Consider the following 56,885-nt stretch of genomic DNA (forward strand, 5'->3'; position numbering starts at 1 on the left):
GCTGTAGCGCGGTGGTCCCACCTGACCCCATGCCGAACTCAGAAGTGAAACGCCGTAGCGCCGATGGTAGTGTGGGGTCTCCCCATGCGAGAGTAGGGAACTGCCAGGCATCAAATTACGTAATAAACCAGAACAATATCTGGTAATTACAAAAAATACGGTGGAGCGGTAGTTCAGTCGGTTAGAATACCTGCCTGTCACGCAGGGGGTCGCGGGTTCGAGTCCCGTCCGTTCCGCCACTTATTAAGAAGCCCTGAGCTCACGCTCAGGGCTTTTTTCTTGCCTGTTGTTTGATTATTGCTGTAAACGCAAAAATCCTCTGCTTAATACGATCTTTTTTCACATATCCCCGCCAGAGATAATCCTCTTTATTAACAAACATGATGAAGAAAAGAGGAATTTCATGTCTATCCCTGCATTCGGTCTTGGCACTTTCCGCCTGAAAGACGACGTTGTTATCGCATCCGTTAAAACTGCCCTCGAACTGGGCTATCGCACGATTGATACTGCCCAAATCTACGACAACGAAGCCGCTGTGGGTCAGGCGATCGCAGAGAGCGGCGTAGCGCGTAATGAAATTTTTATCACCACCAAGATCTGGATTGAGAACCTGAGCAAAGAGAAATTAATCCCAAGCCTGAAAGAGAGCCTGAAAAAGCTGCGCACCGATTATGTGGATCTGACCCTGATCCACTGGCCATCACCAAACGACGCCGTGTCAGTTGAAGAGTTTATGCAGGCATTACTGGAAGCCAAAGCCCAGGGGCTGACGCGTGAAATTGGCATTTCTAACTTCACTATCCCGTTAATGGAAAAAGCGATTGCCGCAGTTGGCGCAGAAAATATCGCCACCAACCAGATCGAACTATCTCCTTACCTGCAAAACCGTCAGGTGGTAGAGTGGGCGCAGCAGCATGGCATCCATATTACCTCTTACATGACGCTGGCTTACGGTAAAGCGCTGAAAGACGAAACCATTCTGCGTATTGCTGCCAAACATAATGCCACCGCAGCACAGGTTATCCTGGCATGGGCGATGGGTGAAGGTTATGCAGTGATCCCGTCTTCAACCAAGCGTGAAAACCTGGCAAGCAATCTGCTGGCACAGGATCTGAAGCTGGATCTGGATGACAAAAAAGCGATCGCGGCGCTCGACTGCAACGATCGTCTGGTGAGCCCGGAAGGACTGGCGCCGAAGTGGGACTAATCTAGCCCTCCCTCTGTACCCTGAACCCTCTTACAGCTCCTTCGGGAGCTGTTTTACATGCTCGCTCAGAAAATCAATAAAGGCCCGGATGCGGGTGCTTACCGCTCTGTCACTGTAATAAACCGCGCTGAAAGGCATCTCTACCGGCAGGCGCTTGTCTGCCATCAGCTCGACTAACTCCCCCCGCGCAATCTCTTTATCAATCATATAATCCGACAGGCAGGCAATCCCATTTCCTTCAAGGCATAACTGTTTGAGCGTCTCGCCACTGTTGGATGATAAACCGCAAACCACTTCATGCAGCTGGCCATCATGGCAGGCGAGAGGCCATGTATTAAGGGATACCGGCTCCGTAAAGCCCAGGCAGAGATGCTGCTTCAGTTCCTCTATCGTCTCAGGCCTGCCGAAACGGGCAATATAGGCCGGGGAGGCGATGATTTTTCGATAACTGGTGAACAGAGGGCGTGCCCGCAGGCTGGAATCGGTCAGCGTCCCCGCGCGGATCGCCACATCCACCTTGCGCTCAATCAGGTTGATAAATGTTTCTGAAGAGACCAGAGAGAGCGTCATTTCCGGATAACGTTCGCGGAAAGGTTTAATTAAAGGCATCAGGAAATGCAGCACCACGGGGGTTGCCGCATCGATACGCAGAAGCCCACGTGGCGTGTTGCGCGTCTCCATGATCTCTGTTTCTGCGGCGGCCATCTCCTGCAGAATAGACTGCACGCGGCGAAAATAGCGTTCGCCTTCTTCGGTCAGGCTCAGTTGCCGGGTCGTCCGGTTAAGCAGGCTGACGCCCAGCTTCATCTCCAGCTTTTTCACCGATCGGCTGACAGCTGAATTAGCCTGTCCCAGCTGTTCCGCGGCACGGCTAAAACTGCCGCTCTCAACGACGGCGACAAATATCGCCAGCTCCTCAGACGTTGCTTTCATTATTGCTTTATCCGCAAAATTGTATTGAAACTTTGAGCATTTTTGTTATTTAAACACTGGCGCATACTCCGTGTCATCTTAATCCTAATGAGACGGAGTTATTTATGCCTCTGGCGCTACTTGCCCTGACGATCAGTGCCTTTGCAATCGGCACGACTGAATTTGTTATTGTAGGTCTGGTTCCTACGATTGCTGATCAACTTGCTATCTCGCTGCCTTCGGCGGGTTTACTGGTTTCTATCTATGCCCTCGGTGTGGCTATCGGCGCACCGGTACTGACCGCACTCACAGGCCGTCTGCCGCGTAAACAGCTGCTGATGGCGTTGATGGTGCTGTTTACCGCAGGCAACATCCTTGCCTGGCAGGCACCTGATTACACAACCCTGGTCATTGCCCGCCTGCTGACGGGGCTGGCTCATGGGGTTTTCTTCTCCATTGGTTCGACAATTGCGACGAGCCTGGTGCCGAAAGAGAAAGCGGCCTCTGCTATTGCCATTATGTTTGGCGGTTTAACCGTAGCCCTGGTGACGGGTGTACCGCTGGGCACCTTTATTGGGCAACATTTTGGCTGGCGTGAAACCTTCCTGGCGGTCTCTCTGCTGGGCGTGATTGCGCTGATTAGCAGTCTGGTGCTGATCCCGTCCACTATTCCGGGACGCGCGGCAGCGACGCTGCGCGACCAGCTGAAAGTGCTGACTCATCCTCGTTTGCTGATGATCTATGCCATTACGGCGCTGGGCTATGGCGGCGTGTTTACCGCATTTACCTTCCTGGCGCCAATGATGCAGGATCTGGCTGGCTTTTCACCGGGCGCAGTAAGCTGGATCCTGCTGGGCTATGGCGTTTCGGTGGCGATCGGCAATATCTGGGGCGGAAAGCTGGCCGATAAGCATGGCGCTGTCCCGGCGCTGAAAATTATCTTTGCTGCCCTGGTTGTGCTTTTACTGGTCTTCCAGTTCACCGCTTCCATACAGTATGCCGCGCTGGGTACGGTACTGGTAATGGGGATCTTCGCCTTCGGCAACGTACCGGGTTTGCAGGTCTACGTCGTGCAGAAAGCCGAACTCTATACACCCAACGCCGTGGATGTCGCTTCCGGTCTTAATATCGCCGCGTTTAATGTCGGTATCGCACTGGGTTCCATTATTGGTGGGCAGACGGTTGAGCACTTTGGTCTGTCGCAAACGCCGTGGATTGGGGCGGTCATTGTTCTCGTGGCGTTTCTGTTGATCGGCCTGAGCGGCCGCCTGGATAAGCCCGCGCGCGTTGCTCTCGGATAATTGTATGTAAGTACTTACCGATAAAACAGCTCAGCAGATTCTTAGTTACTCAGTAGTTTCTTAGTAATAGCGTTGAAAGTGTGAGCTGAAAACCCTATAACATTAGAATCCGCTCCTGTTTCTGGACGGGTTCAAGTTGATAGGGGTCGTTTCACACCGTGCGAAAAAATACCTATGCCATGCGTTATGTTGCCGGACAGCCAGCGGAGCGAATTTTACCTCCGGGGTCGTTTGCGAGCATTGGCCAGGCATTGCCTGCGGGTGCGCCTTTAAGCAGCGACGAAAAAATTCGGGTGCTGGTATGGAATATCTTTAAACAGCAACGCGCCGAATGGTTATCCGTCCTGCAGAATTTTGGTAAAGATGCTCATCTGGTGCTGCTGCAGGAGGCGCAAACCACACCTGAACTGGTCAGGTTTGCGACCACTAACTATCTCGCTGCTGACCAGGTGCCGGCATTTGTCTTACCCCAGCATCCGTCAGGGGTGATGACGCTCTCTGCCGCTCATCCCGTCTATTGCTGCCCACTGCGCGAACGCGAGCCGCTCCTGCGCCTGGCGAAATCCGCTCTGGTCACCGTCTACCCGCTGCCGGATACCCGGCTACTGATGGTGGTCAATATCCACGCGGTTAACTTCAGCCTTGGCGTGGATGTCTACAGCAAGCAGCTGCTGCCTATCGGCGATCAGATTGCCCATCACAGCGGCCCGGTGGTTATGGCTGGCGATTTCAATGCCTGGAGCCGCCCGCGAATGAATGCGCTTTATCGCTTTGCGCGGGAGATGTCGCTGCGCGAAGTACGCTTTACCGATGACCAGCGGCGCAAGGCCTTTGGTCGTCCCCTCGATTTTGTCTTCTATCGTGGTCTGAACGTGAGTGAAGCCTCTGTGCTGGTCACTCGCGCATCCGATCACAATCCGCTACTCGTTGAATTCAGTCCCGGCAAACCTGAGAGATAGAGGTGCGTCAGGTCTGCCGTGGGGCAGGCCTGTACGGGTGCTGCCCTTTATTTTTCATCAACCGAAGGACAGCAAAATGACAACACAGTCCCATCATGACAACGTAGAAAAACAGTTTGGCTCTCAGGCTAAGGCCTACCTCACCAGCGCGGTTCACGCATCCGGGCGCGATTTACAGCGTCTGGCTGAACGTCTGGCCGATTTTCCGAAAGCCAGCGTCCTGGATTTAGGCTGCGGGGCAGGTCATGCCAGCTTTGTGGCAGCGCAGCAGGTGGCTCAGGTGACGGCATATGACTTATCCAGCCAGATGCTGGAGGTGGTTGCCGCCGCAGCCAGCGAGAAGGGACTGAGTAATATTGCTACCCGTCAGGGCTATGCAGAATCGTTACCCTTTGACGATGAAATGTTTGATATTGTGATCAGCCGCTACTCGGCGCACCACTGGCACGACGTCGGCCAGGCGTTGCGCGAAGTTAAGCGGGTGCTGAAGCCGGGTGGTCTGGTTATCATCATGGATATCATGTCGCCGGGGCATCCGGTACGTGATATCTGGTTACAGACGGTAGAAGCGTTGCGGGATACCTCGCATGTCCGCAACTATTCCAGCGGCGAGTGGTTGTCCATGTTCACCGATGCCGGGCTGATCTCACGGTCGCTGCAGACAGACAAATTAAGGCTGGAGTTTTCTTCGTGGATTGCGCGTATGCGCACACCAGAGGCGTTGAGCCAGGCGATCCGGCTGTATCAGGAGAGTGCCTCGGCCGAGGTCAAAGCCTACTTTGAGCTGCAGGAAGAGGGCTCCTTTACCAGCGATACCCTCCTGGCTGAAGCCCAAAAGGCGGGATAAACAAAAAAGGCACCGAGGGGAATCGGTGCCTTTTTACATCCGGTCTCTGAAATCAGGAATCCGGTGTGGCGTTGTTTTTCACAAACAACGTTATCCGGTCGCCAGGCTGCAGATTGTCCGTATCGCTGTTCCAGCGCATCACATCTTTGATGTTCACGCCGTGACGCTTGGCAATACTGGAAAGCGAATCGCCTTTTTGTACGCGATAGGTAATGCTATCGCTATTATTGGCGAGACGCTGCGCGCTGTTACCCGCACCAATCGTCAGGTTCTGACCCACTTTCAGGGTAGAGCCACGCAGCTTGTTCCACTGCTGCAGATCTTTGGTGCTCACGCCAAGACGTGAAGCAATGCCTGAAAGCGTATCGCCTGTACGTACCCGATAGCTACGGCTATTTAACGGTGTGTTATCCGCAATCAGCGTAGACTGAACCGCTGCTATCTCACCCGACGCTAACGATACTCGTAACTGTTCAGCGTGTTTCTGCGGCACCAGAACGTATTTTGGTCCGCTGCTACCCAACGTAGAGCCCTTCACACCTGCGTTGAAGGCTTTCAGTTTGGTCACCGAGATACCTGCCATATCCGCAACCTGTTTCAGTTCAACAGGGTTGTTGATACGCACTCTCGCCAGCGCACGACTTTCGTCCGAGGTCGGCAGCTGCACGCCGTACTGTTTGCTGTTTTTGAAGATTTCACTCAAAGCCAGCATTTTAGGTACGTATAATTTGGTTTCCCGTGGCAGTGGAAGCGACCAAAAGTCGGTAGGTTTACCCCGTGCTTTATTCGCTTTCATTGCCTTCAGTACACGACCCTCACCGCTGTTGTACGCAGCGACAGTCAGCAGCCAGTCACCGTCGAACATCTTGTTCAGACGTTGCATCATATCGAGAGCGGCAGTCGTCGAGGCGACCACATCACGACGCGCATCGTAGTTGCGGGTCTGTTTTAAACCATAATTGCGCCCTGTGCTCGGTATGATCTGCCAAAGACCTGCGGCCTTGGCGCCAGACGTTGCGTGTGGGTCAAAAGCGCTCTCCACTATGGGTAGTAGTACCAGTTCCATGGGCATGTTACGTTTCTTAACTTGCCCTGCTATCCAGTACATATACGGCTCTGCCCGTAAAGTTACATCGTGGAGATAGCTCTTATTGCTTAAATACTTCTGTTTCTGTTCGCGAATCCGGCTGTTTTCCGGAATTCCCATCTTTAGCTCGTCACCAATAGAGACCCACAAGTCTTGATCCTGTGCGAAGGACGTCCCATCGTCTGCCCATCGCGATTGACTTGTGAACTTCCCTGCTTCCCCTTGACCAGCTGCAGAAAGGCTCTGTGCGTGCTGTTGTACGTTGCCAGTGTTCTGTGACGACTGGCAACCCACAAGCAGGACAGAGGCGAGTAATATCGCTTTTGCCTTCATGTGTGTGTCAATAGTTGCTTAAAAGACGAGCGATGATAACGACGAATAGTTAAAAAGGCAACATGCAATTGTCAGAAGTCATCTTTCTTTGCCCTTAACCACGCGAAACAATCCTCAGGTTGTAACATATTTGTTTCTTCTTTAATTTTATTAACTAAATCAATGTCATTTGTTCTAAGAAATAAATTAATTTTACGTTCATTTTTCAGAATTACGGGCAGTGTTTTTTGGTTTTTTGCACGTAACTCATTCACTTTGTGGTAATAATCCTGAATCGCGCTATCCTCAGGCAGAACATGCATCGCAAACTTCATATTCGCTAAAGTGTATTCGTGTGCGCAACAAATAAGGGTGTCGTCGGGGAGAGCGTTAATTTTCTGGAAGGACTGGTACATCTGGGCTGGAGTGCCTTCGAAGAGCCGTCCGCAGCCGCCAGAAAACATTGTGTCTCCACAGAAAAGATAAGGGAAGCTAAAGTACGAAATATGTCCAGAAGTGTGACCCGGTGTGGCAATTACAGAAAATTCCAACGCAAGAATGAGGATCTTTTCGCCATCTTTTACTACGCGCGTAGCCTCCTTATCTTGTGTCTCAGCAGGACCGTATACCACAAGATGCGGAAATTTTGCGCAGAGTGCCGCCACGCCGCCCACATGGTCATGATGATGGTGCGTGAGCAAAATGGCTTCCGGCTGCCACTGGTTTTGCTCGATGGCTTTTAAAACCGGCTCCGCCTCGCCAGGATCGACGATCACGCAACGACCCTCATCATTGCTTAAAACCCAGATGTAATTGTCCTGAAAAGCAGAAATACTGTTAAGATTCATACATTACCTCTCATAGCGTGGCGGGTGTTTTGATGAAACCGGCAAGGATACCTCAGATTGTTACCGCACCGAAACACTGGGCAGAGTTGCCCTGGGGTGAATACTATCGTGAAGCGCTCGAGTTACAGCTTAAGCCCTGGTTTGCGAAAATGTATGGTTTTCACCTGCTTAAGATTGGCAATCTGAGCGCGGAAATCAACTCTGAAAGCTGCGCCATCTCACATCAGGTTAATGTTTCGCTGGGCGGTGAACCCGTTCAGGTGAAGGCCAATCCGCTGCAGCTTCCTTTTGCCGAGAAGTCCGTTGACGCGTGCCTGCTGGCACATTCGCTGCCCTGGTGCGATGACCCGCACCGTTTGCTGCGGGAAGCCGATCGGGTTCTGATTGATGATGGCTGGCTGGTGATCAGCGGCTTTAATCCGATGAGTCTGATGGGGCTGAGAAAGCTGGTGCCGGTGCTGCGTCGCACCCCGCCGTATAACAGCCGCATGTTCACCCTGATGCGCCAGCTGGACTGGCTCTCGCTGCTCAATTTTGAGGTGATGCACCAGAGCGGTTTTCAGGTGATACCCTGGACGCGGCAGGGCGGAAAGATGCTCAGCACCCATTTTCCGGCTCTGGGCTGTATGCAGCTGATTGTGGCGCGCAAAAGAACCATCCCCCTGACGCTCAATCCCATGAAGCCAGGCAAAGCTAAGACCCAGTTACGCCCCGCTGTAGGTGCCACGCGGCAGTACCGAAAGCCCTGATCAGGCTTCCGGTTTATACCCCACATCGTCATGCTGCGGATTGAGCGCAGCCGCGCGCGCCAGTTCGTCGCAGCGTTCGTTTTCGGGGTGTCCGGCGTGGCCTTTCACCCATTCCCACTGAATTTTATGCTGGCTGAGCGCCGCATCCAGGCGTTGCCAGAGATCGACATTCTTCACCGGTTTTTTGTCCGCGGTTTTCCAGCCGCGTTTTTTCCAGTTATGGATCCACTGGGTGATCCCCTGGCGGACATACTGGCTGTCGGTACTCAGCACAATGTCGCAATGCTCTTTCAGGGCCTCAAGGGCCACAATAGCGGCCATCAACTCCATGCGGTTGTTGGTGGTCAGGCGAAAGCCTTCATTGAAGGTTTTTTCGTGCTGTCGATACCGCAAAATGGCGCCGTAACCCCCTGGGCCCGGATTGCCGAGGCACGAGCCATCAGTGTAAATCTCTACCTGTTTACGCATCCTGGCAGACATCCTGTAATCAAAACGGTAAGTCTGACATAAACGGTCTCCGGCAGCACGGCAAAATAAAGTCCGTGTGAATTAGCCTTTGAACGCCAGGTCAGGTTGATTACAATGTCGTCGTTAATAAGAACAGGCTGACAGAATGAGTATTGCAGACACACATAACGCCGACAGGATCATCGTTCTCGATACCGAAACGACGGGTATGAACCAGATCGGTGCTCACTATGAAGGGCATAAGATCATCGAGATCGGTGCGGTAGAGGTGGTTAACCGCCGTCTTACCGGCAATAACTTTCACGTTTACCTGAAGCCAGATCGGCTGGTGGACCCGGAAGCCTTTGGCGTTCACGGGATTGCCGATGAATTCTTGCTGGATAAACCCACCTTTGCCGACGTCGCCGATGAATTCATCGACTATATCAAAGGCGCCGAGCTTGTCATTCATAACGCCTCGTTCGATATCGGCTTTATGGATTACGAATTCAGCAAGCTCAACCGCGGCCTGCCGAAAACAGACGCCTTCTGCAAGGTCACAGATAGCCTGGCGATGGCAAGGAAGATGTTCCCCGGCAAACGGAACAGTCTTGATGCGTTATGCTCGCGCTATGAAATAGATAACAGCAAACGAACGCTGCACGGGGCGTTGCTCGATGCCCAGATCCTGGCGGATGTTTATCTGATCATGACGGGCGGCCAGACCGCCCTGGCATTTAACGCCGATAACGAGACGCAGCAAGAGTCCGGCGAGAGTGAAATCCAGCGCATTATTCGTAAGTCCAGCGCGCTGCGCGTTATACTTGCCAGTGATGAAGAGTTAATGGCGCATGAATCCCGTCTGGATCTGGTGCAGAAGAAGGGCGGAAGCTGCCTCTGGCGAGGCTAAAAGCGGCTGAAATGCCGGTAAAATAACCGTTTGGATCGTTTTTGCAGCAAACGATTCAAAAGGTGAGAAAAAGCATTGACGGGATCGAGGGTAAACCGTAATATCTGCCTCGTTCCCAAGGGAACACAGCGGAGCGGTAGTTCAGTCGGTTAGAATACCTGCCTGTCACGCAGGGGGTCGCGGGTTCGAGTCCCGTCCGTTCCGCCACATTCAGGCCCATGTTAGCAATAACATGGGCCTTTTTTCGATCTCTGTTCTTGTGCTACTTCTCCTTGCATCATCTTCCGTCTGGCTTACGCCGTTAAGTCTGAAAATGCCCAGGTTCCGTTACCCTTACCAGTACATTCGCACCAATAACTTCCCCCGTATCCGTATTCCGGCCAGCATAAAAAATCAATTAAACAACGCTCCAGTTGCTCAACCGGTTAACGGAAAAAAGAAAGGTTAAAAATGGTCTGCGTTCTTCTATTAAGGGGCAGGGCAATATCCTATTTTGCGGGGCAGAATTTCATTGTTAAACCCGGCGCAGGATTAAAGCGGGGCAGGACGAATGATTTCTGAACGCATGGCTTCAAAGGACGCCAGGTTATTACGTTTTAGAGGACAAGGATTATGCAAACTTCTTCCGTTATTCCCGCACGTTACGATCGCTTTTCACGCCTTTTGCACTGGGTGGTTGCAGTCGTCATTATCTACGCCATGTGCATGGGCTACATTCTTCACGCGCTGGAAGGGACCCGTTGGTTTACCTTTTTTTCTGTGTTGAATATGTCGCTTGGCACCATTGCAACGCCAATCATGCTGGTGCGTTTTGTCTGGCGCTTCTTTCGCCCTTCAGTGCCTTATCCGGCAACGGTGGCGGGGCGGAAAAAGCAGATGGTGGTTTTCATCCATGAGCTGTTTTATCTGACCATTATGGTGGTGCTGGTCAGCGGCTTCCTGATGCTGCACAAAGATTACAGCCTGTTTGGGCTGCTGCCGATTACTCATCCGATTAACACGATTGAAGTTAATGAATTCTTCTTTAAAGTGCATCGCGTTAGCTGCATTTTACTGGGCCTGATTCTGCTAGGGCATGTCGCGGCGGTAATCAAATATACCTTCAAGGGACAGCGCGAAATCCTGCAACGCATGCTGTAAGAAAAAGGCTGACGCCTTTCATTAGATGAAGTAACAAACAGCAGAGCCGCACCGCTCCTGTCCCTTTATGCCGATGAGGTGAGGGGACAGGGACAGTGCGGCTTTACCCTTCAGCCAATAGTAAACGGATCCGCATCCTGCCAGGCCGGAAACTTCTCCCGATACTCCCTCAGCGCCGTCAGCGACAGCTCGGCATCAATCCGGGTTGCATGATGCGGCTCGGCGGTGGCGATAACCTCGCCCTGCGGGCTAATCACCCGGCTGTCGCCCCGGTAGTGATGCCCGTTGCCGTCAGTACCGACCCGGTTGCAGCCAGCGACATAGGCCTGGTTCTCAATCGCACGTGCCGTCAGCAGCGCCTGCCAGTGGAGAGAGCGGGGCGCTGGCCAATTGGCGACGTAGATCGCCAGGTCGTAATCATCGCGGTTGCGCGACCAGACCGGGAAGCGCAGGTCGTAACAGACCAATGGCAGAATGCGCCAGCCACGCCACTCAAAGACAACCCGCTCGTTACCCGCTTCATAATGCTGGTGCTCGTCCGCCATGCGGAACAGATGGCGCTTATCGTAGAAGTGCACCTTGCCCTCGGGCTCCACCAGCAGAAAACGGTTCACCGGTCCGCGTTCGGTCTGCAACGCTGCGCTGCCAGCGATTAACGCCTGGGTTTGTTGCGCTCTGGCCTGCATCCAGACAACCAGCTCGTCCTGCGGCAGGGACTGTTTAGCCGCCTCCATGGCGAAGCCAGTGGTGAACATTTCGGGCAGGATAATAATATCCCGTCCGGCGATCCCTTCCAGCTGACGATCAAAATGACGCAGGTTGGCCGGACCATCCATCCACACCAGCGGTTGTTGCAAAAGCGTAATCTTCAAACCAGGCACAGTTAAGACTCCTCGAATAACCCCATTTTGACACTGTAGCACGACAAGCAGAGAAACGGGTGGCAATAAAAAACCCCGCACGAGGCGGGGTTTTGGCGGGTTGAAACGGCTTATGCAGCTTCAGGTTTACGCACAATCTCTTTCAGCTTTACCGGCTGTGTCGCCAGCTCTTCTGCGTCAAAATCATCAACGTTAATACTGCGCAGACGACTCTCTTCGGCTTTGATCAGCAGGTCCGCTTCATCCTTATTGATGATGCCGCCCGCCAGCGCCTCTTTAGCCAGCTCATTCAGGCGGGTGAAGGGCAGGTTTTTACCCAACTGCTTGCAGATTTTCTGGTGAATCGGGTCGGCCGCCATCACATCCAGCAGCGCCTCTTCCAGCAGACCGACCGGGTTGTGCTCGCTTGGGGTCAGATACTGACCGCGGCCGATACGGGAGCGGGTTGCGCTCGGTATCTGCAGGATCTTCGCCACTTTATGATCCAGCTTATCGGACGGCGCCAGATAGTGGCGACCGGTCGGGAAAATCACCACACGCAGAGCGCCAGCCACAAAGCGGTTCGGGAAGTTCACCAGCAGATCGTCGATGGCCTGTTCCGCCTGATACAGCGCATCCTGAACGCCCCAGTGAACCAGCGGCAGGTCCGCTTCATGACGGCCTTCATCGTCGTAGCGTTTCAGTACCGCCGAGGCGAGGAAAATCTGGCTCAGCACATCACCCAGACGGGCGGAGATGCGTTCCCGGCGTTTCAGGCTACCGCCCAGCACCGCCATCGACACGTCAGAGAGCAGCGCAAGGTTGGCACTCAGACGGTTCAGGTGCTGGTAGTAACGACGGGTCGCGTCGCCGGTTGGCGTGGCGCTGGTCAGGCCGCGGGTCAGGCCCAGCCACAGGCTGCGCATTTTATTGCTACCGACATGGCCAATGTGTTTAAACAGCAGTTTATCGAAGGCATCCACGTCGTTGTTCTGCGCGGCGGCCATCTCTTCCAGCACGTATGGATGGCAGCGGATTGCTCCCTGACCGAAGATCATCATGCTGCGGGTCAGAATATTCGCCCCTTCAACGGTGATGGCAATCGGTGCGCCCTGATAGCCACGCGCCAGGAAGTTACCTTCACCCAGCATAATGCCTTTACCGCCGGCAATATCCATCGCATCGATGATCGACTGCTGGGCACGGTGGGTACAGTGGTACTTCACGATGGCGGACAGCACGGCCGGTTTTTCACCCAGCATGATGCCATAGGTAATTAAGGAAGCGGCGGCATCCATCACGTAGGCGTTACCTGCGATACGGGCCAGCGGCTCCTCAATTCCTTCCATCTTACCGATAGAGATTTTGAACTGACGGCGGATGTGGGCGTAAGCGCCAATCCCCATTGCCACCGATTTCAGACCGCCGGTTGAGTTCGACGGCAGGGTAATACCACGGCCAACAGACAGACACTCAACCAGCATGCGCCAGCCCTGACCGGCCATTTTCGGGCCGCCGATAATGTAATCGATCGGCACAAAGATATCCTGACCGCGGGTCGGGCCGTTCTGGAACGGTACGTTCAGCGGGAAGTGGCGACGACCAATCTCCACGCCAGGCGTGGTGGTAGGGATCAGCGCACAGGTGATACCCAGATCCTCCTCGCCGCCTAACAGCTTGTCCGGGTCGGAGAGTTTAAAGGCCAGACCGAGCACGGTAGCGATTGGCGCCAGCGTAATGTAGCGTTTGTTCCAGGTCAGACGCATACCCAGCACCTGCTCACCCTGCCACTCGCCCATGCAGACTACGCCGGTGTCCGGGATAGCGCCCGCATCGGAACCCGCTTCCGGGCTGGTGAGTGCGAAGCAAGGGATTTCCAGACCACGGGCCAGGCGCGGCAGATAGTGATTTTTTTGCTCTTCAGTACCGTAATGTTGCAGCAGTTCGCCCGGGCCTAATGAGTTAGGTACGCCGACGGTGATCGCCAGGATCCCGGAGACGCCGGACAGTTTTTGCAGCACCCGAGCCTGGGCATACGCAGAGAATTCCAGCCCGCCGTACTCTTTCTTGATGATCATCGCGAAGAAGCGATGCTCTTTTAAAAATGCCCACAGTTCCGGCGGCAGATCGGCCATCTCATGGGTGATCTGGAAATCGTTCGCCATCCGGCAGGCTTCTTCAACCGGACCGTCAATAAACGCCTGCTCTTCAGCAGTCAGGCGCGGCTGCGGATAGTTATGCAGCTTTTTCCAGTCAGGGTTGCCCTGGAACAGCTCGCCTTCCCACCAGGTGGTGCCCGCGTCGATCGCCTCTTTTTCGGTACGCGACATCGGCGGCATCACCTTACGGAAACCACGGAAGACCGGGGCAGAAATCAGGGATTTACGCATTGAGCGCACGTTGAACGGCACCAGGATAATTGCCAGCGGAACCAGCACCCAGATGTTCCAGATGCCGGTCACGCCAAGGGCAGCGGTCCAGGCCAGTAAGATAAGACTGCTCAGCATTAAGCTGACCCGGTGATAGAACAACACCCCGAGCAGAACAACGGTTAACAGAATACTTAAAATCATCATAAAGAATTGCTCCCTGTCTTGTAGGAGGTCTGACCACTTGTGATGATATGGTTGTAGTGGATGTTATTTCTTTTAGCAATGCATTCACAAAATAATTACAACCTGGTTCACATTGTTCAGGTTTTACCCGACACAAAAACGCAAAACGCCCGACGATTCCCATGGCTTTAGCTTCTCGCTTTTACCGCTATCCGGTAAACTTGCTCTGTTATTTCATCAATACTGAAGGATTATCCTCATGTACCAGGATCTTATTCGTAACGAACTGAACGAAGCGGCGGAAACGCTGGCCAACTTTCTGAAAGATGAAGCCAATATCCACGCTATTCAGCGCGCGGCGGTCCTGCTGGCCGACAGCTTTAAAGCGGGCGGTAAAGTGCTCTCCTGCGGCAATGGTGGTTCACATTGTGATGCCATGCATTTTGCCGAAGAGCTGACGGGGCGTTATCGTGAAAACCGTCCGGGCTACCCGGCGATTGCGATCTCTGACGTCAGCCACATCTCCTGCGTGAGCAACGACTTTGGTTACGATTATGTCTTCTCCCGCTATGTTGAAGCGGTAGGGCGTGAAGGGGATGTCCTGCTGGGGATCTCCACCTCCGGCAACTCCGGCAACGTTATCAAAGCCATTGAAGCGGCTCGTGAGAAGGGGATGAAAGTCATCACCCTCACCGGCAAAGATGGCGGCAAAATGGCAGGCACCGCAGATATCGAAATTCGTGTGCCTCACTTCGGTTACGCTGACCGTATTCAGGAAATTCACATCAAAGTGATCCATATCCTGATCCAGCTGATTGAAAAAGAGATGGTTAAGTAAGACTTCGCTGGGGGGTGAATGCCCCCCGCTGTTGTGGAGGTGAGATATGTGCGAACTGCTCGGGATGAGCGCCAATGTGCCAACCGATATCTGCTTTAGTTTCACCGGGCTGGTACAGCGCGGTGGAGGAACCGGGCCGCATAAAGACGGCTGGGGTATCACCTTCTATGAAGGAAAAGGCTGTCGCACGTTCAAGGACCCACAACCCAGCTTCAATTCCCCGATTGCCAAACTGGTGCAGGACTATCCGATTAAATCCTGCTCGGTGGTGGCGCATATTCGCCAGGCCAACCGCGGTGAAGTGGCGCTGGAAAATACCCATCCGTTTACCCGTGAGCTGTGGGGACGCAACTGGACTTACGCCCATAACGGCCAGCTGAGCGGCTATAAGTCGCTGGAGACGGGCAACTTCCGCCCGGTGGGCGAAACTGACAGCGAAAAGGCCTTTTGCTGGCTGCTGCATAAGCTGACTGAACGCTACCCGCGTACGCCAGGCAACATGACCGCGGTCTTTAAATACGTGGCCTCGCTGGCGACGGAGCTGCGGGAGAAAGGAGTCTTTAATATGCTGCTGTCGGACGGGCGGTATGTGATGGCGTTCTGCTCGACGAACCTGTTCTGGATCACCCGGCGGGCGCCGTTCGGCGTGGCAAAACTGCTGGATCAGGATGTGGAAATCGATTTTCAGACCGAAACCACACCCAACGATGTGGTCACGGTCATCGCCACTCAGCCGCTGACGGGCAATGAAGCCTGGCAAAGAATCATGCCAGGCGAGTGGATCTTATTTTGTCTGGGGGAGCGCGTAGTTTGACGCCAGCTGTGGCTGGACGACTTCGTGGCTCAGCGGCTTGCTGACCACGTAACGTCCATCCACCACCGAAACGGTTGGCGGCTTGTGCGTCTGCTGGAAGTAGTCATAACCCGGCTTCAGCTGTTTCCAGAAATCGGCGTAGTACGAGCTCTTGTGACGCTGCATATTGGCATCGGTCATGCGGAACGGATAGATGCTGACCTGCACCGCAGACTGGCCAAAGACCAACGCGCCGGTGACAAACTGGAAGATCTCATCAATACCGCTATCGGTCATGGCGTAGCAACCCACTGACACACAGGCACCATGAATCATCAGATATTTACCGTCATAGCCGTGCGCACGGTCAAAGGCATTCGGGAAACCGATGTTGATCGCTTTATAGAAACGGCTGTCAGGTTTTAGCTGGTTACGCTGAACGCTGTAGAACCCCTCCGGGCTTTTGAAATCGCCCTGACGCTGTTTCGGGCCAAGGCCACCGGAGTAGTTGCAAATTTTATAGCTGTCGAGCAGCTGATACGTCTCACCCATCTTCACGAACAGGTCTAACGTGCGCTCTTCCTTATAGATCTGGATATAGACCGGAGAGCCCATCAACTGCTGTTTGTATTCTTTGCTAATCGGCGTTGTTGAGCTGTTGCTGCTGAGCAGCCCGGCAAACGAAACGCACGGAATAAGAAGCATCGCAATGAACAATGCGATTTTACGCATACTACATGTTCCTTGATAAAACCTAACCAACTTGCCAGGACGGCAAAAGAGACCCGAAATCAGATTAATCTGCATTAGGAGCGCTCACATTAGCACCACTGCATTTTTTCGCAAGCGTCAGCGCGTCGGTTTACAAAATAGTTTTCCTTATAACCTGGATTGGCCGTGCTGGCATTGAGAACTTTGCGTAATCGGTCGCATTTTAGCACCCGCCGCTGCGTTATCGCTGCCGCCTGATTGGCAGAAATGGTACACTCCCCGCGTCTTACGACCGAAGGTGAAGAAAGGATGCTTTTATCAGGGTCAGCCACGATCCTGCAAGTAATATGAGTGAGCATTCACCGCCTTTCTTCTCCTGTGAAACGACTTCTGACTCGTCCGGTTAACTGGCCGGAACGATATTTCATGGATAACAACTAACACTATGATTAGAATCAGAAAAGGACTTGATTTGCCGATTTCTGGCATTCCCGATCAGCAGATTTCGCCCTGTCCGATGCCTCGCCATGTTGCGCTTCTGGGGGACGACTACGTGGGTATGCGCCCCACCATGCTGGTACAGGAAGGCGACAGCGTCATCAAGGGGCAGCCGCTATTCGAGGACAAAAAAAATCCTGGGGTCTTCTTTACCGCACCCGCCAGCGGGACGGTGGTTGCCATCAATCGTGGCGAACGCCGGGTACTACAATCGGTGGTAATTCGCATCGAAGGGGAGGGTGAGCGCGAATTTACCCGTCACGATGCGACGGCGCTCGCCACCCTCACCCGTGAGGCTGTGCAATCTCAACTGCTGGAGTCGGGACTGTGGACGGCATTTCGTACCCGCCCCTTCAGCAAAACCCCGGTGCCCGGCACCGTCCCGGCAGCCATTTTTGTCACCGCCATGGACACCAACCCGCTCTGCGCCGACCCGCAGCCGCTCATTCTGGCGCAGCGTCAGGCATTTGATGCCGGGCTGACCCTGCTCACGCGTCTGACTGAGGGCAAAGTGCATGTCTGCCAGGCAAGCGGCGGCAAACTGGGCGGACACCCGCAGGGGCAAGTCACCTTTAATACCTTTGCCGGGCCGCATCCGGCAGGGCTTGTGGGTACGCACATCCATTTCCTGGAGGCGGTCAGCCTGACCAAACAGGTCTGGCATCTGAACTACCAGGACGTTATCGCTATCGGCAAGCTGTTTACTACCGGCCAGCTTTGCACCGAGCGGGTTATCGCTCTGGGCGGCCCGCAGATGCGCAATCCGCGTCTGGTACGCACCTGCCTGGGCGCAGACATCAACGAGCTGCTGGTGGACGAAACCCTGGAAGGTGAAAACCGTCATATTTCGGGTTCTGTGCTGAGCGGCAGACATGCCGTCGGGGTGCAGGCGTACCTCGGCCGCTTCCATTTGCAGGTCAGCGTGGTGAAGGAAGGGCGTGAGAAAGAGCTCTTTGGCTGGGTGATGCCGGGCAAAGAGAAGTTCTCTATTACCCGTACGACGCTGGGCCATTTCCTGCGTAACAAGTTGTTCAACTTCTCCACCGATACCAACGGCGGCGAGCGGGCGATGGTGCCTATCGGCAACTACGAACGGGTGATGCCGCTCGACATCCTGCCGACCGTGCTGCTGCGCGATCTGCTGGCGGGTGATACTGACGGTGCTCAGGCGCTGGGCTGTCTGGAGCTGGATGAAGAAGATCTGGCGCTCTGCACCTACGTTTGCCCCGGCAAATATGAATACGGACCGGTGTTGCGCGAGGTGTTAACCCGCATTGAGCAGGAAGGATAACTGATGGGCCTGAAACATCTCATTGAAAAAGTGGAGCCGCATTTTACTCACGGCGGCAAGCTGGAAAAGTACTACCCGCTGTTTGAAGCGACCGCGACGCTCCTGTATACGCAAGGGCAGGTGACGAAAGGGGCCGCGCACGTGCGCGACGCCATCGATCTCAAACGTATGATGATCCTCGTCTGGTTCGCTGTGTTCCCGGCAATGTTCTGGGGCATGTACAACGTCGGTCTGCAAACCATTCCCGCACTTAACCATCTGTACGATGCGCAGCAGCTTCAGCAGATCATCGCTGGCGACTGGCACTACCGGGTGGCGCAGATGCTGGGCGTGAGCTTTGCGCCTGATGCCGGCTGGATCAGCATGATGACGCTGGGGGCGGTCTACTTCCTGCCCATTTACATGACGGTCTTTCTGGTCGGCGGCTTCTGGGAAGTGCTGTTTGCCATCGTGCGCAAACACGAAATCAACGAAGGTTTCTTTGTCACCTCCATTCTGTTTGCCCTGATTGTGCCACCGACGTTGCCACTGTGGCAGGCGGCTCTGGGGATCACCTTTGGTGTGGTGATGGCGAAGGAGATCTTCGGCGGTACCGGGCGCAACTTCCTTAACCCGGCCCTCGCCGGGCGCGCGTTCCTGTTCTTTGCTTATCCGGCGCAAATCTCCGGCGATCTGGTCTGGACGGCGGCGGACGGCTTTTCCGGCGCAACGCCACTCTCCCAGTGGGCCGCTCGCGGCGGTGAGGCGCTGGTCAACAACGCCACCGGACAGCCGGTTAGCTGGTTCGATGCCTTTATCGGTACCATTCCGGGATCAGTCGGCGAAGTCTCCACGCTGATGATCCTGATTGGCGGGGCCATCATTCTCTTTGGCCGTGTCGCCTCCTGGCGTATCGTGGCAGGCGTCATGCTTGGCATGATCCTCACCGCGACGCTGTTCAACCTGATCGGTTCGGCGACGAACCCGATGTTCGCCATGCCGTGGTACTGGCATCTGGTGCTGGGCGGGTTCGCCTTCGGCATGATGTTTATGGCGACAGACCCGGTTTCGGCGTCCTTTACCAATAAAGGAAAATGGTATTACGGGGCGCTTATTGGTGCGATGTGCGTCCTTATCCGCGTGGTGAACCCGGCCTATCCGGAAGGGATGATGCTGGCGATCCTGTTCGCCAACCTGTTTGCGCCGCTGTTCGATTACCTGGTGGTGCGTGCCAACATCAAACGGAGGAAGGCGCGTGGCTGAGATTAAAAATAATGACACTATCGGCAAGACGCTGATGGTGGTGGTGGTGCTTTGCCTGGTCTGCTCCATTGTGGTTGCAGGATCTGCGGTGGGTCTTAAGTCCCGTCAGCAGGAGCAACGTGCCCTGGATAAACAACGTAACATTCTGGCCGTCGCCGGGCTGATGAACGGCGAAATGAGCGCTGAGGATGTGGCGCAGACCTTTGCTTCACGCATCACGCCACGTCTGGTTGATCTCAACACTGGCGAGCTGCTGGAGACCGATCCATCCACTTACAATCAGGCTCAGGCGCTGAAAGATCCGCAGCGCAGCACGGAACTGGATGCCAGCCAGGATCCGGCAGGGATTAAACGCCGCAGCAATACGGCGGAAATTTACCTGGTGCGCGATGAACAAAACCGTGTCCAGGAGCTGGTTCTGCCGGTCTATGGCAATGGACTGTGGTCGATGATGTATGCCTTCGTGGCTCTCAATACCGATGGACGCACCGTCAAGGGCATCACTTACTACGATCAGGGCGAAACCCCGGGGCTGGGCGGCGAAGTCGAAAACCCAGCATGGCGGGCGCAGTTTGTCGGCAAAAAAGTGCTGGATGATAACGGCCAGCCAGCGCTGAAAGTGGTGAAAGGGGGCGCGCGTCCGGGTGATGAGTACGCTGTCGATGGCCTGTCGGGCGCCACGCTGACCTCAAACGGCGTGCAGCATAGCTTTGATTTCTGGATGGGCGAGATGGGCTTTGGTCCTTTTCTTAAAAAGGTACGTGAAGGAGAGCTGAACAATGGCTGATGTGGGCGAACTGAAAGAAGTTAAACGGGTGCTTATTGGGCCGCTCATCGCCAACAACCCGATTACCCTGCAGGTGCTGGGCGTCTGTTCGGCGCTGGCGGTCACCACAAAACTGGAGACCGCCGTGGTGATGACCCTGGCGGTGACGCTGGTGACGGCGTTTTCCAGCTTGTTTATCTCAATGATCCGCCACCACATCCCGAACAGCGTGCGCATTATCGTGCAGATGGCGATCATCGCCTCGCTGGTCATTGTGGTGGATCAGCTGCTGCGGGCATTTGCCTACGAAATCTCAAAACAGCTGTCGGTCTTTGTTGGCCTGATCATCACTAACTGCATCGTGATGGGACGTGCTGAAGCTTATGCGATGAAAATGCCGCCGCTGGCCAGCTTTATGGATGGTATCGGTAACGGTCTTGGCTATGGCGTGATCCTGCTGACGGTCGGTTTCCTGCGCGAGCTTCTTGGCAGCGGCAAACTGTTTGGTATTCCTGTCCTTGAAACCGTACAAAACGGTGGCTGGTATCTGCCAAACGGCTTGTTCCTGCTGGCGCCCAGCGCGTTCTTCATTATCGGTTTGTTGATCTGGGCGGTGAGAACCTGGCGCCCTGAACAGCAGGAAAAGGAGTAACCGACAATGGCTCATTACATTAGCTTGTTTGTGCGCGCGGTGTTCGTCGAAAACATGGCGCTCGCGTTTTTCCTCGGGATGTGTACTTTCCTCGCGGTCTCCAAAAAGGTATCGACCGCCTTCGGGCTGGGCATTGCCGTCACGGTGGTGCTGGGGCTGTCGGTCCCGATCAACAATCTGGTATTTAACCTGGTGCTACGCGACAGCGCGCTGGTTGAGGGGATTGACCTGAGCTTCCTCAACTTTATTACCTTCATTGGGGTGATCGCGGCGCTGGTTCAGATCCTCGAGATGATCCTCGATAAATACTTCCCGTCACTGTATACGGCGCTGGGCATCTTCCTGCCGCTGATTGCGGTGAACTGCGCCATCTTCGGCGGTGTGTCGTTTATGGTTCAGCGTGATTACAACTTTACCGAGTCGATAGTGTACGGTTTCGGCTCTGGTATTGGCTGGATGCTGGCTATCGTGGCGTTGGCGGGTCTGCGTGAAAAAATGAAGTATGCCAACGTGCCGGCCGGTCTGCGCGGCTTAGGGATCACCTTTATCACCACTGGTCTGATGGCGCTGGGCTTTATGTCCTTCTCCGGTGTGCAGCTGTAAGGGCAAAATCTATGGAAATTATTCTTGGCGTAGTGATGTTCACGCTGATCGTGCTGGTGCTCTCGGGGCTGATTCTGGTGGCGCGCTCAAAGCTGGTCAATTCCGGCGATGTGATCATTGAGATTAACGATGAGGCAGATAAGCAGATCCTGACGCCTGCAGGCGACAAGCTGCTGAACACCCTCTCTGGCAATGGCATTTTTATCTCCTCTGCCTGCGGTGGCGGTGGCTCGTGCGGACAATGCCGCGTGACCGTCAAAGAGGGTGGCGGCGATATTCTGCCAACCGAGCTGTCGCACATCAGCAAGCGCGAGGCGAAAGAGGGCTGTCGTCTGGCTTGTCAGGTGGCGGTTCGCCAGAACATGAAGATCGAACTGCCGGAGGAGATCTTCGGCATTAAGAAGTGGCAGTGTGAAGTTATCTCTAACGATAACAAAGCCACCTTCATTAAAGAGCTGAAGCTGCGGGTTCCCGACGGGGAAGATGTGCCGTTCCGTGCGGGCGGTTACATTCAGATTGAGTGCCCGGAACATACTGTCGCGTATAAAGATTTTGATGTGCCTGAGAAGTACCGCGGTGACTGGGATAAATTCAACCTCTTCCGCTTTGTCTCTGAGGTCAAAGAGCCGACGCTGCGCGCCTATTCAATGGCCAACTACCCGGAAGAGAAGGGCATCATCATGCTCAACGTGCGTATTGCCACGCCGCCACCAAACGTGCCGGACGCACCGCCGGGGATCATGTCTTCTTATATCTGGTCGCTGAAAGCGGGAGATAAAGTCACTATCTCCGGTCCATTTGGTGAGTTCTTTGCTAAAGATACCGACGCCGAAATGGTCTTTATCGGCGGGGGCGCTGGCATGGCGCCGATGCGCTCGCACATTTTCGACCAGCTTAAGCGCCTCGGCAGTAAGCGTAAAATCAGCTTCTGGTATGGTGCCCGTTCGCTGCGCGAAATGTTCTATCAGGATGAGTTTGAACAGCTTGCGCGGGATAACCCGAACTTTACCTTCCACATTGCGCTTTCCGATCCGCAGCCGGAAGACAACTGGACCGGCTATACCGGCTTTATTCATAACGTCCTGTATGAAAACTATCTGAAGCACCATGCCGCGCCGGAAGACTGTGAGTTCTACATGTGTGGTCCGCCGATGATGAACGCCGCAGTCATTAAAATGCTGCACGATCTTGGCGTGGAAGATGAGAACATCATGCTGGATGATTTTGGAGGCTGATGATGATGACCTTCGTGCTGACCTTTGCCGTTTTTGTGCTGGTGATCTTCGGCATGTCCCTCGGCTGGCTGATTAAGCGCAAAAGCATTCAGGGCAGCTGTGGTGGCATCTCTTCCCTGGGTATGGAGAAAGTTTGCGATTGCCCTGAGCCGTGCGATGCGCGTAAAAAGCGTATGGCGCGTGAGGCGCAGCGCCAGCAAAACCGGATCCTCTGAAATAAACAGGCCGCATCAAGCGGCCTTTTTTTTTACTTAAGCCACTCCCGCGCCTGGGCTGGGGAATCGACCATCACCCCATCGGCCCCCAGCGCTTTTGCTTTCTGGTAATCCTCGGCGGAATTTACCCCCAGCAGGATAATGTGACCATTACCCTGCGAGCGGAAACAGTCCATCGCCTCTTTGTCCCATGTCAGGGTTGCCGGAGAGATCCCCTCGCCCAGGGTAAATTTTTCCACCACCTCGACCTTGCGGTTCAGCTCCAGCCCGTACCAGTATGCATCCATTGTCTTTGCAGGGGCCTGGCACACGTGGTTCAGCGAGATATTTGCCAGCCGGGTACGCGTTTCACTGCGGGTGACAAAACGCGGTATTTCTGCAGGCAGCGCATCCAGATAGCGATCTTCGGTAGAGTACACGCGCACACGGTTCAGGCTGTTGGTCTCTTTCAGCACGGTAAGCAACTGCTTGCCCATCCCGGCCGCATCGGCGTCGGGGGATTTGATATCAATATAGAAGCGGGTCTCAGGCCAGCGTTCAAGCACGGCTTTCAGCGTTGGAATAGTGGCGCCGGTAACGCTCTCTTTCCATTTCGCACCTGCGTTAAATGTCGCCAGCTCTGCCTGAGTATACTGGGACACTTTTCCCTTCGCGGGGGTTAACGCGCTCAAATCGCTGGGACGATACAGAACGGGAACGCCGTCACGGCTGAGCTGCACGGTTATCCAGATAGCCTGAGCGTGATTTTCCAGCGCCAGCGCGATGGCCGGAAGCGTGTTCTCCGGCGCGTCGGCGGTTCCGCCGCGGTGAGCAATAATCTGCGGGTCAGCCCAGGCGTTAGAGGCGAGCAGCAGTGAAGCGATAATCATCTTTTTCATGAATAAATTTCCATTTTAAATGCATTAACTTGATGAATTTAAAGTGTTTATTGGCTGTATCTTGTAACACGATTTAATGACAGAAGTGAGACAGTAAAACTGCTGACGCATTTTTTGTACTTTGTTATACTGGATGTAATTACAGATGTGGTGAAGACGATGCGCAAAATCATCCATGTCGATATGGACTGTTTTTTTGCTGCGGTGGAGATGCGGGATAACCCGGCGCTGCGGGATATCCCCATTGCCATTGGCGGCAGTCGCGAGCGGCGTGGCGTGATCAGTACCGCTAACTATCCGGCGCGTAAGTTTGGCGTGCGCAGCGCCATGCCAACCACTATGGCGTTAAAACTCTGCCCACACCTCACCTTATTACCGGGACGCTTCGATGCCTACAAAGAAGCCTCCAGCCATATCCGCGACATCTTTTCCCGCTACACCTCCCTGATTGAACCGCTGTCGCTGGATGAAGCCTATCTGGATGTCACCGACAGCCTGCACTGTCACGGCTCCGCCACGCTGATGGCGCAGGAGATCCGCCAGACGATTTTCAATGAACTGCAGCTCACCGCCTCGGCGGGCGTCGCCCCGGTAAAATTTCTTGCCAAAATTGCCTCGGATCTCAATAAGCCCAACGGTCAGTATGTGATCACCCCCGACGAGGTCCCGGCATTTATCAAAACGTTGCCGCTCAGCAAGATCCCCGGCGTGGGTAAAGTCTCTGCGGCAAAGCTGGAGAAGATGGGACTGCGCACCTGCGAGGATGTGCAGAACAGCGATCTGGGCATGTTACTTAAGCGCTTTGGTAAGTTTGGCCGGGTGCTCTGGGAGCGAAGCCAGGGCATTGACGAGCGCAACGTTAACAGCGAGCGGCTGCGTAAATCGGTCGGTGTGGAACGGACCCTGGCTGAGGATATCCACGAGTGGGCAGCCTGTGAAACCATCATTGTCGAACAGCTTTATCCGGAACTGGAACGGCGGCTGGCGAAGGTCAAACCGGATCTGCTGATTGCCCGGCAGGGGGTAAAACTGAAGTTCAACGACTTTCAGCAAACCACGCAGGAGCACGTCTGGCCGCGGCTCAACAAGGACGATCTGATCGCCACCGCGAAGAAAACCTGGGAAGAGCGTCGGGCAGGGCGCGGGGTTCGGCTGGTGGGATTACATGTCACGCTGCTGGATCCGCAGCTTGAACGGCAACTGGTGCTGGGGCTGTAAAAAAGCCCGGTGGCGCTTTGCTTACCGGGCATACAAATGACAAACGACGTTGACCTTGTAGGCCCGGCAAACGCAGTGCCGCCGGGCATCAGTCGGCTGATTACTTCGCCGGGATCGCTTTCAGCAGTTCCGTCAGCAGGGTCCAGTAATGGCCCACGCTTTCGATATGAACCTGCTCATCCGGAGAGTGCGGACCGGTAATGGTTGGCCCGATGGACACCATATCCATATCCGGGTACGGTTTTTTGAACAGACCACACTCCAGACCAGCGTGGATCACCTGAATGTTCGGCGTGCTGTTGAACAGACGCTGATAGGTTTCACGCACCAGCGCCATCACCGGCGAGCTCGCATCTGGCTGCCAGCCCGGGTAGCTGCCCTTGGCGACGGTCTGCGCACCAGAGAGTTTGCCCAGAGATTCCAGCATGCTCACCACGTAATCTTTCCCACTGTCGATCAGGGAGCGGATCAGGCAGATGATCTCTGCGCTGTCGTCAGCCATGGTCACCACACCGACGTTCAGGGAGGTTTCCACCACGCCTTTCGCCACGTCAGAGTTGCGGATCACGCCGTTTGGCGTGGCGTTCAACAGCTGAACAAAGCGGTCGCGGGACTGTTCAGTCAGCGCGGCTTTATCGCTGGTGCTCGCTTCCAGAACCACGGTCAGGTTCTTCTCTTTGGCGTCCAGTTCGTTTTTCAGGATGTCCAGATAAACGGCGGAGAGCTTTTTCAGCGCATCGGCTTTGTCTGCGGCAACCGCCACGGTCGCGAACGCTTCACGTGGGATAGCGTTACGCAGCGTACCGCCGTTGAAATCCACCAGACGCAGATCCAGCTCGGCAGCATGACCGGCCAGGAAACGGGCCAGCAGTTTGTTGGCGTTGCCTAAACCTAAGTGGATGTCACCGCCGGAGTGGCCGCCTTTCAGCCCTTTCAGCGTCAGCTTAAAGGTCTGGAACCCTGCCGGGATCGCTTCACGGGTCAGTGGCAGCGTGGAGATAAAATCGATACCGCCTGCGCAACCCATATAGATTTCGCCCTCCTCTTCGGAGTCGGTATTGATCAGGATATCCGCCTGCAGCCAGTTCGGTTGCAGACCAAACGCGCCATCCATACCGGCTTCTTCGGTCATGGTCAGCAGCACTTCCAGCGGACCATGCTCAACGCTATCGTCGGCCAGCACCGCCAGCGCAGAGGCCATACCGATGCCGTTATCCGCACCCAGGGTGGTGCCGCGGGCTTTAACCCACTCGCCGTCGATGTAAGGCTGAATTGGATCTTTGGTGAAGTCGTGAACGGTGTCGTTGTTTTTCTGTGGCACCATGTCCAGGTGCGCCTGCAGCACAACCGGTTTACGGTTTTCCATGCCTGCGGTGGCGGGTTTGCGGATCAGAATGTTGCCAACCTGGTCGCGTTCGGCGTGCAGCCCTTTTTCCTTCGCCCAGCCCATGATGTGTTCGGCAAGCTGTTCTTCGTGATAGGAAGGGTGAGGAATGGAGCAAATTTTGGCAAAAATATCCCACAGCGGTTGTGGCGATAGTTGAGACAGTTCAGACACAGTAAGTCTCCTTGTCGATCTCCTGCAGACAATCTTGCAGGTCACGGGGTTAGCAGGTTTAGAGTTACCACAAGTCAGACTTGCGAGGTGGGTTTGAGAATACCACTTTCTCTGTCGGCTGGTAGGGGTAAGCAAGTAAAAACTCCCGCTGTAACCGCTTAGCACTGGTTTTTAGTGCTTCAGATCTCTATAATCTCGCGCAACCATTTTCCCCCTCGAACACTTTTTAAGCCGTATAAACACAGGCTGGGACAATTCACATGAGCGAAAAATACATCGTCACCTGGGACATGTTGCAGATTCATGCACGTAAACTGGCTGCACGCCTGATGCCATCCGAACAGTGGAAAGGCATCATCGCTGTCAGCCGCGGCGGCCTGGTACCAGGGGCACTGCTGGCACGTGAGCTGGGTATTCGTCATGTCGATACCGTGTGCATCTCCAGCTATGACCATGACAACCAGCGTGAGCTGAAAGTGCTGAAACGCGCTGAAGGCGATGGTGAAGGTTTCATCGTGATTGACGATCTGGTTGATACCGGCGGTACGGCAGTGGCTATCCGCGAAATGTATCCAAAAGCGCATTTCGTCACTATCTTCGCGAAACCGGCCGGTAAGCCGCTGGTTGACGATTATGTCATTGATATCCCTCAGGATACCTGGATCGAACAGCCATGGGATATGGGCGTCGTATTCGTCCCACCTATTTCTGGCCGCTAATCCAGATTTTTTAACGCCCGGTGATGCCGGGCGTTATTGTTTTCGCCACTGGCGCGTTACAATGACCCTCTCTGACGTATTTATAGAGGCAGCGCGCAATGTCCCAGGCGAATCTCAGCGAAATTCTCTTCAAGCCCAAATTCAAGCACCCGGAAACGTCGACGCTGGTTCGTCGTTTTAACAGCGGTGTACAGCCGTCAGTGCAGTCGGCGCTGGATGGCAAAAATGTCCCGCACTGGTATCGCATGGTTAACCGCCTGATGTGGATCTGGCGCGGTGTTGATCCCCGCGAAATTCTCGACGTGCAGGCGCGTATCGTCATGAGCCAGGCCGAGCGCACCGACAGCGAACTGTACGACACGGTGGTAGGCTATCGCGGCGGCAACTGGATCTACGAATGGGCAAAACAGGCGATGATCTGGCAGCAAAAGGCGAGCCAGGAGGAGGATCCTCTGTTAAGCGGCCAGCACTGGCTGCACGCCTCTAATCTCTACAGCATTGCGGCTTACCCGCACCTGAAAGGCGATGAACTGGCAGAGCAGGCCCAGGCGCTGGCAAACCGCGCCTATCAGGAGGCGGCCCAGCACCTGCCAGGCCGGATGCGCGAAATCAGCTTTACCATCCCCGGTGGCCCGGCGGTCACCGGCTTCCTGCATATGCCCGCGGGCGACGGTCCCTTCCCGACGGTGATGATGTGCGGCGGCCTCGACTCCCTGCAGACCGATTACTACAGCCTGTATGAGCGCTACTTTGCGCCAAAAGGGCTGGCGATGCTGACCCTCGACATGCCCTCTATTGGCTTTTCGTCAAAATGGAAACTGACCCAGGATTCCAGCTTGCTCCACCAGCATGCCCTGAAAGCGCTGGAGCAAAACCCGTGGGTGGATCACACCCGCGTAGCGGCGTTTGGTTTCCGCTTTGGCGCCAATGTCGCTGTCCGTCTCGCCTATCTTGAATCTTCACGTCTGAAGGCGGTGGCCTGTCTGGGGCCGGTGGTTCACGCCCTGTTAAGTGAACCTGCCCGCCAGGGCAGCGTGCCGGAAATGTACCTTGATGTGCTGGCCAGCCGGCTGGGTATGCACGATGCCTCGGACGAGGCGCTGCGCGTAGAGCTCAACCGCTACTCTTTGAAAATGCAGGGGCTGCTGGGACGCCGTTGCCCTACGCCAATGCTCTCTGGCTTCTGGAAAAACGATCCCTTCAGCCCGGAAGAGGAGTCCCGCTTAATCACCTCGTCATCTGTGGATGGCAAGCTGCTGGAGGTGCCGTTCAGCCCGGTGTATGAGAATTTTGACAAAGCACTGCAGCAGATCACGCGCTGGATCCATCAGAGATTGAGTTAAGAGATTGCTAATTTTTTTGGGTTTGGTAAAACAGTGGCTTCACAAAAGGAGATCGCAATGACGTTACCGAGTGGACATCCGAAAAGTAGGATGATCAAGAAGTTTATGGCTCTTGGCCCCTACATCCGCGAAGAGCAGTGCGAAGAGAATCGCTTCTTTTTCGATTGCCTGGCTGTTTGCGTTAACGTAAAGCCAGCGCCGGAGAAGCGCGAATTCTGGGGATGGTGGATGGAAATGGAAGCAGAAGAGTCACGCTTCACCTACAACTATCAGTTTGGCCTGTTCAATAAAGAGGGTCACTGGCAGGCGATGGCCATTAAGGATCCGGAAGTGATCCAGCGCCTTGAGCACACCTTGCGTGAATTCCACGAAAAAGCCCGTACGCTGCTGGCAACGTTCGATCTGAAACTTGAGCCTGCTGATGATTTCACCAATGAACCGGTGAAGCTGACGGCATAAGCCCGGCGTAAAAAAGACAATAAAAAAACCCGGCGCTTAGCCGGGTTTTTTATGGGAATAAATCAGAACTGGTAGGTCATACCCAGCGCGACGATATCATCGCTGCTCACGCCCAGTTTATTATCGTCATCAATCTGGTTGATTTTATAATCAACAAACGCGGACATATTTTTGTTGAAATAATAGGTTGCGCCGACGTCGATATATTTCACGATATCTTCATCACCGATGCCTTCAATATCCTTGCCTTTTGACTGGACATAACCCAGGGATGGACGCAGACCAAAATCAAACTGATATTGCGCAACAGCTTCGAAGTTTTGCGCTTTATTGGCAAAGCCACCGGAGATTGGCGTCATATTACGCGTTTCGGTGTACATGGTTGCCAGATAAATATTGTTCGCGTCATATTTCAGACCGGTGCCCCAGGCTTCAGCTTTTTTACCTTCGCCGCGCGCCAGCAGGTTCTGGGCATTGGTACGGTCAGAGTTGGTGTAGGCGCCGCTGATGGCGAAGTCGCTGCCGCCGAAGTCATAGGTCAGAGCGGTACCGAAACCGTCGCCGTTCTGTTTTTTGGCTTCGCGGCCTTCGTTTTTACCCTGATATTGCAGGGTCAGATCCAGGCCATCGATGGCGCCGAAGAAGTCGGTATTACGGTAAGTTGCCAGGCCACTGGAGCGCTTGGTCATGAAGTTGTCGGTCTGCGCAGAAGAGTCGCCGCCAAATTCCGGGAACATATCGGTCCAGGCTTCAACGTCATACAGCGCACCGAGGTTACGACCGTAATCGAATGAGCCGAAATCCTTCAGCTTAATACCGGCAAAGGCCAGACGGGTTTTCTGCGTAGCGTCGCTTTCAGCTTTATTGCCGGAGAACTCAGCTTCCCAGCGGCCATAACCAGTAAGCTGATCGTTAATCTGAGTTTCGCCCTTAAAGCCGAAACGCACATAAGTCTGGTCGCCATCTTTAGCATCATCATCACTGATATAACGCATCGCTTTCACTTTTCCGTACACGTCCAGTTTATTGCCGTTTTTATTAAACACTTCGGCTGCCTGTACAGATGAAGTTGCTACAACGCCCATTACCACTAATGCCAGAGTACTCTTTTTCATTTTCAATCCTGGTTTCTTATAAACGCGCTAATATTCGCTGAACAGTAAGCTCATGCTTTTGTTCCGTGAAAAAACAGGAAGGGTTTTAACGTGATGAAATGAACGTTTTATGACAAATACAGAATAAGTTTAAAAAAGGGTATTTTTTTATTTCAGTAATAAAACCGTCAAATTCTGCCGCTACGCTTCCTGATCCTGCGCAACAAAGTGGTTACCTCTGCGTTATGGCGGTTGGCAACGGGCCCCAGTCCTGATAAAAAGTCTGATTGATATCATTTCCCTTATTGTTGAACGGCAGAGAATCATGAGTGACAGCCAGACGCTGGTGGTAAAACTCGGTACCAGTGTGTTAACAGGCGGATCGCGCCGCCTTAATCGCGCCCATATCGTTGAGCTGGTGCGCCAGTGCGCGCAGTTGCACGCCGCAGGGCACCGTATTGTGATTGTCACCTCCGGGGCGATTGCTGCCGGGCGTGAGCACCTGGGTTACCCCGAACTCCCGGCCACCATTGCCTCCAAGCAGTTGCTGGCCGCAGTGGGGCAAAGCCGCCTGATTCAGCTCTGGGAACAGCTGTTCTCCATCTATGGCATTCACGTCGGGCAGATGCTGTTGACCCGCGCCGATATGGAAGATCGGGAGCGTTTCCTGAACGCCCGCGACACCCTGCGCGCGCTGCTGGATAACAACATCGTGCCGGTCATTAACGAGAACGATGCGGTCGCCACCGCAGAAATCAAAGTCGGCGATAACGATAACCTTTCGGCGCTGGCCGCCATTCTGGCGGGCGCGGACAAGCTGCTGCTGCTGACCGACCAGCAAGGTCTCTTCACCGCCGATCCGCGTACCAACCCGCAGGCTGAACTTATCACCGATGTAAAAGGTATCGACGATGCGCTGCGCGCCATCGCGGGCGATAGCGTCTCTGGCCTCGGCACCGGCGGCATGGGGACCAAACTGCAGGCCGCCGATGTGGCCTGCCGCGCCGGGATCGACACCATTATCGCCGCGGGCAGCCGTCCGGGCGTGATTGGTGACGTCATGGAAGGCATTTCGGTGGGCACCCGTTTCCATGCTGAAGCCACGCCGCTGGAAAACCGCAAACGCTGGATCTTCGGCGCGCCGCCCGCCGGGCAGCTCACCGTGGATGAGGGCGCCACCGCCGCTATTCTGGAAAGAGGCAGCTCATTGCTTCCAAAAGGAATTAAAAGCGTGACAGGCAACTTCTCCCGTGGTGAAGTGATTCGTATCTGCAATCTGGAAGGGCGCGACATTGCCCACGGCGTATGCCGCTACAACAGCGACGCGCTGCGCCGTATTGCAGGCCACCATTCACAGCAGATCGATGCCATTCTCGGCTATGAGTACGGCCCGGTTGCTGTCCATCGCGACGATATGATCACCCGTTAAGGAGCAGGACATGCTGGAACAAATGGGCGCCGCCGCCAAAGCCGCCTCGTATAAACTGGCGCTCCTTTCCAGCCGCGAGAAAAACCGCGTGCTGGAAAAAATCGCAGAGTATCTGGAAGCCCAGTCCCACGAGATTTTGCTCGCTAACGAGCAGGATCTGCTGGAAGCCCGCCGCAACGGCCTGAGCGAGGCGATGCTCGATCGCCTGGCATTAAACCCCGCGCGTCTGAAAAGCATTGCTGACGATGTGCGTCAGGTATGCAGTCTGGCCGATCCGGTAGGGCAGGTGATTGACGGCGGACTGCTGGACAGCGGCCTGCGCATCGAACGTCGCCGCGTGCCGCTGGGGGTGATCGGTGTGATCTACGAAGCCCGCCCGAACGTCACCGTAGATGTCGCCTCGCTGTGCCTGAAAACCGGCAATGCCGCCATCCTGCGCGGCGGGAAAGAGACCTGGCGCACCAACGCCGCCACGGTAAAGGTGATCCAGCAGGCGCTGGAAGAGTGCGGCCTGCCAGCCGGGGCGGTACAGGCGATTGAAAGCCCGGATCGTGCCTTGGTCAACGAGATGCTGCGCATGGACAAATACATCGATATGCTGATCCCACGCGGTGGTGCAGGTTTGCATAAGCTGTGCCGCGAGCAGTCGACGATCCCGGTGATCACCGGTGGTATCGGCGTGTGCCATATTTTTGTGGATGACACTGCCGAGTTCGATCCTGCCCTCAAGATCATCGTGAACGCCAAAACCCAGCGTCCGAGCACCTGTAACACGGTGGAGACGCTGCTGGTACACCAGGGCATCGCTGATACCTTCCTGCCGGCACTGAGCAAGCAGATGGCGGAAAGCGGCGTGACTCTGCATGCCGATGCCAACGCGCTGACGCAGCTGCAGAACGGCCCGGCGAAGGTTGAACCGGTGAAAGCGGAGCAGTACAACGACGAGTTTCTGTCGCTGGATCTGAACGTGAAGGTGGTGGCCGATCTCGACGATGCTATCGCGCATATCCGTGAACACGGCACCCAGCATTCAGATGCAATCCTGACCCGCACCCTGAGCAATGCCGGTCGCTTTATCAACGAGGTCGATTCGTCTGCGGTTTACGTCAACGCCTCCACCCGCTTCACCGACGGCGGCCAGTTTGGTCTGGGCGCCGAAGTGGCAGTCAGCACCCAGAAGCTGCATGCCCGCGGCCCGATGGGTCTTGAAGCGCTCACCACCTACAAGTGGATTGGCTTCGGCGACGATACCGTTCGCGCCTGATTGTCCTCGCGGGCAGCCTCAGCTGCTGCCCGCGCTACTCCTGATGTTATGACCTGCCCGTTCCTGTGCCGCCGAGTCCAGCGCGGCGATTTGCTGTTTTAGCGCTGTCAGGCTGAGCGGCCTGCTGATTAAATAGCCCTGGGTTTCATCGCACTCCATCATCATCAGTTTTTGCAGTTGTCCTTCGGTCTCCACTCCTTCAGCCGTAATACTCAGCGAGAACGCTTTACCCAGACCGATAATATTTTCGACGATGGTATTGGCGCTGTCGCTCTCTGGCATGCCGTCGATAAACGATTTATCCAGCTTGATGCCATCGAACGGGAAATTGCGCAGATAACTCAAGGAGGAGTAGCCGGTGCCGAAATCGTCCATCAGCAGCTTCACGCCCAGTTTCTTCAGTGCCAGCATGATTTCAAGGCTGTTTTCCGGATTCCACAGGGTGGCGTTTTCGGTGATTTCAATCTCCAGCCGGGAAGGATCTAACTGCGACATCTGGAGCGCGTCTTTGATGCGCTCCACGACCTGCCAGGACTGGAACTCGACGGCAGAAATATTCACCGATACGGAGAGACCGTGCAGCGACTGCTGTGCGTCCCGACAGGCGGTTTTCAGCACCCAGTCGCTCAGCGGAATGATCAGCCCGGTCTCTTCGGCCAGGGAGATAAACTGATCCGGCATGATCAGGCCAAGCTCAGGGTGATCCCAGCGGACCAGTGCCTCCACGGCAATGATGCGCGAAGAGTCGTGACCATAGCGCGGCTGATAGACCAGACGGAACTGCTCTTTTTTAATCCCTTCGCGCAGACTCTCTTCCATCTCGCGACGCTGTACCATCTGTTCGGCCATTTCGGGCGTATAAAACATCCACTTGTTACGCCCGGTGCTTTTCGCTTTGTACAATGCGATGTCTGAGAAGCGCAGAAGCTCGCTCGCGTCGACAGCATCGTGCGGTGCGATAGCCACGCCAATACTGGCGCCGATGACAATCTCATGCCCGTTAATCAGGAAGGGGCGCGTAATCTCGGCAATGATACGTTCGCACAGGGTATCAATGTACTTCCTGTCACGAATGTCGGAGATAATCAGGATAAACTCGTCTCCGCCCTGGCGCGCCACCAGATCGTAATCGCGGATACAGGCCCGTAGCCTGGTCGAGACTTCATGCAGTACGCTATCACCGGCACTGTGACCAAACAGATCGTTGACCGGTTTGAACTTATCGAGATCGAGGCTGAGCATCGCCAGCGGATGCATCTGCGTAGGCTGCGCCCGCAGTTTGCCCTCCAGGAACTCGCGCATCCGCACCCGGTTGGGCAGTCCGGTGAGATCGTCGTGCCGGGAGAGGTACTCCACGCGCGCCTGGGCCTCCACTTCGAGAGTGACATCCGTGGCGGTGCCGCGGTAGCCGGTGATCCCCTCCGGCGCGATAACCGGTTTAATCGCAATATGGCAGTAGCGCTGGTGGCCCATCGCCGAAAGATAACGGCAGTGCAGCAGGCGGCGATGGCCCGTCTGGCCGGGAAGGGTGATCCAATCCGCCAGCGACTGGTTTTCGGCCTCCATCAGCTCGCTGAGCGGGCGGCCAATCCAGGCCGATATGCTGTGCCCGGTGATCCCCGGAAAACGCTCCGAAAGCCAGGTAAAACGCAGCTCGGTGTCCGTCTCCCAGATCCAGTCCGTGGTCGCCTCGGCAACGTCACGAAAACGCCGTTCGCTGGCGGTGAGCGCCAGACGGTTCTGCGCCAGTAGATAGGTATTTTCATCATACATGCGCGCCTTTTTGAGCGCGTTACGTCCCAGCATCACGCCGGGAATCGCGGTGCAGAGCGCCAGCAGGATCAGCAGCGGCAGGATATAGCGCAGCAGTTCCCGCCCCGGATTTTCGCTTTTCCATTCAAACGTAACCTGCTGACCATCAACAGGAAGGGTGGCTACCCCGCGTCGTCCTTCCAGCTTTGGGGCGCCCGTATGCTGCACGCGGGTCTGGGCGATACCGTATTCTTCACCCAGCGCGGCGAGCTTGTGCTCATCCAGCACGTCCACAAACACCAGTACCGAGGCCGGACCAGGGGCAGCCGTGATGCTTGAGTCATCACCCGTAGTGATGTTTGCCGCCGCCACCAGCGCCGGATAGCCTCCTTTCATCACCACCGTACTGGACACGGGCATAGCGTCCGGCTTGCTTATTTTCTGCATCAGCTCGGGCAGGGGATCGTCGCCCAGCCAGGCTTGCAGAGAGCGGGTCACCAGCTTGCCGTTGATGACGCTGTAGCGGGTCTGCCCATGGCTATCCAGCACAAACACCCCTTCGTACTCAAAATCGCGCCAGAGGGTCGCGCCCATATTCTGACGGGTGTACGCCCAGTCGGTATCCACCTTCGGGTGCAGATGCTGGTAGGCTTCGCCCCACCAGGCGTAATCTTTGATGTGGGTCGTGAGGGTATCGACGCGGTTATGGATGGCCTTTTGCAGCAGCATGGCGCTGTGCTTATCGCTGTCTTCATTGATATTTCGCACGATCGTCAGCAACGCGATGATGGCGATAATAAACAGCATTGCCAGCAGGGAAAACATCAGCAGCAGGGCGCGCTTGATAAAGCTGGCGGTTCTTCTCGGCTCAAGGTCCGTGCCGCCTATGTCATCGGTGACAAAAAATTTATTCATTATGTACCCACTCTCTCAGGCATTTCTGTGTTCCGATTAGAATTAGTATCGACCTGTTCTGGCGGGGCTTGATGTCAAAATGTAAAACTCAAGATAGCCGATTCTGAAGGGAAACGGGGAAAGATGGCATTCCCGATGGGGGCAAATAGCCGCAAAATGTGAAGAAAGGCGAAAATGGCCCTTTAAATTGAATGGTTTTTGCGCGGGTTGGTGTAAAAATCAACGACTAAAAGAGGAGGGGTTGACGAGGTGGGCTCTTTTTCTTACCCTTTTACACCGCAGTACCTCTCCTGAAAGCCGATATAGCTCAGTTGGTAGAGCAGCGCATTCGTAATGCGAAGGTCGTAGGTTCGACTCCTATTATCGGCACCATCACTTAAAAATCCTTATAAATCAATAATTTAGACTTAAAAATCTGCCTTTTATTCATCTATAAGAATCGGTAAATCATCCCTCATAACTGCCGTTATGGTTGATATGGCAATTGGGATGTTAACTGTAACGGCCTGTAGTTGTACAGCTCGAACAGGTACAAGCTTAACTCGAAGCTGATGACTTCCAATGTCTCAAAATTGCCCAATAAACGCTTAGAAGTCACGCATTCAGCCCCGATGCCCCTTACTGAGGGATAAACAGGCTTATGGTGATTCTCGTCCCTGTAAACGATATACAGGCTCTATCTCCGGCTGGCTCACGGTTCCATATGGATACACGAGCGTCCTGATAAGATGGCTTTTGAGCGTACATGATGAAGTCGCTAAAGCTCCCGTTGATTGGTATCACCAGCCGGGGCTAAATGGCTACTATTGTCTTTTAACGTCTAAGCGGATTTTTCAAGCAGATGAACAATAGTGATGTGATGTCGCTGCTTATCACTACACCCTGCAATACCGTAACGCTTAACCAGTTCATAGCCGACCTTATCCAGCCTTTTCAGTAGCTGCTCAGGTAGCGATAAGACCAAATTAAAGGCTGTGAGTTCATCACCTCTTTCTGAAGACCCCTTTCTATTGTTACATTGAACTTTTAATCATTCATTGTCTAAAGAACTTGCTAACCCTGCCTTTAACCTATCTTTTTTTACTTTTTCGTCCAGCTTATCAAAAAATATCATTTTTTGTTGAAGTGTAAGTTCTCTTTTCGCATTGATAGCATTCAATATAGAAGATATTTCTATTTCACTAGCAGAGTAAAGTTTCTCTACCTCCTTTTTAATCTTCTGGATTGAACTAGAATCTGAAATACTGAAAATATTTTCCATAATAAATAATGACTCAACAATTAAATCCTGGATCCTTGCTTTGTCTTTCGAAAGGCTATCAATTTCAGCTTGTTGTAAAGAAACTGAAGCCTTCAAATTTTCTAATTCGTCGGACAGTGCATTTTTAATTGATTCTAGTTCTTCAGTTTTTAATTCTTCGCGCCTCCCTCGCTCAATTTGCTCTTGTATGTCAGCATCACTTTTTGCTTTTGCTAAATCTTCAGCTCTATCAGCTTTTACTTTTAAAGTTGACAGGTCTATTGCTTCTTGAAAATCTCTCTCTTTGATTTTGAATGTGTTGGCACTATATCTATCATCAGCCCACTTATGCGCCTGAGAAAGGAGCCACTGTGCATATGGCGAGATTATAGCCAAAATACTGCCAGAAAGGATGGGGGCAATCATGTAATGCAGATAGAAATACTCCTGCGAAAGGATATAATCGATTCTGAACTTTACAGGCGCATCACTCATGAACAACATCGCTAAGTTAGGCCAATTGAACCACATCCACGCCAGAAGAATAAATCCCCACAAAGGATTTTTGAGCCTTTGCTCCAGCGCTTGTTTAACTGAGTCTGTAAGACCTTCATTCATCTTGACGCCTCTTAACCTATCTTTATTCTTATCATAATCGTTCAAAACATTTTTCAAAACAAGAACTAACACAATGAATAATCACCTTCGGCGAGCCTTATCATGAGAAAGTGACCAATCGATTGATAAAAATAAATACGGGGAGATGAGGAAGAGATTAAGCTGCTTCAATGATATGAGATAAAGCTATCATTCGGACTCGTTCTTGTGTGTAACCCGCAAGGCGGTACTCCTGAACCAACGAGTAACCAACCTCATCAAGACGAGCAAGAGCCTTACCAGACAGCTTAACAATTACGTTGTTTGAGTTATCCCCACCTTCTGAATGGAAAGGGGCGACGGCTGCTGTAGCGGTTACACGTGCAATCTTTGGCTTAGGCATTGGTGGCTGTCTACGTGTCTTTGAACAGTTCAGACAACTACCCGATGAGATATAGCGAACAGTTGAGCCACAATGCATACACGGCTTATCAGGGTTATGGAAAGTGTTACACATTGGCTAAAACCTCTTCGAGGTAAGATGTGATTCGGGCTTGCAGGCTACGTTTTGAGCCATCCCCCGAACGTCTGATTAGCTTTTCCATTAGCTGAGGATGAATCTTCCCGATAAGGTTAGCCCCGATAATCAGACAGCCGTTAGAGTCGTAATAGGTAATTGGTTCGTTAATTGTATTTTCCATTTATCAACCCCCTGTCATTTGCTTAATAGCAGCCTTCAAAGCTGCATCTCTTTGCTGTTCAATTGTTGGCTTAGGCTTCACTTTATACGTGGTGACCGCTTTAGCTGGCTTAACTGATGATTTAGGTTTATTACCTGAAACAAGTAGCTTATAAGTTGATTCACTGATTTCATTTTGACCATTGAAGTATTTGAATTCCATTGAGTCAGTAAGGTGATTATAGCTGCCACGCTTGGACAGCCCTTTCATTAGAATACTCATTATTCGGTCACCTCTTCAGAATCGGTTACAATCACGTTCAGGTAATCGGTAAAGTCTTTTACAGCATCCAGAGCTTTACAGGCTTCAATAACAATCTTGTTTCGCTGGTGGACAGCTTCAGAGGCTTTTACCTTCAGACGTTCAATCATCTTATCAATGGTTGATTCAGCTTCAGCGGTTGCCTTATCAGTTGCGTCTTTCAGAGCATTCTTTTTAGATGAGATGAAATAGATTAAGCCCATTCCCACCCGGTGTACCATATAGCCAGCATCAGCCATGCTTTGAATCACTTGTTGCTGGTTAGTTGGATAAACCTGCTTCACAATGAATCCGTGTCTTTCGGACGGGTTAGCAAGATATTCAGCAGCTTTCTGATTAATCAACACTGAACGAGATTCTACAGCGTCCTGATATTCAACCTCAGCTTTAGACATCTTTTCAGAAGCCTGTTGTACTTTCGGAAAATACAGCTTTTCAACATGCTGCTTTTGTTCGAATGGTAACAGGTGACTGATTGAAGCTACTGGTTGGTTAATTGATACAGCTTGATTTAAAGTGGTCATTATTAATTACTCTTAGTCTGGTTTGCTTAGATTTCAGAAAGCACAAAACCGCATCCAGCCAACTTAATGTTACGGGACACGGTTCAATGTTTTCAAATTAGGTTGTTCATCTTCTCAAGAGGAATTCCCGTCACTCATTCGGGATGGATGCCTAAGAAGATAAACAGAAGGAGACTGAGGAGCCAGAAATAATCGGTGATTGATGAATAGTGAATATCTCTAACTCATATAACCATTGTCACATGAAATCACTTATTGTCAACGGTTATTTATTAATTCTTTCGCAGATTGCTTTGATGAGTAATAAGCGGCTAGATTTTGTTATCATTTTTTTAATATGATACTGCTTGTTGGGGGTTAGATTTAGTAAATCACCAATCTTTCTTAATTCAACATTGATAGTGTGACAGGTTTTTCTTGTAACTTTGTAGTATGTCTTCATTCATAACTGAATCCCTTTCTAAGGCAAATAAAAAAAAAGGCCACTCATTAGAGCAGCCCTTTACATTGCTTTCTCAAATACCTCTTGAACGACCTGTGCCAGTTGATTTTGAGATTTAGCAAACCAGATAAAACAATTATCTCCTGGGAATAGCATTCTGTAAAACCCAAACAGATACGTAAATCACGACCCTTATTACTTTTTTGTTTCGTCTGAAACTCGTCTGAACTACGCTCTAAAAATTGAAATCCCCTCATTGCACAAAACATAATTATATGATTCATAAGTAATTGTTCACATAAAGGCATTCAGTTAACAACAAGTATGCGTTATGTTACGTGTGATGCTGTTAGAAATAAATTGACACATCCTGTCAAAAACTGCTATCACAATCACGTACAAAAAGTACGTTCAAATGACAGACAAACCGAAACAATGTAGCACCCATATAAGGATTGTTATTATGAGTTTACAGGTTTTGAGAGATTCAGTTCAAAGACGCAAACCAATCTCATTTCATTACAACAAGCCAGGAAAAACACCGGGCGAGAGAATTGGAAACGTTCATGCAATCTTCATAATGAGAAAAAAAGATGGCACCGAATCCACTAAATTGCACATTGTCCAGACATCTGGCGTAACAGACAGCGAGCCTGATTTCCCTGAGTTCAGAATGTTTGATATAGAGTCTCTATCAAATATCACAATTCTCGAAGGTGAACCCCAATTCCCAATCAATGATAAATATAACCCGGAGTACGACGGCTATAAGAATGTAATTGCTAAGGTTTAAGAATGAGCCTGAATCACTCTTTCCTCATAGGCTCAGATGAATCAAGTGAGCTTATGCTAAACATTTCTGGTCTTGATGCTAACGCTAAAGAAGTGGATTCCTTATGTGCCAATTTCTTTGCACACTGTGCTAAGACTGGCACACCCAAATTCACATGTAAGCTGACAATACAAAATCTTCAAAATCTTTATAGCCATCTATCCAGCTATAGCATGGTATGTGATAGCACTTCTTCAAAGACTGGAAGATTCATTGAGGTCAGAGATAATTATAATGAGATAATCAGCATTCTTGAACACGCTGATAATAATTCATTAGTTATGGCCTTGCAGCACCTTGTAAGCAGTAAGTTAACCAATAATGACATCAATACAATATTAGGGAGAAAGGAATCTCTCGAGACCTACGAGAAAATGCTCACTGAGCCTGATAGTTATAAGGAGGCAGACTGGCAACGTTTTTTTGAAACCAATGAATGGATTTTTGGTTATGGCTTAAAGTATAAATTCCTAAAAATTCTTCAAAGGGAAGCTCACATATCAAGAACTGATTTAAACGGCGGAAATGATGTAATTGCTGATTTTCTTATATCTGACTCAAGATTCACCAAGATTGTGGAATTAAAAACACCAACAACAAAACTTTTCACTAAGCGACAAGGGCGCTCTGATACATGGTTCTTATCCAGTGAATTAACCGACGCTGTTAGTCAGATTTTGGCGCAAAAGGCAAATTGGGAGATTGAATCTCAGTCTAGAAATTACACTATGGATGGTGAACTTATACATGAAGATACATTTGATACAGAATGCATTTTAATTATAGGTTCATTATCTTCAATTGAGGGTAATGAGCGAGAAAAACTAATTAAAAGAAAAACCCTCGAGCTTTATAGGAGAAATTTAAAAAATATAGATATCTTGTTTTATGATGAGTTGCTTGAGAGGTCGCGCTACATTGTCAGAAGTGCTGAAGTAATAGAAGATAAGCTTCTCTCAGCACTGTAGATGTATCTGTAAGAAGGAAGGATAGCATTATAACAAATAAAATATTTATCGTGGTGTTTCGAGTAATGTCATGAGTTTGATACCTTCTCAGCATACCGGAACACCCTCTTTCAGATAACATTAATGTGTTTCACATAGGACATTAGAATCATACTTTCCAGAGTCTTTCTGATGGTTGCTCCAGCATTAACCGCTTTCAGTTTCACCAGTTGATTATCTGTCTTTTTAATCCGCACTGCTTTTGTCTTGTTCATTCAAATGACTCCTTTGATAATCAGAGTGATGACTTGTGGAATGCTTACTTCAAAGTGTTCAGCCAGAGCTTTTAATTGCTGGTAAGCTGGTTCACCGATATGTGTTAATGTATAGTTCATTGTTATGCTGCCTTTTGAATGTGTAAATCAAGGACGTCTTCTAATTCCCTGTCAGAATCCAATTCATCGTTTACATAGTCACTGTTAAAAATTACCTGAATTTCGCCTTTATCATGACAATGCTCAATCATTTTGATTGTTAATTGCAATGCCTGAGTAATATCGTTACACCAGCTTTTACTAAAACCTGTTTCATCCTCTACAGCGGCTGCTGTGATAACGCTTAATTGCTTCAATAGATTGAAACAGAAAGATGGGGATAGTTTATCTGGACAGCTATTAACGCAACCCGTGAATACATCCTCAACTTTTGAAGGAAGGTTACTTACTGAGTCTTTATCAATAAAATATTGCTGAAGTGTATTCTCCATAGCCTTACGGGGTGTTCCTCTTCTGCGGTAAGGTTTATTGCTTGCGGGTAATGGGTTATTGAAGCTGGTGTAACCTAATTCGATGAGGGTGTTTTTAAGAGATTCGCGGTATTCGGGGGTATCTATTAAATCGTGGTCATCTGAGAAGAAGCCTTTACCTGTGATTGGCTTTCCAGCCGGAGTCTTGACTCCATTAAATACTTTAGCTTTGTACATTACATAGTGGATACCTCAATTCGTTATCTAATAAACCATACTAACCTAAATTTAACATTTTGTCAACATTATTAACAATTTGTGACAGGCGCTTTTAGATTTCAATCAACCAAAAACCTCTCATAAATCAATGACATTGAAGTCCGGTATATATAACTGGAAGGATACTTTTCAGGCGCTTGGGAAGGGTTTCTTTTCCGAGATTGCGTATGCAGGGCTGGTATAGGGTGTTTGCGGTAGGTTCTCCCCCCCAAAGGGGGAACCGTTGAACCGCGTTAGAAGGGGGTTGTACAGATTGATTGAAAAGGAATTTTAAGAGGGCTAACGCCCTGAATCACCATGATTTATTTACATCAACCGATTGTAGTTGATTGTTTTTTAAGCTACCCTAAAACCTCTTAACAGATTCTTTTTGTTCTTTGTTTTTCATCTTCTTGTCTCTGAGTATCTTTTAAGAGTTCTTTAAAGAAAGCCTTTCTAACCTCACCTGCTTTCAGCTCATCGGTGATTCTGGTTTCCACCTTGTAGCATTGACAGTAAACCATATCGGGATCCGTGAAAGAGGCCTTGAAGCTGGTGGATGAATTTTCACAAATGTTATTTTTCTAAAAAATTTCCAGACCTATTTTTATTTCAGTTTCACCAGCAACTTTCAGCATATCTAGAGCAACTTTGAAGATTTTGGATAGTCTGAATCTCTCTGCTTAGTAGCGCCCTTTTCAAAGATTCCATACCAATGGCAAAAAATGAACATATCTGAGCCTGTACAGCGTTCTAAGCGATTATTTAATGATGGTAACCTTGACCCATAGGTTAATAATAAAGGCTGCTTAGAATGCGTTACAGGGATCCTGATAAACGCCAGACATAAAAAAGCCCCGCTAAGATGCAGGGCGTAAATCATCATCAGTTCGTTAAAACCGCCTCTTTGAGGCTCTTACTAACCTTTGCCACCGTTGCCCTTGAGCAGCTCACTGTTTCCATTACGTCACTGTAGGACATACCAGCCTGTAATAGCTTGGCTATTCTCTCATTGCGCTGTGTGTCCTCTGGACGTCCTTTGTATTTTCCGTCTGATTTTGCCTTTACAATGCCCTGAGCCTGTCTTCTCTTACGGTCTGTGTAATCCTTTCTGGCAATAGCGGCGAGCATGTCCAGCATCATCCCGTTTAACGCCTCAAGCATCCTGCTGGTGAACTCATCTCCTGACTGAATAAGCTGGTGGCTTGTTGGCAGGTCTAAGGCAACCACTCTAACGCCTTTCTCATTAATCAGTGACCGTAACTTGTTCCAGTCTTCACCGCTCAAACGTGACAGACGGTCTACCTGCTCAACTAAGAGAACATCTCCCTTCTGTGCAATCTCAAGCAGTCTGAACAACTCAGGGCGCTGTAGAGATGCGCCTGATTCATTCTCTGTGAAGTAGCTTGAAATAGTCATACCGTTGGCTGTAGCGAATTCATCCAACTGACCTTTGGCGCGTGTTGCGTCTTGCTGAGTGGTGGAAGCTCTGAGGTAAGCGTAGACACGTGAAGTCATGATAGTGAACCGTATCAGTCTGTTTGAAGTGGTTCAATTATATCAGTCTGATTTGAGTGGTTCAATAAATTATTTTTGAGGTGAACTGGTTCAGTAAATCGGTATCTCTTAAGGTATACCTAAAGTGAACCATTCGACGGCTGTGATAGATGAGAAAAGTAGCAGCATAAGAAAATTGCAAAGGTATGTGACCAGTGCCTCTCCAGCCTGATAAGCTTACATTCTTGGTAAGATAACTGACGGACAGAAAGATGCGAACGCAAGAAGACCTAAAACTGCTTTATGAAAAAAACACATCGAGATACGAAAAACACTTGCACCATAGAATGGATATTACATCAATCATCTTAAAGGGACATCTCTTTGCTGAAGAATTGTTAATGGACATTTTAAGATTGCATTGTCGTGATAGCAAACCAATTGAAAATATCCAATTAAGCTTTCAGCATAAATTGAAACTTGTTCAGGCACTTTTTGGCTCCCATCTTACTGGGTTTCAGTACCCTGAAAAAATATGGCCAGTTTTGGATAACTTGAATCAATTACGCAATGCTTTGGCACATCAAATTGACTCACCTAAGGCTGTCACGCGTCTAAACGCGTTTGTCACATCTTCCTGCCAACTATTTAATAAGGATGTGAAGATTTCTATTGTTGAAGCAATACCAGTCTCAGACAAAGACTTAACTGACGAATTACTGAGGATAATGTTTTATCTGTTAGGTTTTTTGGGTTGCATTCATGGGGTTGCTTATCTTAATCCGCCATCGTCAGACAATAAAAACACTCCAATAAGGATACCAGGCCCAATGAAATGAATAGATGATTGAGTCTTTCATTATTAGTGTATTAATTCATTGATTAATCACTGCATATTAATATTAACAGTAAAAACCCCTAATCCGTTGCTGTAACTGGCTTTGAGGGGTAAAAAGGTTGAAATCTGTGAACTGATACCCCCTGTTAATTAGCCGACTAAAATCACAATAAACCTAGTCTTATCAAGGGGGTGTTGATTGACAATGCACTTTTGAGAAATGAAAACGTAAAGCCGTCAAGCTATACCGTCAAAATTGACCTTTTCCACGTACTGAGCAAGCTCTTTGAGTGAAGCCCCTTGACTGTAAGTCTTGAAAGACTCTGTACTCCCCCTTTCATGGCCTACAAGAAGCGCTATCCGGTCTTCAGGCACTTTAAGGCGGTCAAGCTCGGTGATGAACATCCCACGCAATGAGTGAAAGACTTTCCTCTCCGTTTCCTTCTCGCCTAAAGCCTTTCTCTTTGCTCTGGTGAATTGCTGTGTATGCCATGTAGAGCGCTTACCATCAGCCCTGTCTGTTAACGCTGCATGTCTGAAAAGAAACTTATCCGTATGGTTTTGAATCAGCGTGTCAATAAGTCCGTTAATTGAAGGATGAACGGGAACTAATCGGGCTGCATTCTTTGTTTTGCCTTTTGAGATGCGTAAACACCTTACGCTTTCCTCTGTAACAATATCATCAATGGTGAGGCTACAAATTTCATTCAATCTCATCCCTGAATAAAGGCCGATTAAGGTAACCTGTTTCATTTCTTCATTGAGTAACCCAAAGACCTTGCTTAACTCAGAAATAAGGAAAGGCTCATAGCTATCATGTGAACTTTTGGCCTCTAACCTATGCCCTCTGAAAGGATTATCTTTAGGCGCATCGTGATAGCGATTCTTTGCAAAATCGAATAGTTGAGCCAGTGCGCTTATATAGTTTTGTAGCGTTTGAGTTGCTTTCTCTTTTTTCAGTTGGTCAAGCCATCCGGTTACTACCGTTCGGTTAATATCCTGAAGCTGTGAATCACGCTGTTTAATGTGAGAAAGAATTAACTCAACGGCTTTAGTTATCTTTGATAGCGTTGTTAGTTTGCGTTTATCGCTATATTGCAGCAAATAAATGTCACGTATTTGTATTAGTGTAGGACAGCGCTCGATATTAGCCCCGTAATTCACTGGTGATTCCTTTGCAAAGTTGCTGATACCACGTAGTTCATTGATTATCTGCTCAACCTTTGAGCCGTTTTGTTTTGGCTTAAGCTGTTCCCTTAGCTTGATGAACTCTACCGCTACAGCATCCCTGAAAAGCCTTGCTTGCCTGATATCTTTGGTGGCTGTTGATTTCATGTAGTAGCGCTTACCGTTGAAGTAAGGCTTCATGTAGGACGGTATAACGATTCGCACCATGTAAACCCCGCAATGGTCGAGAATCAGATATCTGTCACGCTTGTAAGTCATGTAAACCCCTGATATTTTGTCGGGGCAGTTTCAGGGTTGATATATACCTTTTGTTGCTGGTGAAAAGTCTAATTAACTAAGTTTAATCAATCAGTTAGCTAGGCTTTGTAGATAATTCATTAGAGTCTGCGAAGGTCGTAGGTTCGACTCCTATTATCGGCACCATCCCCTAGTTTTCTCAAGTCAACTAACATCAACAAAATCCTTTAAAAACATAGTCTCTGTCTTGATTTCAGTCATTTGACGTCAACCTCTATCTATTGAAATCAACATGCCTTTGGGGGCACAATCAGGGGCATCTTCTGTTCGGTCTAGGAAATGTGCCCCCAATGATGCTGAATGCCCGAAAGGTTGAAGCCGCGAAAGGAAAAGAGAAGAGCTACAAGCTATCTGATGGTGGTGGTCTGTATCTTCAAGTTGAACCCAATGGCTCGCGCTACTGGCGTATGAAGTACCGTTTTGGTGGTAAAGAAAAACGCCTGTCCTTTGGTGTCTATCCAACCGTCTCTCTTGCTGATGCCAGACAAAAACGCGAAGAGGCAAAGAAACTACTCGCAGCGGGTGACGACCCCGGTGAAGTAAAGAAAGCAAAGAAGCTGGCTTTAACCGCTTCCACTGAGATCTTCAACCCGTTCAAAGAGGTTGCGTTAGAGTGGCATAAGATGAAGTCGCCTAAATGGTCAGAGGGTTACGCTTCCGACATTCTTGAGGCATTTAATAAAGATATTTTCCCGCATATTGGCCACCGTCCTATAGCTGGCATTCAGCCTTTGGAGCTACTGGAAGTCCTGAGGCTGATAGAAGCAAGAGGGGCGATGGAAAAAGCGAAGAAAGTTCGCCAGCGTTGTGGAGAGGTTTTCCGCTACGCCATCGTAACGGGGCGGGCTATCTATAATCCTGCGCCTGATCTCGCTAGTGCAATGCAAGGGCATGAGGCCGTTCATTATCCTTTCCTTAAAGCCAGCGAGCTGCCTGAATTTTTCACGGCACTGAATGCCTACACTGGAAGCCCCATAGTTTTATTGGGGGCACATTTGCTTATTCTGACAGGGTTGAGAACTGGAGAACTACGCGCAGCTGAATGGCGTGAAGTGGACTTCGATAATGCTGTATGGGAAATCCCTAAAGAACGCATGAAAATGCGTCGTGCTCATATTGTTCCGCTGTCAAAACAAGCCTTAGTGCACCTTGAAAGGTTGAAAGAATTGACAGGGAATTATCCGCTGATGTTCCCCGGTCGTAACGATCCCAGTAAGTTCATGAGTGAAGCCAGTATCAATCAGGTTTTTAAGCGCATAGGGTATGGAGGGCGGGTTACCGGTCATGGTTTTAGGCATACCATGAGCACAATTTTGCACGAAAAAGGATTTAACAGTGCATGGATTGAAACGCAACTTGCCCACCTTGATAAAAATTCAATTCGCGGAATTTACAACCATGCACAATATCTCGAAGGTCGTAGAGAAATGATGCAATGGTATTCGGATTTAATGGAAGGATTGCAACATGAATAATCTACCTCATTTAGATTATTATAGGATTGATCGGGCTGCAAAAAAATTAGGATGCGAAGTCGAAGATCTAATTCATTGGGGGGCAAATAATAAAATCAACCTCTGTATTATGTTAGATATGGCTTATTCTCATTTCTATAGCTCAATGGATGTTCATTCTTTGAATCGAAAATTTGAAGACTTACAAAAGAATGAAGATGGATTCAAAGAGATTTCAAAGCATTCTCTTATTTACAATGGAGTGACACCTGATGAATACAATTACCCATTCTTTAATGATGATCGTGGGGAATTTAGCGTAGCTAATGGTGATGCTTCTGGTTTATGGGCGCTTAATTGCGTTGATTTAAAAAAAATAGAATTAAATGGTTATTATGATAAAGGATTGATGGTATTCCCTGACGGGAACGCCAACCTTGAGGGTTTTTTTGGATGCATTCTTCCGGATAGCGCCGGAGTTAAAATTACTGAGGCTGACTTATGGATAACATGGGAAGAAATGGAAAGAGTTATATCTGATAATTTCTATTCTAGTTCACAGCGCAATCCCTTGGAGGTAAAAGGGGGTAAGTCTCTAAAAATATCTAATATTGTCTCAGAACGACATGCTAAAAGAAGAGAAGTAGTTCTTATTGCGGCTATTTTTTGCAAGGAAAAATACCCTCAGGAATGTGAGGTGTCAATACGAGCTTGGGCAAATTGTATTGAAAAATATGCAACAGATATACTATATGGAAATGGAGGTGAGCCCCTATCCCTAGATCGCATAGAACGTATCTTGGGCAAGGCTATTGCAGGAAAATTAATCGGTAACTAGAATCTTCTTTACGTTGAGTAGGAATAAGTATTTCTACTCAACGTAAATATTCCTCTTCTTATGTTCAAATCCTCTCCATTGATAAACTTTGATGAACTCATGGAGATAGTATGGATAGTTCAAAATCTCGCCCATCTTACGATAAATTAATCGATATGAAGTTTATTACTTCAGACTGTTTGTTTACAGATAAGTGGATTTACAAATTGATATCATTAGGTAAATTCCCGAAGCCAATAAAGCTGGGAAGAATGTCTCGTTGGCGAGCGGGTGACTACTACGCATGGCGTGATAGTCATTCAACTATCAATAACTAAGTTGTGTACTTTCTTTAATAACAAATAAATTAGAGGTGAATAATGAATAACCTTCAATTAGAGGGTGCGGGTTCACTCGCCCTGCAATTTACTAAAAGTAATTACGTTGCCAAAATTCAAGACTATAAAGTTATTCCATTTAATGATTCGAACAGTGACGCTGCGTGTATTGCCCGTATTATCGAAATTTTTACGCTAAATAAATTACGCGCTGAAGGGCAAAACCTGTTTTCGTTAACCGGGCTGGTCATTCCTGATACTGGTGCTGAAGCCACTGAAATCAATATGTTGCTAAAGCGCTGCATTCAGCTTTGCCGCCATGAGGAAGAGGAGCTTGGCTACAGAGAACGTGCAGCCGCTGAAGCCAAAACGGCAACAAAGCAGGTTTATACCGCCCGCAGTGTTGCCGAGATGAAAAACCGGGGTTCACATCCTGTCAGCCGTGCTGATGCTGAATATCTTTATCAGGCCGCGCAATGCCGGGTTGAAGAACAACGAAAGCGGGTAAACCATTTCCGGTCTTTACCTGGCTTACTTGTTGAAGAAGCCAGGCATATTGGAAAGGGCGTGGATAAACCGGTGTTACATTCATTTCTCGCTTCCCTGCGCGTTCCGGCAGAAATTACGACATCTAATCAGGATCCGGCAATTTCCAGTGCCGCCCGGTTTGTTATGGATGCCCTTGATGAGCTGGTAAAAGCGGTGCGTGAAATCATTAAACACTGCACTCCACCATCTGACAGGTACGCCCTAAATAATGGTGGCTTGCTGCGGGTGGCAGCTTATAAAGAGTATTACAGGGCGGATAATACCCTGTTACGTGCGGTGGTTACCGGTGAGGATTATGCCGGTTACCGTCTGCAATGCCATAAACTGACCGAACGAAAAGAAAAGCTTTTTTCCGTCTAATTTATTCAGGGTGTATTTATGTTTGCTTTTAAAAATCAAAAGCCGGATGCGGCACGTCTCTATCATGAGAAATTCACAGGTAATTCCAGAGCTGATGTTAATGAAGGGCGTCGTTTTTCTCTTCGTGGTAATAAAGAAAATATTCTCCGTGCATCTATTCTGGAATCAGGCTGGATGATGGGGCAGATCACGCTGCGTGATGTTAATGCTGTCTCCGGTAATGCCATCAATGTCGGTGCCAGTGAGTTGCATACTGGCCGGGTTGCGGGCGGGCGCTTTCGTAAAAAGGTGGCAATAAATGGAACCGAATTCTGGCTGTCAGAAACGGATACCTGCGCCACTATCGGTTACGGCGAAATGTCGGATATTTATAACCTTGGTCACGCCGGTAATTTTGATGAAGTGATGGATACCTTTTTCAGCCAGGCTTATTCACTGGATATGTTAAGAACGGGTTTTAATGGTACATCCATTTCAGAAACGACTGACCCTGAAAGGAATAAGAAAGGCGAAGACGTCAATATTGGCTGGCATGCGCTGGCAAAGGATTATCTGAAAGGAAAGCAGATTATTTCTGAACCGCTGACTCTGGGTGAAACGGGGCACTGGAAAAATATCGATTTACTGGCTAACCATCTCATCACCAGTGTTATCGCCGAACCGTTCCGGGAAGATCCCCGACTGGTGGTAATGGTCGGCGCTGAGCTTGCTGCACAACAACGCCTGCGCCTGTTTAATGCCGCTGAACGCCCGGCAGATATCAGTGCCGCACAGATGGCCACCAGTTCCATTGCCGGTCGCTTTGCTTTCATTCCGCCTTTTATGCCCGGTAAGCGTCTCGCTGTAACCACGCTGAGTAATCTGCATATCTATACGCAGGCGAATACGCGTTATTTCCGTGCCGAATTTGACGACGATAATTGCGAATATGTGCATTCCTATCTGCGTAACGAAGGCTACGCGCTGGGCAATCCGGAACTCTATGCCGCTGTAGATGAGAGCGCTATTTCTCTCGTTGAGTAATGTTCCCGCAAATAAAAAAGCCCGCTGATTATTTAGCGGGCTTTGAGAACACATTCAGGTGGAAAAATGAAACTTACAGAGTGGCAAACCCTGTGAGCACATTCAGAATGCCAGGATTTTCAGAAATGAACAATACAATAAATTCGGTTATAAATTTCTTGCATAGCCTTAATCCTGCGGGCTATAGTTTCCCCGTTGCCGCAAAATCGGCAACCGGGCGTGGAAACCCGTGTAATCTGAAGGCGACACCAGACGCGCCATGCGTCTTTTTTTGTGTCTTTGTCTTTGCACACCTGTTACATGCGCAGCGGTTTCTATACCGTTGTAGCTATCGCGTAATGGTGGCTCAGGCGGGGCTGACTTCGGTCAGGCCGGTATCCTTCAGAGCCGGTATTTCCACCCCCGTCTGGGCTACCACCAGTGAGCGTGGAAACTCCGGTGGTAGCGTTAACCGCTATCTGAAGGAGATTGCCATTATGGCTACAGTCCCCGCGTTGCTGCACCCCGAATACACCTTTCTGTTTCTTGCTGTGCGTCGTACCGACGGTAAAGCCCTGCCTGCGCCGGTTCGTATTACTGCGCATAACGAACGTGACGCCCGTCTGCAACTGATTACCGAATTTGTTCTCTGCTTTGCTGGCCGTATTCCCTCCAGAACTTCCGGGGAGGTAAGGGTATGAAAGAGATTTCTGCTGTGCAGCCTGGCTGCACCCTGTCTGATACCGGCGAAAACCGGCTGTTGCGCGTGACGCTGGCCAGTGAATTCCTTGCTGATTTGTTATCCGGGTGCGGTTCTTCCGGTTCACGAACCGTTTCTGCTGAAGGGGCTGCGGCGATGTTTGCCTGTCTGGCCGAACAGCTCGACGGCGTTGTTAAAGAAACCAGCACCATGAAGGGGAACCACAATGATCAGTAAAGAATCCTTTATGTCCCCTGCCTTTCGTACCGCATTACTGCGCCGCTATATCGCAGAGGCTTTCATTTCCCTGATGCGGCGCGTCAATGGCGAGGCCGCTTATATCGAAGATGGCGAACGCTTGGCGCTGACGCCTGACAAAGTGGCCATGAACATTCTTTATCACCTTGAAATGCCGTGGATAGATGAGTTTGGTATCGAAGAGGGCAGTCGTCTTGCCGCAGAGGTGCTGGAAAAAATGCTCGCACCGGGTTTTATGGGCGAAACGCTCCGGCTGTCGGTTGAGGGCGTTACGGAGATGCGTGAGGTTTACCGGGACATTATTTTTGGCGCGCCTGACGGAGAACTGCCGCCGGGCTATGAATTCATGTGCTGCGGTGAGCGGGAGGAGAGCCAGTGAAACCTGTCTCTGTAACATCGGTAGCCTCTGCCGCACGTGGCCGCTGGCCTCATATTCTTTCGGCGCTGGGGATCGACATACCGGCAGGCCACCGCCACGGCGCATGCCCGAAATGTGGCGGCACGGATCGTTTTCGCCTGGATGATAAAGAGGGGCGCGGAACGTGGTTCTGCAATCAGTGCGGTAACGGTGATGGTCTGGATCTCGTTCGTCTGGTGACCGGTAAAGGGGTGAAAGAGGCATCGGGCATGGTGGCCGAAACGCTGTCTCTGGCAGAAGTGAGCCAGCAACCCGTTAAGCCAGCCAGGAATGAAGCTGCACGGCAGGCAAATGGCCGGGCGCGCTTTCATCAGCTGATGAAGAAAAGCAGGCAGGGAGAAAGCCGCTACCTGAGCGATCGCGGTCTTCATGGCCACGCTTTTAGCCTGCCTGAGCAGCCTGTCACGGTGGCAGGAACGGTTTTTCCTGCCGGTTCTCTGCTGCTGCCACTGACTGACAGCGACGGCGATATTACCGGCGGTCAGCTTATCAGCCCCGAAGGGGATAAAAGTCTGTTACCGGGCAGCCAGCTGAGCGGCAGTTTTATCGCGCTCGCTGACATTCCCATGACGGCACCTGAGCAGGTCATCATCACAGAGGGTTTCGCCACCGCGCTCACGGTTTCCCTGATCGCTTCCGGCTGGGTTATTGCCGCCGTGGCGGCGACGAATCTCCTTAAAACGGCTGAAAAAATACGGCAGAAATGGCCGGATACCCGCATTGTGCTGGCCGCTGATAACGATCTGCTGGACGGGAAAGAAAACACCGGGCGTCTATGGGCAGAGAAGGCGGCAAAAGCGGTTAACGGCTGGGTGACCCTGCCGCCGACCCGCCATAAAGCTGACTGGGATGATTTCCGTCAGGAAAATGGTCTGGAACGCGCCCGCGAGGCGTTCCGGGACGAAATGACCCTGCATGGCCGGGGGCAGACACGGCTGCCGGAGGGGTTCCGCCTCACTAAAGAATACCTGTGGTATGACAAGCTGGTTAATAAATCGGACGGGGACACGGAGATCCGCAATATCAAGATTTCCAGCCCTATCCGTGTCACGGCCATTACCAGCGATGCTGATGGCAGCAATTACGGGCGGCTGCTGGAGTGGGAGGACACCAACGGCAATCCTCGGAAATGGGCGATGCCGATGGAAATGCTGGGCGGCAGCGGGGAAGAACTGCGCCGCGTCCTGCTGGTTAACGGACTTTCCTATATCAATGTTAACGGTGCGGCAAGGGCGCATCTGATGGAATACATCTCACTGTGTAAACCGGAAAACAAAGTGACCTGCGTGAACCGAACCGGCTGGCATGGCGGCGTGTACGTTTTACAGGATGAAGTAATTGGCCGCGATGCGCGGTCGGTCATTCTCCAGACTTCCAGCGTTCAGGGACGGGATTTCCGGGTGAATGGCACATCGGAAGAGTGGCGGGAGCATATCGGGCGCTACTGCACCGGGAATGCAAGACTGGCTTTCAGCGTCAGCCTGGCCTTTGCTGCACCACTGCTGCAACTGGTCGGCATGAGCGGCGGCGGCTATCACCTGAAAGGGGAATCGACGGACGGCAAAACCACCACCATGAAAGTGGCGGCGTCCGTCTGCGGCGGAACGGATTTCTGGCATACATGGCGCGCAACGGGTAACGCGCTGGAGGGAACAGCAAGCCGCCGCAATGACGCCACACTGATGCTGGATGAAATCCGCGAGGTGGACGGACGCGAGGCGGGGAATATTGCTTACATGCTGGCGAATGGCCAGGGCAAGGCCAGAGCCAGAACAGACGGTTCCGTGCGGGAAACGAATCGCTGGAACCTGCTGTTTCTCTCAACCGGCGAATTATCCCTGGTGGAGCATGCGGCAAACGCGGGGGAACGCACTTACGCCGGTGTTGAAGTGCGGATGATCCAGATCCCCAGCGATTCCGGCAAATACGGGGTGTTTGAAGAACTGCATGGTTTCAGCGGCGGAAAGGCGCTGTCTGAGCATCTGGAACAGAGTGTTGCGCAGTTCCACGGTGCGCCGTTCCGTGACTGGCTGCGCCACATCACGGCTTCGCTGCCGGAGGTGACCAGCCAGGCTAAGGCGATGCTGAAAGAGTTCACGCGCAGGCTGACGCCGCAGGATGCGGGGAATCAGGTCGGACGGGCAGTGACCCGCTTTGCCCTGGTGGCGATGGCCGGGGAGCTGGCCACCCGCGCCGGTATCACCGGCTGGGCAGAAGGTGAAGCCTACGCAGCGGCAGAGCGTTGTCTGGCGTCGTGGATGGTGGATCGTGGCCATTCCGCCAATCAGGAAGATCGCGCCGCGCTGGAACAGGTGCGCGACTTTATCACCCGTAATCAGTACAGCCGTTTTGCGGACTGGCACGACGACAGGAACCGCCCGGTGGCCATGATGGGCTTTCGCAAAGTGGATACGGGCAGTCAGACCACGGAAACGGTCACGACATTTTATGTCCTGCCGTCAGGCTGGAAGGAAATCTGTAAGGGCTTCAATGCCAGTAAGGTGGCAAAACTCTGCGTCAGCGCGGGCTGGCTGGAGCCGGGCAGGGATGGCCGAACCCAGACAAGCCTTCGCCTGCCAGAAATAGGCCTCAAACGGGTGTATCAGTTTAATACGAATGTACTGGGCGACCCGGAAGAATAGCATCGCGTGAGTCTTATTTTTATGAGGTAACACAGGTAACAGAGGTAACAGCCAGACGCCACAGGGGTTGCGGGTGTTACCAGTTAAAAAACAGGAGTGGTAACAGAGGTAACAAAAACCGGGTGTTACCACACGTTACCTCAAGGAAGAATGCAGAGGTAACGGTATTTATCTTTATAAATCAACGGTGTTACCAGTGTTACCGCTGTTACACGCTCTCAGGTAAACAGACTTATCCTGTCAGCCCTTTTTCTGGCAGGCAATCAATTAAGGAAACTGCGTGCGCATAATGAAAATGACCTGCCCCGAATGTCTTGCCGACGCAAAGATCCGCAAGACCAACCGCAAGCATCCGCAACTGGCGGACGTTTACTGTAGCTGTACCAACGTTGAATGCGGCCACACCTTTGTAATGAGTGTCTCCTTTTCGCATACCATCAGCCCCAGTGCTCTAAAGGGGCAGGGAAGGGTTAAAGAGCTGATTGATGCCCTGCCGGAACAGGATCGCGAAAAAGCGCTGGAACTACTGCTCCGGGCAAAAAAACGGGCTTAACGGCAGCAGACCGGGAGGTGGAACGTGTGCCCGGTGCTGCTTATTTTTTGATGAAACTTTTTCAGTGTATCCCTTCGTTAACTCTCTAAATTTAAAAAAGTTATTATTTTCGTGTTCAGTGTTTTTTCTTCCCGAACAGTGACGTAAAATTAAAAATCCCTTATGAAACAATCACTTGAAAATATTAGCGCCAGTCCTGAAATTGCAGAAACTGAAAAAAACTGAAATCCGTTTCAATTTTTTCAGTCCGGTTTTCATGCCAGAGAGCCAGCACTGACGCGGGCTGGCTTACCGGTTTGTAGAAAAACAAAACTGAAAAAATTTACTGGTACGAAAGTGGCAGGCGGGTGCGGTGTAGTGCCGTTTTTGTCTTAATAGGATTTTTTGGTGGATATTGTTTCATTTGTTAATAATGGTTTAAGATAGTCATTTAACGGGATTTTATAATAAGAAAATTGGTGGCAACAATGAAAGTAACATTTCCACTACAGATTGAAACAGCAAAGAATTATAGCGGTAAAGTCACAGCCATTAAAAAGAAATTGAATACTTTTACTGATGATTCTTTTTTTAATAATATGTATGTACACTTTCAAAGCATTCGAGATCAAAGAACTGGGGTTATTTCTAATTTTCCGTGGTGCTGTTTTCTTGCTTTGAAGTGGAAATTATCTGAGCCAGTGCGTTATAAATGCAATGAAATGAAAATGAAGGATTTCATTAATATTGTTAACAGGATTTATAATTTACAGAGTGAAGTGGGAGGTTTGTATGATAATAATAAAATATTGCTCAGTATAAGACGAATGATTGTAAACCAGAAATTATATCAAGTTCCTATGAAACTGGAGCTTAACACACTTGCACGGCAATATTATTGGTATGCGAATTATGGAAGTGGCTATTTTCAGCGTAACTTTGAAAAATTGTACGGTCTAACTCTTGAGGAATACTATAAAATAAGTGCTTATTTTGCTTTATTATCTTGCGTTGAAGGTGATAAAGAATCTGCATATATCTCCTCAAATGTCTACATAATACATTTAATTCCATACTTTCATCCTAAAACATTAAAGAACTATCTAAATTTAGTTTCGGTTAAATGGTCAGAGCTGAGAGCATTCATAGGGCAGTTTAGAGATGAACAACAAAAGGATATAGAATACTTCCTAGATACACCAATGTTGACGAAACCATTAATACAAACTGATGATGGTTTGGTTGTGCTGAGTAAACATATATTAAGAGCGTCACTTTCTGCGTTAGTTCCTTCTTTATTAAAAAAAGATTTGGCATCAGATTATAAGAATAAGTTTGGCAAGGCGATGGAGGCTTACATCGAAACCCTCCTTAATGAAGTATTTCCAAAAGTTAAAACAGAAAGAGAAATAATAGAATTATATCGGGGGAATAATATTCCTGAAAAAACTAAAGTCGTTGATTTCATCGTCGAAGAAAACGATGGGAATGTTTATATAGACTCCAAGGCAATTGAGCCTGATAAAACAGTCAAATATTCGAATACTGCTGTTGTAATCAAGCAGAGATTAGGTAATAGCTTCATAAAAGGTGTTCTGCAGGGATTAGATTGTTCTAGAACAGTAAATAATATTAATGGTAATAAAAAGTCAGAAAAAGATTCTTTGATTATAATAACTCACATGGATCACTATATATCAACAGGTAAAACGATTGAAGACATGTTAGATAGTTCCTTTTTTAAGATGATTGAAGAAAAACATGGTGAATTATCTATCGATAAGGAAAGAATCTATTATATG

Annotated in this window: 54 protein-coding genes, 3 tRNA genes, 1 rRNA gene and 1 pseudogene (1 of these 59 cut by a window edge); 40 read left to right on the forward strand and 19 right to left on the reverse strand. The window is 50.8% G+C overall.

The genetic code is table 11. The annotated features are described in order from the left end of the window. From rrf to dkgB, 3 genes are all read left to right on the forward strand, one after another. Window positions 1–109 (forward strand): 5S ribosomal RNA (gene rrf / locus FHC51_RS09515). A 53-nt stretch (window positions 110–162) separates the two neighbouring features. Continuing rightward, window positions 163–239: transfer RNA gene (locus FHC51_RS09520), tRNA-Asp, on the forward strand. A 164-nt stretch (window positions 240–403) separates the two neighbouring features. Then, window positions 404–1,207 (forward strand): 2,5-didehydrogluconate reductase DkgB, encoded by an 804-nt coding sequence (dkgB, locus tag FHC51_RS09525; RefSeq protein WP_220435388.1) that lies wholly within the window; start codon window positions 404–406, stop codon window positions 1,205–1,207. A gap of 1 nt (window position 1,208) precedes the next feature. Here the strand turns inward: dkgB and yafC are convergent. Then, window positions 1,209–2,140 (reverse strand): annotated as a pseudogene (yafC, locus tag FHC51_RS09530) (DNA-binding transcriptional regulator YafC). 104 nt (window positions 2,141–2,244) lie between these two features. On the opposite strand from yafC, the gene FHC51_RS09535 reads away from it, so the two are divergent. The 3 genes from FHC51_RS09535 (at window position 2,245) to FHC51_RS09545 (ending at window position 5,226) form a co-directional block, all read left to right on the forward strand. Further along, window positions 2,245–3,420 (forward strand): MFS transporter, encoded by a 1,176-nt coding sequence (locus FHC51_RS09535; protein WP_220435390.1) that lies wholly within the window; start codon window positions 2,245–2,247, stop codon window positions 3,418–3,420. Between the two features lie 158 nt (window positions 3,421–3,578). After that, entirely contained in the window at window positions 3,579–4,379 is an 801-nt protein-coding gene (locus FHC51_RS09540; protein WP_039032074.1) for an endonuclease/exonuclease/phosphatase family protein, read from the forward strand. 76 nt (window positions 4,380–4,455) lie between these two features. Then, window positions 4,456–5,226 carry a class I SAM-dependent methyltransferase gene (locus tag FHC51_RS09545; protein WP_220435391.1) on the forward strand — a complete coding sequence of 257 codons (771 nt, stop codon included), beginning with the start codon at window positions 4,456–4,458 and terminating at the stop codon, window positions 5,224–5,226. Between the two features lie 52 nt (window positions 5,227–5,278). Here FHC51_RS09545 and mltD read toward each other — a convergent pair whose 3' ends face one another. Continuing rightward, a complete protein-coding gene (gene mltD, locus FHC51_RS09550) occupies window positions 5,279–6,646 on the reverse strand; it encodes a murein transglycosylase D (RefSeq protein WP_103823936.1) in 1,368 nt (455 codons plus the stop codon). A 71-nt stretch (window positions 6,647–6,717) separates the two neighbouring features. Further along, window positions 6,718–7,473 (reverse strand): hydroxyacylglutathione hydrolase, encoded by a 756-nt coding sequence (gene gloB, locus FHC51_RS09555; protein WP_220435392.1) that lies wholly within the window; start codon window positions 7,471–7,473, stop codon window positions 6,718–6,720. 32 nt (window positions 7,474–7,505) lie between these two features. Between gloB and FHC51_RS09560 the strand changes: the two genes are divergently transcribed. Continuing rightward, window positions 7,506–8,222 carry a class I SAM-dependent methyltransferase gene (locus FHC51_RS09560; protein ID WP_114315839.1) on the forward strand — a complete coding sequence of 239 codons (717 nt, stop codon included), beginning with the start codon at window positions 7,506–7,508 and terminating at the stop codon, window positions 8,220–8,222. Here the strand turns inward: FHC51_RS09560 and rnhA are convergent, their stop codons facing one another. After that, entirely contained in the window at window positions 8,223–8,690 is a 468-nt protein-coding gene (rnhA, locus tag FHC51_RS09565) for a ribonuclease HI (RefSeq protein WP_103178368.1), read from the reverse strand. 145 nt (window positions 8,691–8,835) lie between these two features. On the opposite strand from rnhA, the gene dnaQ reads away from it, so the two are divergent. From dnaQ to FHC51_RS09580, 3 genes are all read left to right on the forward strand, one after another. Beyond that, on the forward strand, window positions 8,836–9,579 hold the full coding sequence (gene dnaQ / locus FHC51_RS09570) for a DNA polymerase III subunit epsilon (RefSeq protein ID WP_103823939.1): 744 nt from the start codon (window positions 8,836–8,838) through the stop codon (window positions 9,577–9,579). Window positions 9,580–9,709: 130 nt separating this feature from the next. Continuing rightward, window positions 9,710–9,786 (forward strand) — tRNA-Asp (locus FHC51_RS09575). 405 nt (window positions 9,787–10,191) lie between these two features. Further along, window positions 10,192–10,719, forward strand: coding sequence for a cytochrome b (locus FHC51_RS09580; protein WP_156237859.1), 528 nt, complete (start codon window positions 10,192–10,194; stop codon window positions 10,717–10,719). Between the two features lie 110 nt (window positions 10,720–10,829). Here the strand turns inward: FHC51_RS09580 and FHC51_RS09585 are convergent, their stop codons facing one another. Together FHC51_RS09585 and fadE are read right to left on the reverse strand one after the other, a co-directional pair. Beyond that, entirely contained in the window at window positions 10,830–11,600 is a 771-nt protein-coding gene (locus tag FHC51_RS09585; protein ID WP_220435393.1) for an amidohydrolase, read from the reverse strand. Window positions 11,601–11,710: 110 nt separating this feature from the next. Next, window positions 11,711–14,155, reverse strand: coding sequence for an acyl-CoA dehydrogenase FadE (gene fadE, locus FHC51_RS09590; RefSeq protein ID WP_114315837.1), 2,445 nt, complete (start codon window positions 14,153–14,155; stop codon window positions 11,711–11,713). Window positions 14,156–14,393: 238 nt separating this feature from the next. On the opposite strand from fadE, the gene lpcA reads away from it, so the two are divergent. Next, window positions 14,394–14,972 (forward strand): D-sedoheptulose 7-phosphate isomerase, encoded by a 579-nt coding sequence (gene lpcA / locus FHC51_RS09595; RefSeq protein WP_103178373.1) that lies wholly within the window; start codon window positions 14,394–14,396, stop codon window positions 14,970–14,972. A 46-nt stretch (window positions 14,973–15,018) separates the two neighbouring features. Then, window positions 15,019–15,786, forward strand: coding sequence for a class II glutamine amidotransferase (locus FHC51_RS09600; RefSeq protein ID WP_103823943.1), 768 nt, complete (start codon window positions 15,019–15,021; stop codon window positions 15,784–15,786). On the opposite strand, the gene dpaA is transcribed toward FHC51_RS09600, so the two are convergent. Further along, entirely contained in the window at window positions 15,757–16,497 is a 741-nt protein-coding gene (dpaA, locus tag FHC51_RS09605) for a peptidoglycan meso-diaminopimelic acid protein amidase (protein WP_103178375.1), read from the reverse strand. The genes FHC51_RS09600 and dpaA overlap by 30 nt on opposite strands. A gap of 424 nt (window positions 16,498–16,921) precedes the next feature. Between dpaA and FHC51_RS09610 the strand changes: the two genes are divergently transcribed. Genes FHC51_RS09610 through nqrM form a run of 7 tightly spaced genes read left to right on the forward strand, consistent with a single transcriptional unit; the run spans window position 16,922 to window position 22,978 of the window. Further along, complete coding sequence (locus tag FHC51_RS09610) at window positions 16,922–18,265, forward strand: Na(+)-translocating NADH-quinone reductase subunit A (protein ID WP_220435394.1); 1,344 nt, start codon at window positions 16,922–16,924, stop codon at window positions 18,263–18,265. Window positions 18,266–18,268: 3 nt separating this feature from the next. Then, on the forward strand, window positions 18,269–19,507 hold the full coding sequence (locus FHC51_RS09615; RefSeq protein ID WP_220435395.1) for an NADH:ubiquinone reductase (Na(+)-transporting) subunit B: 1,239 nt from the start codon (window positions 18,269–18,271) through the stop codon (window positions 19,505–19,507). Then, window positions 19,500–20,294 (forward strand): Na(+)-translocating NADH-quinone reductase subunit C, encoded by a 795-nt coding sequence (locus FHC51_RS09620; RefSeq protein ID WP_103823946.1) that lies wholly within the window; start codon window positions 19,500–19,502, stop codon window positions 20,292–20,294. The genes FHC51_RS09615 and FHC51_RS09620 overlap by 8 nt, the downstream gene beginning before the upstream one ends. Further along, complete coding sequence (locus tag FHC51_RS09625; protein WP_103178379.1) at window positions 20,287–20,925, forward strand: NADH:ubiquinone reductase (Na(+)-transporting) subunit D; 639 nt, start codon at window positions 20,287–20,289, stop codon at window positions 20,923–20,925. The genes FHC51_RS09620 and FHC51_RS09625 overlap by 8 nt, the downstream gene beginning before the upstream one ends. A gap of 6 nt (window positions 20,926–20,931) precedes the next feature. Continuing rightward, window positions 20,932–21,528: an NADH:ubiquinone reductase (Na(+)-transporting) subunit E gene (gene nqrE / locus FHC51_RS09630; RefSeq protein WP_103178380.1), complete on the forward strand. Its 597-nt coding sequence runs from the start codon at window positions 20,932–20,934 to the stop codon at window positions 21,526–21,528. Window positions 21,529–21,539: 11 nt separating this feature from the next. Continuing rightward, window positions 21,540–22,763: an NADH:ubiquinone reductase (Na(+)-transporting) subunit F gene (gene nqrF, locus FHC51_RS09635; protein WP_220435396.1), complete on the forward strand. Its 1,224-nt coding sequence runs from the start codon at window positions 21,540–21,542 to the stop codon at window positions 22,761–22,763. Beyond that, on the forward strand, window positions 22,763–22,978 hold the full coding sequence (gene nqrM / locus FHC51_RS09640; RefSeq protein WP_168192001.1) for a (Na+)-NQR maturation NqrM: 216 nt from the start codon (window positions 22,763–22,765) through the stop codon (window positions 22,976–22,978). Before nqrF ends, nqrM begins: the two co-directional genes overlap by 1 nt. Before the next feature lie 32 nt (window positions 22,979–23,010). On the opposite strand, the gene FHC51_RS09645 is transcribed toward nqrM, so the two are convergent. Continuing rightward, the gene (locus tag FHC51_RS09645; RefSeq protein WP_220435397.1) at window positions 23,011–23,856 is read right to left on the reverse strand and encodes a glycerophosphodiester phosphodiesterase family protein; all 846 of its coding nucleotides are present in this window, start codon (window positions 23,854–23,856) and stop codon (window positions 23,011–23,013) included. Window positions 23,857–24,015: 159 nt separating this feature from the next. Between FHC51_RS09645 and dinB the strand changes: the two genes are divergently transcribed. Next, window positions 24,016–25,074: a DNA polymerase IV gene (gene dinB, locus FHC51_RS09650; protein ID WP_220435398.1), complete on the forward strand. Its 1,059-nt coding sequence runs from the start codon at window positions 24,016–24,018 to the stop codon at window positions 25,072–25,074. A gap of 100 nt (window positions 25,075–25,174) precedes the next feature. Here the strand turns inward: dinB and pepD are convergent, their stop codons facing one another. Then, window positions 25,175–26,632 (reverse strand): cytosol nonspecific dipeptidase, encoded by a 1,458-nt coding sequence (gene pepD / locus FHC51_RS09655; RefSeq protein WP_103178385.1) that lies wholly within the window; start codon window positions 26,630–26,632, stop codon window positions 25,175–25,177. Between the two features lie 260 nt (window positions 26,633–26,892). Here pepD and gpt point away from each other — a divergent pair, with 260 nt between their 5' ends. From gpt to crl, 3 genes are all read left to right on the forward strand, one after another. Beyond that, window positions 26,893–27,351 (forward strand): xanthine phosphoribosyltransferase, encoded by a 459-nt coding sequence (gene gpt, locus FHC51_RS09660; RefSeq protein WP_032616685.1) that lies wholly within the window; start codon window positions 26,893–26,895, stop codon window positions 27,349–27,351. A 98-nt stretch (window positions 27,352–27,449) separates the two neighbouring features. Further along, complete coding sequence (gene frsA / locus FHC51_RS09665) at window positions 27,450–28,694, forward strand: esterase FrsA (protein WP_103823953.1); 1,245 nt, start codon at window positions 27,450–27,452, stop codon at window positions 28,692–28,694. A gap of 57 nt (window positions 28,695–28,751) precedes the next feature. Then, window positions 28,752–29,153, forward strand: a complete 402-nt coding sequence (crl, locus tag FHC51_RS09670) for a sigma factor-binding protein Crl (RefSeq protein ID WP_220435399.1) — start codon at window positions 28,752–28,754, stop codon at window positions 29,151–29,153. A gap of 62 nt (window positions 29,154–29,215) precedes the next feature. Here crl and phoE read toward each other — a convergent pair whose 3' ends face one another. Continuing rightward, window positions 29,216–30,268, reverse strand: a complete 1,053-nt coding sequence (phoE, locus tag FHC51_RS09675; RefSeq protein WP_114315829.1) for a phosphoporin PhoE — start codon at window positions 30,266–30,268, stop codon at window positions 29,216–29,218. A 304-nt stretch (window positions 30,269–30,572) separates the two neighbouring features. On the opposite strand from phoE, the gene proB reads away from it, so the two are divergent. Together proB and proA are read left to right on the forward strand one after the other, a co-directional pair. After that, entirely contained in the window at window positions 30,573–31,676 is a 1,104-nt protein-coding gene (proB, locus tag FHC51_RS09680; protein WP_103823956.1) for a glutamate 5-kinase, read from the forward strand. 10 nt (window positions 31,677–31,686) lie between these two features. Then, a complete protein-coding gene (proA, locus tag FHC51_RS09685; protein WP_220435400.1) occupies window positions 31,687–32,940 on the forward strand; it encodes a glutamate-5-semialdehyde dehydrogenase in 1,254 nt (417 codons plus the stop codon). An 18-nt stretch (window positions 32,941–32,958) separates the two neighbouring features. On the opposite strand, the gene FHC51_RS09690 is transcribed toward proA, so the two are convergent. Then, window positions 32,959–35,607 carry an EAL domain-containing protein gene (locus FHC51_RS09690; RefSeq protein ID WP_304608134.1) on the reverse strand — a complete coding sequence of 883 codons (2,649 nt, stop codon included), beginning with the start codon at window positions 35,605–35,607 and terminating at the stop codon, window positions 32,959–32,961. 296 nt (window positions 35,608–35,903) lie between these two features. Between FHC51_RS09690 and FHC51_RS09695 the strand changes: the two genes are divergently transcribed. Continuing rightward, window positions 35,904–35,979 (forward strand) — tRNA-Thr (locus FHC51_RS09695). 658 nt (window positions 35,980–36,637) lie between these two features. Here FHC51_RS09695 and FHC51_RS09700 read toward each other — a convergent pair. The 4 genes from FHC51_RS09700 to FHC51_RS09715 form a co-directional block, all read right to left on the reverse strand. Then, window positions 36,638–37,537 (reverse strand): hypothetical protein, encoded by a 900-nt coding sequence (locus tag FHC51_RS09700; protein ID WP_227636241.1) that lies wholly within the window; start codon window positions 37,535–37,537, stop codon window positions 36,638–36,640. Between the two features lie 416 nt (window positions 37,538–37,953). Next, window positions 37,954–38,145 (reverse strand): hypothetical protein, encoded by a 192-nt coding sequence (locus FHC51_RS09705; RefSeq protein ID WP_016831687.1) that lies wholly within the window; start codon window positions 38,143–38,145, stop codon window positions 37,954–37,956. A 3-nt stretch (window positions 38,146–38,148) separates the two neighbouring features. Then, entirely contained in the window at window positions 38,149–38,406 is a 258-nt protein-coding gene (locus tag FHC51_RS09710; protein WP_016831686.1) for a hypothetical protein, read from the reverse strand. After that, the gene (locus FHC51_RS09715) at window positions 38,406–38,969 is read right to left on the reverse strand and encodes a hypothetical protein (protein WP_025983217.1); all 564 of its coding nucleotides are present in this window, start codon (window positions 38,967–38,969) and stop codon (window positions 38,406–38,408) included. The genes FHC51_RS09710 and FHC51_RS09715 overlap by 1 nt, the downstream gene beginning before the upstream one ends. Before the next feature lie 905 nt (window positions 38,970–39,874). Here FHC51_RS09715 and FHC51_RS09720 point away from each other — a divergent pair. Both FHC51_RS09720 and FHC51_RS09725 read left to right on the forward strand, forming a co-directional pair. Then, complete coding sequence (locus FHC51_RS09720) at window positions 39,875–40,204, forward strand: hypothetical protein (RefSeq protein ID WP_004848053.1); 330 nt, start codon at window positions 39,875–39,877, stop codon at window positions 40,202–40,204. A 2-nt stretch (window positions 40,205–40,206) separates the two neighbouring features. Further along, window positions 40,207–41,211, forward strand: coding sequence for a Shedu immune nuclease family protein (locus FHC51_RS09725; protein ID WP_016831684.1), 1,005 nt, complete (start codon window positions 40,207–40,209; stop codon window positions 41,209–41,211). Between the two features lie 110 nt (window positions 41,212–41,321). Here FHC51_RS09725 and FHC51_RS09730 read toward each other — a convergent pair whose 3' ends face one another. The 3 genes from FHC51_RS09730 to FHC51_RS09740 all read right to left on the reverse strand — a co-directional run bounded on the left by FHC51_RS09730 (window position 41,322) and on the right by FHC51_RS09740 (window position 43,711). Beyond that, a complete protein-coding gene (locus FHC51_RS09730) occupies window positions 41,322–41,465 on the reverse strand; it encodes a hypothetical protein (protein WP_016831683.1) in 144 nt (47 codons plus the stop codon). Between the two features lie 122 nt (window positions 41,466–41,587). Further along, entirely contained in the window at window positions 41,588–42,172 is a 585-nt protein-coding gene (locus FHC51_RS09735) for a hypothetical protein (protein ID WP_220435401.1), read from the reverse strand. Window positions 42,173–43,078: 906 nt separating this feature from the next. Then, window positions 43,079–43,711 (reverse strand): recombinase family protein, encoded by a 633-nt coding sequence (locus FHC51_RS09740; RefSeq protein WP_016831680.1) that lies wholly within the window; start codon window positions 43,709–43,711, stop codon window positions 43,079–43,081. 251 nt (window positions 43,712–43,962) lie between these two features. Here FHC51_RS09740 and FHC51_RS09745 point away from each other — a divergent pair, with 251 nt between their 5' ends. Further along, window positions 43,963–44,529, forward strand: coding sequence for a hypothetical protein (locus tag FHC51_RS09745; protein ID WP_115656502.1), 567 nt, complete (start codon window positions 43,963–43,965; stop codon window positions 44,527–44,529). A gap of 236 nt (window positions 44,530–44,765) precedes the next feature. Here the strand turns inward: FHC51_RS09745 and FHC51_RS09750 are convergent, their stop codons facing one another. After that, the gene (locus FHC51_RS09750; RefSeq protein WP_115656503.1) at window positions 44,766–45,974 is read right to left on the reverse strand and encodes a tyrosine-type recombinase/integrase; all 1,209 of its coding nucleotides are present in this window, start codon (window positions 45,972–45,974) and stop codon (window positions 44,766–44,768) included. 329 nt (window positions 45,975–46,303) lie between these two features. Between FHC51_RS09750 and FHC51_RS09755 the strand changes: the two genes are divergently transcribed. The 11 genes from FHC51_RS09755 to FHC51_RS09805 all read left to right on the forward strand — a co-directional run. Beyond that, window positions 46,304–47,488, forward strand: a complete 1,185-nt coding sequence (locus FHC51_RS09755; RefSeq protein ID WP_220435402.1) for an integrase arm-type DNA-binding domain-containing protein — start codon at window positions 46,304–46,306, stop codon at window positions 47,486–47,488. Continuing rightward, window positions 47,481–48,305 (forward strand): hypothetical protein, encoded by an 825-nt coding sequence (locus FHC51_RS09760; RefSeq protein ID WP_220435403.1) that lies wholly within the window; start codon window positions 47,481–47,483, stop codon window positions 48,303–48,305. Before FHC51_RS09755 ends, FHC51_RS09760 begins: the two co-directional genes overlap by 8 nt. A 110-nt stretch (window positions 48,306–48,415) precedes the next feature. Next, on the forward strand, window positions 48,416–48,622 hold the full coding sequence (locus FHC51_RS09765; protein WP_220435404.1) for an AlpA family transcriptional regulator: 207 nt from the start codon (window positions 48,416–48,418) through the stop codon (window positions 48,620–48,622). A 42-nt stretch (window positions 48,623–48,664) separates the two neighbouring features. Continuing rightward, window positions 48,665–49,531: a hypothetical protein gene (locus FHC51_RS09770; protein ID WP_220435405.1), complete on the forward strand. Its 867-nt coding sequence runs from the start codon at window positions 48,665–48,667 to the stop codon at window positions 49,529–49,531. A gap of 18 nt (window positions 49,532–49,549) precedes the next feature. Then, window positions 49,550–50,554, forward strand: coding sequence for a P2 family phage major capsid protein (locus FHC51_RS09775; protein WP_220435406.1), 1,005 nt, complete (start codon window positions 49,550–49,552; stop codon window positions 50,552–50,554). Window positions 50,555–50,661: 107 nt separating this feature from the next. After that, on the forward strand, window positions 50,662–51,234 hold the full coding sequence (locus FHC51_RS09780; protein WP_375373819.1) for a host cell division inhibitor Icd-like protein: 573 nt from the start codon (window positions 50,662–50,664) through the stop codon (window positions 51,232–51,234). Then, complete coding sequence (locus FHC51_RS09785; protein WP_142488350.1) at window positions 51,231–51,470, forward strand: hypothetical protein; 240 nt, start codon at window positions 51,231–51,233, stop codon at window positions 51,468–51,470. Before FHC51_RS09780 ends, FHC51_RS09785 begins: the two co-directional genes overlap by 4 nt. Next, entirely contained in the window at window positions 51,460–51,870 is a 411-nt protein-coding gene (locus FHC51_RS09790) for a hypothetical protein (RefSeq protein ID WP_142488351.1), read from the forward strand. Before FHC51_RS09785 ends, FHC51_RS09790 begins: the two co-directional genes overlap by 11 nt. After that, on the forward strand, window positions 51,867–54,551 hold the full coding sequence (locus tag FHC51_RS09795; protein WP_220435407.1) for a DUF927 domain-containing protein: 2,685 nt from the start codon (window positions 51,867–51,869) through the stop codon (window positions 54,549–54,551). The genes FHC51_RS09790 and FHC51_RS09795 overlap by 4 nt, the downstream gene beginning before the upstream one ends. Window positions 54,552–54,840: 289 nt before the next feature. Beyond that, window positions 54,841–55,104, forward strand: a complete 264-nt coding sequence (locus FHC51_RS09800; RefSeq protein ID WP_255584803.1) for an ogr/Delta-like zinc finger family protein — start codon at window positions 54,841–54,843, stop codon at window positions 55,102–55,104. A 458-nt stretch (window positions 55,105–55,562) separates the two neighbouring features. Then, on the forward strand, window positions 55,563–56,885 hold the 5' portion of the coding sequence (locus FHC51_RS09805) for a hypothetical protein (RefSeq protein WP_255584805.1). Its footprint extends 291 nt past the window's final position; only the first 1,323 of its 1,614 coding nucleotides appear in the window; the start codon lies at window positions 55,563–55,565; its stop codon lies off the right edge, out of view.

The organism is Leclercia sp. EC_58, assembly GCF_019584355.1.
Taxonomy (GTDB): domain Bacteria; phylum Pseudomonadota; class Gammaproteobacteria; order Enterobacterales; family Enterobacteriaceae; genus Enterobacter.

What these genes read in the sequence shown, in the direction of transcription:
- nqrE (WP_103178380.1), top strand. Translation starts at nt 20,932, where the DNA reads ATGGCTCATTACATTAGCTTGTTTGTGCGCGCGGTGTTCGTCGAAAAC.
- lpcA (WP_103178373.1), top strand. Translation starts at nt 14,394, where the DNA reads ATGTACCAGGATCTTATTCGTAACGAACTGAACGAAGCGGCGGAAACG.
- FHC51_RS09745 (WP_115656502.1), top strand. Translation starts at nt 43,963, where the DNA reads ATGCGAACGCAAGAAGACCTAAAACTGCTTTATGAAAAAAACACATCG.
- FHC51_RS09730 (WP_016831683.1), bottom strand. Translation starts at nt 41,465, where the DNA reads ATGAACAAGACAAAAGCAGTGCGGATTAAAAAGACAGATAATCAACTG.
- gpt (WP_032616685.1), top strand. Translation starts at nt 26,893, where the DNA reads ATGAGCGAAAAATACATCGTCACCTGGGACATGTTGCAGATTCATGCA.
- FHC51_RS09645 (WP_220435397.1), bottom strand. Translation starts at nt 23,856, where the DNA reads ATGAAAAAGATGATTATCGCTTCACTGCTGCTCGCCTCTAACGCCTGG.
- FHC51_RS09580 (WP_156237859.1), top strand. Translation starts at nt 10,192, where the DNA reads ATGCAAACTTCTTCCGTTATTCCCGCACGTTACGATCGCTTTTCACGC.
- dnaQ (WP_103823939.1), top strand. Translation starts at nt 8,836, where the DNA reads ATGAGTATTGCAGACACACATAACGCCGACAGGATCATCGTTCTCGAT.
- FHC51_RS09800 (WP_255584803.1), top strand. Translation starts at nt 54,841, where the DNA reads ATGAAAATGACCTGCCCCGAATGTCTTGCCGACGCAAAGATCCGCAAG.
- FHC51_RS09720 (WP_004848053.1), top strand. Translation starts at nt 39,875, where the DNA reads ATGAGTTTACAGGTTTTGAGAGATTCAGTTCAAAGACGCAAACCAATC.
- proB (WP_103823956.1), top strand. Translation starts at nt 30,573, where the DNA reads ATGAGTGACAGCCAGACGCTGGTGGTAAAACTCGGTACCAGTGTGTTA.
- dkgB (WP_220435388.1), top strand. Translation starts at nt 404, where the DNA reads ATGTCTATCCCTGCATTCGGTCTTGGCACTTTCCGCCTGAAAGACGAC.
- frsA (WP_103823953.1), top strand. Translation starts at nt 27,450, where the DNA reads ATGTCCCAGGCGAATCTCAGCGAAATTCTCTTCAAGCCCAAATTCAAG.
- crl (WP_220435399.1), top strand. Translation starts at nt 28,752, where the DNA reads ATGACGTTACCGAGTGGACATCCGAAAAGTAGGATGATCAAGAAGTTT.
- FHC51_RS09735 (WP_220435401.1), bottom strand. Translation starts at nt 42,172, where the DNA reads ATGTACAAAGCTAAAGTATTTAATGGAGTCAAGACTCCGGCTGGAAAG.
- FHC51_RS09710 (WP_016831686.1), bottom strand. Translation starts at nt 38,406, where the DNA reads ATGAGTATTCTAATGAAAGGGCTGTCCAAGCGTGGCAGCTATAATCAC.
- FHC51_RS09785 (WP_142488350.1), top strand. Translation starts at nt 51,231, where the DNA reads ATGAAAGAGATTTCTGCTGTGCAGCCTGGCTGCACCCTGTCTGATACC.
- FHC51_RS09535 (WP_220435390.1), top strand. Translation starts at nt 2,245, where the DNA reads ATGCCTCTGGCGCTACTTGCCCTGACGATCAGTGCCTTTGCAATCGGC.
- rnhA (WP_103178368.1), bottom strand. Translation starts at nt 8,690, where the DNA reads ATGCGTAAACAGGTAGAGATTTACACTGATGGCTCGTGCCTCGGCAAT.
- FHC51_RS09625 (WP_103178379.1), top strand. Translation starts at nt 20,287, where the DNA reads ATGGCTGATGTGGGCGAACTGAAAGAAGTTAAACGGGTGCTTATTGGG.
- nqrF (WP_220435396.1), top strand. Translation starts at nt 21,540, where the DNA reads ATGGAAATTATTCTTGGCGTAGTGATGTTCACGCTGATCGTGCTGGTG.
- FHC51_RS09600 (WP_103823943.1), top strand. Translation starts at nt 15,019, where the DNA reads ATGTGCGAACTGCTCGGGATGAGCGCCAATGTGCCAACCGATATCTGC.
- FHC51_RS09760 (WP_220435403.1), top strand. Translation starts at nt 47,481, where the DNA reads ATGAATAATCTACCTCATTTAGATTATTATAGGATTGATCGGGCTGCA.
- FHC51_RS09780 (WP_375373819.1), top strand. Translation starts at nt 50,662, where the DNA reads ATGCCAGGATTTTCAGAAATGAACAATACAATAAATTCGGTTATAAAT.
- FHC51_RS09775 (WP_220435406.1), top strand. Translation starts at nt 49,550, where the DNA reads ATGTTTGCTTTTAAAAATCAAAAGCCGGATGCGGCACGTCTCTATCAT.
- gloB (WP_220435392.1), bottom strand. Translation starts at nt 7,473, where the DNA reads ATGAATCTTAACAGTATTTCTGCTTTTCAGGACAATTACATCTGGGTT.
- FHC51_RS09790 (WP_142488351.1), top strand. Translation starts at nt 51,460, where the DNA reads ATGATCAGTAAAGAATCCTTTATGTCCCCTGCCTTTCGTACCGCATTA.
- proA (WP_220435400.1), top strand. Translation starts at nt 31,687, where the DNA reads ATGCTGGAACAAATGGGCGCCGCCGCCAAAGCCGCCTCGTATAAACTG.
- fadE (WP_114315837.1), bottom strand. Translation starts at nt 14,155, where the DNA reads ATGATGATTTTAAGTATTCTGTTAACCGTTGTTCTGCTCGGGGTGTTG.
- FHC51_RS09690 (WP_304608134.1), bottom strand. Translation starts at nt 35,607, where the DNA reads ATGAATAAATTTTTTGTCACCGATGACATAGGCGGCACGGACCTTGAG.
- nqrM (WP_168192001.1), top strand. Translation starts at nt 22,763, where the DNA reads ATGATGATGACCTTCGTGCTGACCTTTGCCGTTTTTGTGCTGGTGATC.
- FHC51_RS09765 (WP_220435404.1), top strand. Translation starts at nt 48,416, where the DNA reads ATGGATAGTTCAAAATCTCGCCCATCTTACGATAAATTAATCGATATG.
- mltD (WP_103823936.1), bottom strand. Translation starts at nt 6,646, where the DNA reads ATGAAGGCAAAAGCGATATTACTCGCCTCTGTCCTGCTTGTGGGTTGC.
- FHC51_RS09725 (WP_016831684.1), top strand. Translation starts at nt 40,207, where the DNA reads ATGAGCCTGAATCACTCTTTCCTCATAGGCTCAGATGAATCAAGTGAG.
- FHC51_RS09740 (WP_016831680.1), bottom strand. Translation starts at nt 43,711, where the DNA reads ATGACTTCACGTGTCTACGCTTACCTCAGAGCTTCCACCACTCAGCAA.
- FHC51_RS09545 (WP_220435391.1), top strand. Translation starts at nt 4,456, where the DNA reads ATGACAACACAGTCCCATCATGACAACGTAGAAAAACAGTTTGGCTCT.
- dpaA (WP_103178375.1), bottom strand. Translation starts at nt 16,497, where the DNA reads ATGCGTAAAATCGCATTGTTCATTGCGATGCTTCTTATTCCGTGCGTT.
- FHC51_RS09750 (WP_115656503.1), bottom strand. Translation starts at nt 45,974, where the DNA reads ATGACTTACAAGCGTGACAGATATCTGATTCTCGACCATTGCGGGGTT.
- dinB (WP_220435398.1), top strand. Translation starts at nt 24,016, where the DNA reads ATGCGCAAAATCATCCATGTCGATATGGACTGTTTTTTTGCTGCGGTG.
- FHC51_RS09615 (WP_220435395.1), top strand. Translation starts at nt 18,269, where the DNA reads ATGGGCCTGAAACATCTCATTGAAAAAGTGGAGCCGCATTTTACTCAC.
- FHC51_RS09705 (WP_016831687.1), bottom strand. Translation starts at nt 38,145, where the DNA reads ATGGAAAATACAATTAACGAACCAATTACCTATTACGACTCTAACGGC.
- FHC51_RS09610 (WP_220435394.1), top strand. Translation starts at nt 16,922, where the DNA reads ATGATTAGAATCAGAAAAGGACTTGATTTGCCGATTTCTGGCATTCCC.
- FHC51_RS09755 (WP_220435402.1), top strand. Translation starts at nt 46,304, where the DNA reads ATGATGCTGAATGCCCGAAAGGTTGAAGCCGCGAAAGGAAAAGAGAAG.
- FHC51_RS09715 (WP_025983217.1), bottom strand. Translation starts at nt 38,969, where the DNA reads ATGACCACTTTAAATCAAGCTGTATCAATTAACCAACCAGTAGCTTCA.
- FHC51_RS09560 (WP_114315839.1), top strand. Translation starts at nt 7,506, where the DNA reads ATGAAACCGGCAAGGATACCTCAGATTGTTACCGCACCGAAACACTGG.
- FHC51_RS09770 (WP_220435405.1), top strand. Translation starts at nt 48,665, where the DNA reads ATGAATAACCTTCAATTAGAGGGTGCGGGTTCACTCGCCCTGCAATTT.
- phoE (WP_114315829.1), bottom strand. Translation starts at nt 30,268, where the DNA reads ATGAAAAAGAGTACTCTGGCATTAGTGGTAATGGGCGTTGTAGCAACT.